50 protein-coding genes and 1 other RNA gene (2 of these 51 cut by a window edge) are annotated in these 57,671 nt (G+C 39.9%); 22 read left to right on the top strand and 29 right to left on the bottom strand.

All coding sequences use genetic code 11. The features are described 5' to 3' along the window. Both B3600_RS05195 and rsmG read left to right on the top strand, forming a co-directional pair. On the top strand, positions 1–47 hold the 3' portion of the coding sequence (locus B3600_RS05195; RefSeq protein WP_115047238.1) for a glycosyltransferase. 1,096 nt of this gene lie to the left of the window's left edge; 47 of the gene's 1,143 nt are visible here — the last part of the coding sequence; its start codon lies off the left edge, out of view; the stop codon is at positions 45–47. Positions 48–69: 22 nt separating this feature from the next. After that, positions 70–705 (top strand): 16S rRNA (guanine(527)-N(7))-methyltransferase RsmG, encoded by a 636-nt coding sequence (gene rsmG / locus B3600_RS05190; RefSeq protein ID WP_112373803.1) that lies wholly within the window; start codon positions 70–72, stop codon positions 703–705. On the opposite strand, the gene B3600_RS05185 is transcribed toward rsmG, so the two are convergent. The 3 genes from B3600_RS05185 to B3600_RS05175 form a co-directional block, all read right to left on the bottom strand. Then, positions 706–1,296 (bottom strand): hypothetical protein, encoded by a 591-nt coding sequence (locus tag B3600_RS05185; RefSeq protein WP_070560685.1) that lies wholly within the window; start codon positions 1,294–1,296, stop codon positions 706–708. It lies immediately after the preceding gene. Positions 1,297–1,370: 74 nt separating this feature from the next. Beyond that, the gene (locus B3600_RS05180; RefSeq protein ID WP_112373805.1) at positions 1,371–1,604 is read right to left on the bottom strand and encodes a hypothetical protein; all 234 of its coding nucleotides are present in this window, start codon (positions 1,602–1,604) and stop codon (positions 1,371–1,373) included. 27 nt (positions 1,605–1,631) lie between these two features. Then, positions 1,632–1,778, bottom strand: coding sequence for a hypothetical protein (locus B3600_RS05175; protein ID WP_286752320.1), 147 nt, complete (start codon positions 1,776–1,778; stop codon positions 1,632–1,634). 87 nt (positions 1,779–1,865) lie between these two features. Between B3600_RS05175 and dprA the strand changes: the two genes are divergently transcribed. From dprA to accD, 5 genes are all read left to right on the top strand, one after another. Next, a complete protein-coding gene (dprA, locus tag B3600_RS05170; RefSeq protein ID WP_286752319.1) occupies positions 1,866–2,984 on the top strand; it encodes a DNA-processing protein DprA in 1,119 nt (372 codons plus the stop codon). Positions 2,985–3,071: 87 nt separating this feature from the next. Beyond that, positions 3,072–4,577, top strand: coding sequence for an MFS transporter (locus tag B3600_RS05165; protein WP_286752318.1), 1,506 nt, complete (start codon positions 3,072–3,074; stop codon positions 4,575–4,577). Continuing rightward, complete coding sequence (locus B3600_RS05160) at positions 4,570–4,797, top strand: DUF6814 family protein (RefSeq protein WP_070560694.1); 228 nt, start codon at positions 4,570–4,572, stop codon at positions 4,795–4,797. Before B3600_RS05165 ends, B3600_RS05160 begins: the two co-directional genes overlap by 8 nt. 306 nt (positions 4,798–5,103) lie before the next feature. Continuing rightward, an RNA gene (gene ffs, locus B3600_RS05155) (signal recognition particle sRNA small type) lies at positions 5,104–5,201 on the top strand. A gap of 222 nt (positions 5,202–5,423) precedes the next feature. Then, positions 5,424–6,266 (top strand): acetyl-CoA carboxylase, carboxyltransferase subunit beta, encoded by an 843-nt coding sequence (gene accD, locus B3600_RS05150; RefSeq protein ID WP_070560696.1) that lies wholly within the window; start codon positions 5,424–5,426, stop codon positions 6,264–6,266. Between the two features lie 127 nt (positions 6,267–6,393). On the opposite strand, the gene B3600_RS05145 is transcribed toward accD, so the two are convergent. Beyond that, positions 6,394–6,729: a hypothetical protein gene (locus tag B3600_RS05145; protein WP_286752317.1), complete on the bottom strand. Its 336-nt coding sequence runs from the start codon at positions 6,727–6,729 to the stop codon at positions 6,394–6,396. Between the two features lie 188 nt (positions 6,730–6,917). Between B3600_RS05145 and B3600_RS05140 the strand changes: the two genes are divergently transcribed. Beyond that, positions 6,918–7,253 carry a MerR family transcriptional regulator gene (locus B3600_RS05140; RefSeq protein WP_046674120.1) on the top strand — a complete coding sequence of 112 codons (336 nt, stop codon included), beginning with the start codon at positions 6,918–6,920 and terminating at the stop codon, positions 7,251–7,253. Between the two features lie 220 nt (positions 7,254–7,473). Here the strand turns inward: B3600_RS05140 and B3600_RS05135 are convergent, their stop codons facing one another. Both B3600_RS05135 and B3600_RS05130 read right to left on the bottom strand, forming a co-directional pair. Beyond that, the gene (locus B3600_RS05135) at positions 7,474–7,968 is read right to left on the bottom strand and encodes a metallophosphoesterase family protein (RefSeq protein ID WP_286752379.1); all 495 of its coding nucleotides are present in this window, start codon (positions 7,966–7,968) and stop codon (positions 7,474–7,476) included. Between the two features lie 3 nt (positions 7,969–7,971). Then, complete coding sequence (locus B3600_RS05130) at positions 7,972–8,679, bottom strand: tRNA1(Val) (adenine(37)-N6)-methyltransferase (RefSeq protein ID WP_112373809.1); 708 nt, start codon at positions 8,677–8,679, stop codon at positions 7,972–7,974. A 97-nt stretch (positions 8,680–8,776) separates the two neighbouring features. Here B3600_RS05130 and B3600_RS05125 point away from each other — a divergent pair, with 97 nt between their 5' ends. Together B3600_RS05125 and B3600_RS05120 are read left to right on the top strand one after the other, a co-directional pair. Beyond that, positions 8,777–9,004 (top strand): hypothetical protein, encoded by a 228-nt coding sequence (locus B3600_RS05125; RefSeq protein WP_286752316.1) that lies wholly within the window; start codon positions 8,777–8,779, stop codon positions 9,002–9,004. Between the two features lie 150 nt (positions 9,005–9,154). Next, positions 9,155–9,934: a hypothetical protein gene (locus tag B3600_RS05120; protein ID WP_286752315.1), complete on the top strand. Its 780-nt coding sequence runs from the start codon at positions 9,155–9,157 to the stop codon at positions 9,932–9,934. A 206-nt stretch (positions 9,935–10,140) separates the two neighbouring features. On the opposite strand, the gene mutS is transcribed toward B3600_RS05120, so the two are convergent. Continuing rightward, the gene (gene mutS / locus B3600_RS05115; RefSeq protein WP_286752314.1) at positions 10,141–12,747 is read right to left on the bottom strand and encodes a DNA mismatch repair protein MutS; all 2,607 of its coding nucleotides are present in this window, start codon (positions 12,745–12,747) and stop codon (positions 10,141–10,143) included. 136 nt (positions 12,748–12,883) lie between these two features. Between mutS and mtgA the strand changes: the two genes are divergently transcribed. Next, a complete protein-coding gene (gene mtgA, locus B3600_RS05110) occupies positions 12,884–13,648 on the top strand; it encodes a monofunctional biosynthetic peptidoglycan transglycosylase (RefSeq protein WP_286752313.1) in 765 nt (254 codons plus the stop codon). Between the two features lie 158 nt (positions 13,649–13,806). Here mtgA and B3600_RS05105 read toward each other — a convergent pair whose 3' ends face one another. From B3600_RS05105 to B3600_RS05030, 16 genes are all read right to left on the bottom strand, one after another. After that, positions 13,807–14,262, bottom strand: a complete 456-nt coding sequence (locus tag B3600_RS05105; RefSeq protein ID WP_286752312.1) for an ABC transporter ATPase — start codon at positions 14,260–14,262, stop codon at positions 13,807–13,809. A 193-nt stretch (positions 14,263–14,455) separates the two neighbouring features. Beyond that, a complete protein-coding gene (locus tag B3600_RS05100) occupies positions 14,456–15,001 on the bottom strand; it encodes a DUF420 domain-containing protein (RefSeq protein ID WP_286752311.1) in 546 nt (181 codons plus the stop codon). A 7-nt stretch (positions 15,002–15,008) separates the two neighbouring features. Further along, the gene (locus tag B3600_RS05095; RefSeq protein ID WP_286752310.1) at positions 15,009–15,737 is read right to left on the bottom strand and encodes an SCO family protein; all 729 of its coding nucleotides are present in this window, start codon (positions 15,735–15,737) and stop codon (positions 15,009–15,011) included. A 12-nt stretch (positions 15,738–15,749) separates the two neighbouring features. Continuing rightward, positions 15,750–16,127 carry a cytochrome C oxidase subunit IV family protein gene (locus B3600_RS05090; protein WP_112373816.1) on the bottom strand — a complete coding sequence of 126 codons (378 nt, stop codon included), beginning with the start codon at positions 16,125–16,127 and terminating at the stop codon, positions 15,750–15,752. Positions 16,128–16,154: 27 nt separating this feature from the next. Continuing rightward, positions 16,155–16,889: a cytochrome c oxidase subunit 3 gene (locus B3600_RS05085; protein ID WP_046674128.1), complete on the bottom strand. Its 735-nt coding sequence runs from the start codon at positions 16,887–16,889 to the stop codon at positions 16,155–16,157. Positions 16,890–16,898: 9 nt separating this feature from the next. After that, the gene (locus B3600_RS05080; RefSeq protein WP_112373818.1) at positions 16,899–17,480 is read right to left on the bottom strand and encodes a cytochrome c oxidase subunit 3; all 582 of its coding nucleotides are present in this window, start codon (positions 17,478–17,480) and stop codon (positions 16,899–16,901) included. Beyond that, positions 17,480–18,385, bottom strand: coding sequence for a heme o synthase (cyoE, locus tag B3600_RS05075; RefSeq protein ID WP_112373819.1), 906 nt, complete (start codon positions 18,383–18,385; stop codon positions 17,480–17,482). Before cyoE ends, B3600_RS05080 begins: the two co-directional genes overlap by 1 nt. Positions 18,386–18,458: 73 nt before the next feature. Next, the gene (locus B3600_RS05070; RefSeq protein ID WP_286752309.1) at positions 18,459–19,502 is read right to left on the bottom strand and encodes a COX15/CtaA family protein; all 1,044 of its coding nucleotides are present in this window, start codon (positions 19,500–19,502) and stop codon (positions 18,459–18,461) included. A gap of 78 nt (positions 19,503–19,580) precedes the next feature. Beyond that, positions 19,581–21,452: a cytochrome c oxidase subunit I gene (locus B3600_RS05065; protein WP_172462307.1), complete on the bottom strand. Its 1,872-nt coding sequence runs from the start codon at positions 21,450–21,452 to the stop codon at positions 19,581–19,583. A gap of 28 nt (positions 21,453–21,480) precedes the next feature. Continuing rightward, positions 21,481–22,818: a cytochrome c oxidase subunit II gene (locus B3600_RS05060; RefSeq protein WP_075991042.1), complete on the bottom strand. Its 1,338-nt coding sequence runs from the start codon at positions 22,816–22,818 to the stop codon at positions 21,481–21,483. 43 nt (positions 22,819–22,861) lie between these two features. Beyond that, a complete protein-coding gene (locus tag B3600_RS05055; protein WP_112373821.1) occupies positions 22,862–24,097 on the bottom strand; it encodes a quinol:cytochrome C oxidoreductase in 1,236 nt (411 codons plus the stop codon). Positions 24,098–24,116: 19 nt separating this feature from the next. Then, positions 24,117–24,755 carry a c-type cytochrome gene (locus B3600_RS05050; protein WP_286833372.1) on the bottom strand — a complete coding sequence of 213 codons (639 nt, stop codon included), beginning with the start codon at positions 24,753–24,755 and terminating at the stop codon, positions 24,117–24,119. Further along, positions 24,739–25,275, bottom strand: coding sequence for a DUF3341 domain-containing protein (locus B3600_RS05045; RefSeq protein ID WP_112373822.1), 537 nt, complete (start codon positions 25,273–25,275; stop codon positions 24,739–24,741). The genes B3600_RS05050 and B3600_RS05045 overlap by 17 nt, the downstream gene beginning before the upstream one ends. 6 nt (positions 25,276–25,281) lie before the next feature. Further along, complete coding sequence (nrfD, locus tag B3600_RS05040) at positions 25,282–26,766, bottom strand: NrfD/PsrC family molybdoenzyme membrane anchor subunit (RefSeq protein WP_046674137.1); 1,485 nt, start codon at positions 26,764–26,766, stop codon at positions 25,282–25,284. A 29-nt stretch (positions 26,767–26,795) separates the two neighbouring features. Beyond that, entirely contained in the window at positions 26,796–29,810 is a 3,015-nt protein-coding gene (locus tag B3600_RS05035; protein ID WP_286752308.1) for a TAT-variant-translocated molybdopterin oxidoreductase, read from the bottom strand. A gap of 37 nt (positions 29,811–29,847) precedes the next feature. Continuing rightward, complete coding sequence (locus B3600_RS05030) at positions 29,848–31,110, bottom strand: cytochrome c3 family protein (protein ID WP_070563536.1); 1,263 nt, start codon at positions 31,108–31,110, stop codon at positions 29,848–29,850. Between the two features lie 491 nt (positions 31,111–31,601). Between B3600_RS05030 and B3600_RS05025 the strand changes: the two genes are divergently transcribed. After that, positions 31,602–31,982 (top strand): methionine-R-sulfoxide reductase, encoded by a 381-nt coding sequence (locus B3600_RS05025; protein ID WP_046674140.1) that lies wholly within the window; start codon positions 31,602–31,604, stop codon positions 31,980–31,982. On the opposite strand, the gene B3600_RS05020 is transcribed toward B3600_RS05025, so the two are convergent. Further along, positions 31,972–32,982: a LacI family DNA-binding transcriptional regulator gene (locus B3600_RS05020; RefSeq protein WP_112373823.1), complete on the bottom strand. Its 1,011-nt coding sequence runs from the start codon at positions 32,980–32,982 to the stop codon at positions 31,972–31,974. The two genes, B3600_RS05025 and B3600_RS05020, sit on opposite strands and share 11 nt — an antisense overlap. Positions 32,983–33,129: 147 nt before the next feature. Here B3600_RS05020 and B3600_RS05015 point away from each other — a divergent pair, with 147 nt between their 5' ends. Then, on the top strand, positions 33,130–35,412 hold the full coding sequence (locus B3600_RS05015; protein ID WP_286752307.1) for a GH92 family glycosyl hydrolase: 2,283 nt from the start codon (positions 33,130–33,132) through the stop codon (positions 35,410–35,412). 77 nt (positions 35,413–35,489) lie between these two features. Beyond that, positions 35,490–35,816 (top strand): DUF493 domain-containing protein, encoded by a 327-nt coding sequence (locus B3600_RS05010; RefSeq protein WP_070563528.1) that lies wholly within the window; start codon positions 35,490–35,492, stop codon positions 35,814–35,816. 67 nt (positions 35,817–35,883) lie between these two features. Here B3600_RS05010 and B3600_RS05005 read toward each other — a convergent pair whose 3' ends face one another. The 4 genes from B3600_RS05005 to B3600_RS04990 form a co-directional block, all read right to left on the bottom strand. Then, on the bottom strand, positions 35,884–36,831 hold the full coding sequence (locus tag B3600_RS05005) for a hypothetical protein (protein WP_286752306.1): 948 nt from the start codon (positions 36,829–36,831) through the stop codon (positions 35,884–35,886). Between the two features lie 82 nt (positions 36,832–36,913). After that, positions 36,914–39,100 carry a polyribonucleotide nucleotidyltransferase gene (pnp, locus tag B3600_RS05000; protein ID WP_286752305.1) on the bottom strand — a complete coding sequence of 729 codons (2,187 nt, stop codon included), beginning with the start codon at positions 39,098–39,100 and terminating at the stop codon, positions 36,914–36,916. A 560-nt stretch (positions 39,101–39,660) separates the two neighbouring features. Further along, positions 39,661–39,939 carry a 30S ribosomal protein S15 gene (gene rpsO / locus B3600_RS04995; RefSeq protein ID WP_046674145.1) on the bottom strand — a complete coding sequence of 93 codons (279 nt, stop codon included), beginning with the start codon at positions 39,937–39,939 and terminating at the stop codon, positions 39,661–39,663. Between the two features lie 104 nt (positions 39,940–40,043). Next, positions 40,044–41,255, bottom strand: a complete 1,212-nt coding sequence (locus tag B3600_RS04990) for an acyltransferase family protein (RefSeq protein ID WP_115047207.1) — start codon at positions 41,253–41,255, stop codon at positions 40,044–40,046. Positions 41,256–41,482: 227 nt separating this feature from the next. On the opposite strand from B3600_RS04990, the gene B3600_RS04985 reads away from it, so the two are divergent. The 8 genes from B3600_RS04985 to B3600_RS04950 all read left to right on the top strand — a co-directional run bounded on the left by B3600_RS04985 (position 41,483) and on the right by B3600_RS04950 (position 56,830). Continuing rightward, complete coding sequence (locus B3600_RS04985) at positions 41,483–42,649, top strand: ROK family protein (RefSeq protein WP_286752304.1); 1,167 nt, start codon at positions 41,483–41,485, stop codon at positions 42,647–42,649. 49 nt (positions 42,650–42,698) lie between these two features. Next, positions 42,699–45,923, top strand: a complete 3,225-nt coding sequence (locus tag B3600_RS04980; RefSeq protein WP_286752303.1) for a SusC/RagA family TonB-linked outer membrane protein — start codon at positions 42,699–42,701, stop codon at positions 45,921–45,923. Between the two features lie 19 nt (positions 45,924–45,942). After that, entirely contained in the window at positions 45,943–47,523 is a 1,581-nt protein-coding gene (locus B3600_RS04975) for a SusD/RagB family nutrient-binding outer membrane lipoprotein (RefSeq protein WP_156167642.1), read from the top strand. Positions 47,524–48,057: 534 nt separating this feature from the next. Then, the gene (locus tag B3600_RS04970) at positions 48,058–49,182 is read left to right on the top strand and encodes an ROK family protein (RefSeq protein ID WP_286752302.1); all 1,125 of its coding nucleotides are present in this window, start codon (positions 48,058–48,060) and stop codon (positions 49,180–49,182) included. A 23-nt stretch (positions 49,183–49,205) separates the two neighbouring features. Then, complete coding sequence (locus B3600_RS04965) at positions 49,206–52,526, top strand: SusC/RagA family TonB-linked outer membrane protein (RefSeq protein WP_286752301.1); 3,321 nt, start codon at positions 49,206–49,208, stop codon at positions 52,524–52,526. Between the two features lie 4 nt (positions 52,527–52,530). Continuing rightward, the gene (locus B3600_RS04960) at positions 52,531–54,123 is read left to right on the top strand and encodes a SusD/RagB family nutrient-binding outer membrane lipoprotein (RefSeq protein WP_286752300.1); all 1,593 of its coding nucleotides are present in this window, start codon (positions 52,531–52,533) and stop codon (positions 54,121–54,123) included. A 74-nt stretch (positions 54,124–54,197) separates the two neighbouring features. Beyond that, the gene (locus tag B3600_RS04955; protein ID WP_286752299.1) at positions 54,198–55,634 is read left to right on the top strand and encodes an alpha-L-fucosidase; all 1,437 of its coding nucleotides are present in this window, start codon (positions 54,198–54,200) and stop codon (positions 55,632–55,634) included. Positions 55,635–55,795: 161 nt separating this feature from the next. Further along, entirely contained in the window at positions 55,796–56,830 is a 1,035-nt protein-coding gene (locus B3600_RS04950) for a sialidase family protein (RefSeq protein WP_286752298.1), read from the top strand. A gap of 56 nt (positions 56,831–56,886) precedes the next feature. On the opposite strand, the gene B3600_RS04945 is transcribed toward B3600_RS04950, so the two are convergent. After that, a protein-coding gene (locus tag B3600_RS04945) for a glycoside hydrolase family 3 N-terminal domain-containing protein (protein WP_286752297.1) crosses the window boundary here: on the bottom strand, positions 56,887–57,671 show its 3' portion. 1,579 nt of this gene lie beyond the right edge of the window; 785 of the gene's 2,364 nt are visible here — the last part of the coding sequence; the start codon falls outside the window, past its right edge — the gene reads right to left on this strand; its stop codon occupies positions 56,887–56,889.

Below are 57,671 nucleotides of genomic sequence, written 5' to 3'. Positions count from 1 at the left end.
TCAATGGCATGTTCAGCAGAAAAAAGAAAAAAATAAGCTGGAAATAATTCACTTTTAAAACATTAAGCTTTGAATCCAACAGTTGATATCATCTATAAGTATTTTCCAAAATTAACGGATATTCAAAAAGAACAGTTTGCAAAACTTGCCGACCTCTATACATTTTGGAATAGCCAAATCAATGTCATTTCACGTAAGGACATAGATAGCCTCTACCTGCACCATGTGTTACACTCGCTAGGTATCGCTAAATTTGTTCAAGAGCTCACGCCAGGAACACAAATTTTGGACGTGGGAACCGGCGGGGGCTTTCCAGGTATCCCAATGGCCATTATGTTTCCTGAAGTCAAATTCCATTTGGTCGATTCTATCGGCAAAAAAATAAAAGTCGTACGCGAAGTTGCTGCAGGACTGGGTCTCCAAAATGTTGAAGCAGATCATATCCGCGCAGAACAACTCGACGACAAGTACGATTTTGTGATATCACGAGCTGTGACAAGACTTGGAGAATTTACGCCTTGGATACAGAATAAATTCGCAAAAAAAGATAAAAACGGTATTCCTAATGGAATTCTTTACTTGAAAGGCGGAGATCTCACCGAAGAGATCAAAGAATCTAAGCTCAAAGCAGAATTACACCCGCTTTCCAGTTACTTTAAAGAAGACTTCTTTGATACAAAATACCTGGTATACGTACCTATGTAGTTAAAGTTTGGCATTACCCATAGGAAATTGAAGTCGCCTATGGATAATGTCTACAGAATCCAGGTAGTTCGTTAAACACAGATGGATATAAGCAATCTTCTCATACCGATCATTCTCACGAAGCCACTTTAAGGAAGGCTCATAGTATATTCTAAATTTGCGCAGAGAATCTCCCGACAACTTACTGTATTCCTGAGTCAGCGGATACCATTCCTCGCGAATCAGATCCTGTTGGTATTCTTTTTCAAACTGACGTTGAAGCTTCCGCGAATTTCGTCCCTTTCGACTGAATTTATTGTAAAGCTTGTTCAGATTGACCGCAATTCCTCCCTGGTGAGGCAAGGTCACCATATTTTTCGTATCACCCCAGAAAAAGATCGACTTATACTCCTCCTTTTTTTCTTCCCATTTATCCGCTGCTGATTTACGCTTGATCGAAACAGTATCCAAACGTAAAGTATCTTTTTGACTGCCTTTTTTCGCAATGGTATCCTGATGATAAAATTCCGTTGGATAGGCAAAAAGCCCCTGCCTATTAAATGAGAAATAGACACAGAAAAATAATAAAGATAGAAACCCAATACGAACCATATTTATAATTGACAAACTAAAATAACCAACTATAAATAAAATTAAAAGTATTTAACTATCTTTAACTTAGAGAACTAAAGACCTAATTCTTTTTTAATTTCTAGGCCAATCAGATTGATCTCTTCATCCATACCGAACATAGGAAGCTCCGTTTCTGGGTTCAGTTTCAGCCAGTTTGTATCATTGTCTTTAATAATCTTTACGTATTCCACACCATCCTTAAAAATAACATACGTATCTTCTTCCTCAGGGAAAACAGAATAAACTACATCCCCCAATTCGATATCAAAAGGTTCTTTTATTTCCATAGTTAAATTATCATTAATCGCTCAAAGTTACCAATTCCTCTTCTTCTTTCCATAATCGACCAATATTTCATTCCTTGATATCTCAAATAAGCTTAGGAAAAGCGCATTCATGCCATGGCGATCCGCGGATTTTCGAGCAGGCACGCGATCGCCTCCGACTAAGAACTTTGTCATTGCTTTAAAAACATAATATGCCTAAGCAATTCTAACAAAAAGTATGACAGCTACTTATAATTTTCCTATATTTAAATAAACCCAATTATGAAACTAATTTATCCCATAGCTTTGACGAAAATCAAGGGCATTGGCCCTAGGACAGCGCGTAACATCATTGACCAAGGTCACGAGTTGGCAGACTTATTTGCTTACTCAAAAAAAGATTTGATGCAAATTCTTGGGATACGGGAATCGATCGCAGAAGCCATACACAATAAAAGCTATATGTCTGCCTGTGAAAAAGAACTTGCTTTTATCGAAAAACATCAGATACAAGCGTTATGGCTGGAAGACCAAAATTATCCAAATAGGCTACGACAATGTGAAGACGCTCCGCTTGTTGTCTATTATAAAGGGAATCAGCCACTCAACAGCACAAAAATTATAAGTATCGTCGGTACTAGACATGCAACCTACTATGGACAGAAAATATGCGAAGATCTGCTAGAGGCTATGAACGGTACCAAAGACACCTTAATCGTTAGTGGTCTTGCTTATGGTATTGATGCTTTAGCACATCGCAACGCACTAAAAAATAATATTCCCACCGTTGCTGTATTAGGGCATGGTCTCGATCGCATTTACCCGGCATCCCATCGTGAACTTGCCACAAAAATGCTAGATCAAGGAGGTTTATTGACAGAATTTACATCCAACACATTACCTGAACGCAGTAACTTCCCTATGCGCAATCGCATCATAGCCGGTATGGCGGATGTCACCATTGTTGTAGAAGCTGCAATTAAAGGAGGTGCTTTGATTACCGCCGAAATAGCCAACAGCTACAATCGCGATGTATGTGCCTTTCCAGGAGCCGTTTACGAAAAAAGTTCTGAAGGCACCAATTACCTCATCAAAACCAACCGTGCGCATATGATTAGAGGTCTTCAGGATCTGGAATACCTCATGAATTGGGAAATCAGTACAAAAGCTGTTGGTCAACAGCTTAGCCTTCCTTTGACATTGACAAAAGATCAACAACTCCTTTTTACGCTCATTCAGCAAAAGGGACAATTAGAAATAGACCATATGATTGACCTCACAAAATGGCCACAAAGTAAATTGGCCTTAATCCTATTGGAACTTGAAATGCAGTCACTCATTCACAGCCTACCCGGAAAACGCTATAAAATAGTCGGACAGACCGAAATTCAAAAGAATTAGCTCTTTTCCGATCATGCAACAGCGCCGAAATGCCGTTTGGAGCGCAATTAAAATGTACATTTATATCCAACCAAAAACCAAAAATTAATGAACGAAAACAATACAAAAAGCATCTGGAAAGTCATCGGAGCCTCCTCCATGGGAACGCTTATTGAATGGTATGATTTTTTCATTTTTGGCAGCCTATCCATTGTAATTTCCACCAAATTCTTTCCGGCAGAAAATCCAACTGCTGCTTTTCTTTCCACCCTAGCCACATTTGCTGCAGGATTTGTCGTCCGGCCATTTGGCGCTCTATTTTTTGGCCGACTAGGCGATATTATCGGTCGAAAATATACGTTTATGGTAACTTTAATGCTCATGGGCGGCGCAACATTTCTCATCGGTTGCATCCCCAGTTATGAAAGTATCGGTTTTTGGGCACCGCTGCTCGTGTTGATCCTTCGTCTCTTGCAAGGTCTTGCCCTAGGCGGAGAATATGGCGGTGCGGCAACTTACGTCGCCGAACATGCTCCATTGGGCCAGCGGGGCTATTGGACATCCTGGATACAAACAACAGCTACTTTTGGCCTTTTCATATCTCTGGTCGTCATCCTCCTTACCAAAGGCTTTCTCAGCGAATCACAATTTGATTCCTGGGGATGGCGGCTTCCTTTCCTCCTCTCTTTAGTCATGGTATACGTTTCCTATCTTATTCGTAAGAAGATGAAGGAATCACCCGAATTTAGCAAGGCCAAAGCGGAAGGGAAAACAAGTACAAATCCGCTAAAAGAAAGTTTTGGCAACCGCTACAACCTCAAATTTGTGCTGCTCGCGCTCTTTGGTGCAGCCATGGGGCAGGGCGTTGTTTGGTACACCGGACAGTTTTACTCGATGAGTTTCATGAAAACGGTCATGCACCTACAATCTGACCAGGCCGATACCATCCTCGGTATCGCCTTACTCTTGGGAACGCCATTTTTTGTCGTATTTGGGTGGCTTAGTGACAAAATTGGGCGAAAATGGATCATGCTCGGTGGGATGTTACTTGCCGTATTGACTTATCGTCCGATTTACGAATCCATGTACCAACTTTCCAATACCGAACAGAAAGTCAAGGTGAACGAAACAACGGAGAACCCTCATGGATCACAAACAACAGAAACCAATTCCATCATCAAGACACAATATGAGGACCAAACGGAAGTTACTCGAGCCAGCATGATTCATCAATCCGGTAAACTGAAAGGGCAGCAAACAACCAAAACCACAGTCCATATTGCAGGCAAAAACTATATGCTGCTCGTCCTGCTGATCTTTATACAAGTGATTTATATTACGATGGTGTACGGACCCATTGCAGCATTCCTTGTTGAACTGTTCCCCGTAAAAATCCGCTACACATCCATGTCCTTACCCTATCATGTTGGCAATGGAATATTCGGCGGACTCCTTCCGGCTGTATCGACATATTTAACGACAAATGCCGAAGCTTCCAATACCCCGCAATTCTATCTTGCAGGTTTATGGTACCCTATTATCATTGCCATTGTATGTTTTATCATAGGCAGTATTTATATCAACAACAAATCAACTTCAGCACCCCATGAATAATCTCAAAAAATTCCTCGGCATACTTTGGATCGTTTTAGCATTGTTTACTGCTTATTTTTCCATTTTTGAACTGGCCCTGCCAAAGATATCAACGGGACATCAGGAAGATCTCGTTTTTGGAATCATTATCCTGTGCATCTTGACCCCCATAATCTCCATTGGACTCGGTTTATTTGGCTATTATTCCCTATTGGGCGAATACGATCAAGAAAAAATGTAGTCCCAAAAATGAGATCGACTTTGAATAGGCAAAATTAGCCGATTATGCTTATTCAAAGTCGATCTCCTATACGTCAGATAATGCAACTTTCCGACATTTTGAAAAGAACATTTACGGCAAATGGACTTCGTCAAGCGCTTTTTTCACGCCATTTTTAGCTGTTTTACACAAATACCAAATCTACTCCGCCATAAATTGGTGCTATGAAAAGATATCAAATGCAATTTATTGCCATGATAATCAACCGAATAAGATAAAAAGGTGTTTTTTCTTTCCTAAAACTGTTTTTTTTTCTACTTTTGTGGCGGGTAAGTCTTCTACGACCAGCTCCCATTGACTCCCCCAGGTTGGGAACAAAGCAAGGGTATTTGGTTGAGCGGTGCGATAGGAGTAGCTTACCCTTTTTTTATGCCCATTTTTTTGACTAATCCGCTGGTCTGAAATTCAATTCTAACCTAAAAATCAACCAAATATCTTATATATCCCAATTGTTACCCCCAATTTCCCTATTTATAGAAGCCCTGTTACACAAGGCGTTTTAATCGCTTGGCATGTACATTCAACACAATTATAATTGTATATAAAAGCAAATTTATATAAGTTTGTAATCGAATAAGAACTATCGTATGAGTTGGTTTAAAAGAGAAAAAGCTGGTATTAGCACAGCTACCGCTAATAAAAAAGAGGCACCTGATGGTATGTGGAACAAATGTCCTACATGTAAAAAACCATTGTTGCATCTTGAACAAGTAGAAAACGACTATGTTTGTCAATATTGTGGCCACCACTTAAGAATTGGCTCCAAAGAATATTTTTCAATTTTATTTGATAATAACGAATTCACAGAACTATTTCCTAATCTAAATTCTGGTGATCCATTAGAATTCTTCGATTCAAAGCCATACCCTGAACGTTTAAAGGAAAGTCAAGCCAAAACAGGTCTTAAAGATGCTTTACGTTCTGGCCATGGAAAGATGAATGGTCAAGATATCGTGATCGCTTGTATGGACTTTAGTTTCATCGGCGGATCAATGGGATCTGTCGTGGGCGAAAAAATCGCGCGTTCGATAGATTACTGTATTGAGCATAAAATTCCATTTATGTTAATATCCAAATCAGGTGGTGCACGGATGATGGAAGCCGCATTTTCATTGATGCAAATGGCTAAAACTTCGGCTAAATTAGCGTTATTGGCAAAAGCAGAACTTCCTTACGTTTGTTTATTGACCGACCCTACTACAGGGGGAGTTACAGCATCTTACGCGATGTTGGGTGATATAAATATCGCAGAACCTGGTGCGTTAATCGGATTTGCCGGACCCCGTGTCATTAAAGAAACAATTAAAAAGGATCTTCCTAAAGGATTCCAGACTTCGGAATTCGTGCTCGAGCATGGATTTTTGGATTTCATTGTCGACCGTAGACAGTTAAAAAACCAAGTGGCTACCTACCTTAAATTAGTGGGATAATCATTGTCAGGATATAAAAGAAAGCGGTGCCAAGAATATTCTTGGTACCGCTTTCTTTTTTCGCCCCATAACTGTTGTGCCTGCGACCTCTTGTCGGATATATAGAACGGATAAATCAACCGTCTTTTTAAAGATATCGCCAAAAAGCCCATATTTTTCTTTTGGACAGATAATCCGGTTCCACCTCCTTGTCATACGCTTCCCGCTCAAACGAAATACGCCGGTACGCTTTATCAAAATCCCGAAATTGAATAAAATGAACGGCAAATTCAAGAAGATACCAAACATAGAAAAAGAGAATACCTAATTCAAGCGCTTGTCGCAAATGTATACGCTCATGCCGAATCAAGTCGTCCTTCTGTTTAAAAAAAGTACTTTTCAGAAAGATAAAAGGATAAATAGTAATTGCATTAGCTTTTCCAAAAGAGAAGAAATTTGTCCAAAATTTGCTAACTATAATCATATAAGAAGTCCAGACCGTTTTCAAACGACTCAAACTTAGAAAAATTTACCTTTATACACAATTATTATTGGCGTCTTATGAATTGTACTATATCCCTATCGTTCAGTCCTTGATCAGATAAGAGATCGCAAAAATTTCTTTTTGAATAGGAATTTTTATTAAGTTTGCTATAGATTAATTGTGAAGATATGCCGTACAAAGAGCGTGAAATAAATAAATTGTATTATACAATGGGAGAAGTTACAGAAATGTTTGATGTAAATGCATCCCAAATACGTTTTTATGAGCGTGAATTTGATATTCTACAGCCTAAGAAAAATAAAAAGGGTAATCGCTTATTTACGCAAGAAGATATTGCCAATTTAAAGATCATCTTCAATTTGGTTAAAGATAAAGGTTATACACTACAGGGGGCACGTGATTACCTGCGTGACAACAAATCTGAGGCAAAAGAAAATCAACGTGTTGTAGATTCATTGGAGCGTTTGAAGAACTTTCTTCTTGAAGTTCGTGATTCACTATAGCATTGAGAAAACTCTTATAAAACTCCCGAAACGTAACCATTACATCATATTCGCAGTGTTCATGGGATCCATTTCAGTAACGAAATCCATTCGACTATACAGAAGTAGCGCAAATTTCTGGACCCATTACATGAGAACCAAATGTATCCACGATCGCTTTGCCATCATACCATATATCATCCAGCTTTCAAAGCTCAAAAAAGATTAAAGAAAACCCCATCTAACGCTCGTTCAGTTCTATAACCTCAAGATTTTCAATTTTATCTTTATTGATATCAAACCGCATCAATGTCCTCACTTTATGCCAGCCGTGCTTACCCGCTGCACCTGGATTGAGGTGAAGGCATTGAATCTTAGGATCGAAGATAACCTTTAGAATATGGGAATGTCCAGTAATAAATAATTTCGGCGGATTTTTCATCAATTCCCCTTTAATACGTGGGGCATATTTCCCGGGATAACCACCAATATGTGTCATAAAGACGTCCACTTCCTCACATTTAAACCTCAAATCTTCTGGAAATTGTAAACGAATTTCTTGACCATCAATATTACCATAAACTCCGCGCAGCGGTTTAAAAGCCGCCAACCGATCTGCAACATCCACATCACCAAAATCGCCTACATGCCAAATCTCGTCGCAGGCTGCAAAATGAGTAAATACCGCTTCATCTAAAAAAGAATGTGTATCTGAGAGTAATCCGATCTTTGTCATCATTTAAAAAGCTAAAAAATAAGGTGCCAGGGCCGTGCGATATGCTTCTGAATAAATACCTTTAGCAGCATAAATAACAAACTCACGTACTGCAACCGACTCAACAGGCCTCCGTTCAAAGGTTACGATCTTACGTAGCACCGATTCTCCTTCAAAGGAACTTATCCGAACTTCAGTAGAACAATGTAAACCTCTTTCTGTAGAAATACTGACTAAGGTATCCGCTAATGCCGCTGGAAGGATAAGGATTAATTTCCCCCGATTCGATAAGCGTATAGAGGCGAAATCCAACAGTTCAAAGAAAAAATCCAGATCCGTATGTCTAGCCAGTTTCCTCCGTTCATCCGGATTATGCAACGAATCCGTATAAAAAGGTGGATTTGATACAATCAAATCATAATTTCCTGTTGTATCCAGTTGCTGAAAGGAACTAGCATGTAGCGTTAGGCGTTCACGGAAAATGGAATTGCGAAAATTTTTATCCGCCATCAACGCAGCCAAAGCGTCGACTTCAACAGCTTCTATCTGGCTATTCCCAAGACGCTGAGCCAACATCAAGGCAATGACTCCAGTGCCTGTGCCCACATCTAAGACACGTTCTACAGGTTCTATCTCCGACAATGAAGCCAACAAAACACCATCTGTATTGATCTTCATCGCACAGTCAGACTGATCAACCTCAAATTGTTTAAACCGAAATATCGACGCCATACGCCAAAGATAAAACTTTTAGGACCTTTGGCACAAACAAACCCATGTAACCTGCGATTTATTTGCTAATTTAGTCAGCAACAAATCTATATAAGCCATGAATATCCGTCAGCTTGCTCTTATGATATTGATTATGAGCTGTGTCATCCCAACAAAACTATTGCATGGGCAGGAAAATTGTGAACGATATACCGTTGAGACACTTCCCCTTTTGACGCAAGCCTTAAACAACAATGACTTTGACAAAATTGACCCTTTACTTAATAGTATACAGGCAAGCTGTGGTATCAATGAATTTGTACAACGGTTACGCATTCTTATGTAAATCATTGAAAAGAAAAATAGTACTGCAGCGATTGACCTCTATTGGAACAGTCAATTTGATAAAAGCTTTCTACAAAGACTGGATGCGGCAGACCAGGACGATTTCTCAACGCAATACGAACAGCATAAGGAAAAATACAATTTTTACCCATTGCGGCATCCACTGGATGGCCTCATCAAAGTAAGGGCACAAGCACTCCTTGTTTCTGACAGTTACACGTTAACGGATCAGGAAAAAGATATTTTACAGCTTTTTTCAGATACTGACGTTTCCAGTGCTGTACAAGACGGACGATCTAATGAACAAGATAATCAACAGCCATTTCCAGCACCCAAAGTGTACAGAGATAGACAAAAAGCCAAACTTGGCTATGTTCCTTCAATCGGTGTAGTCACCCCACTTGGTGGAGCCAACAAAATTTTCGGAACCAACGTAAGCTTTGGATTTATGCTGATGAGCTCGCTAGAAAGAAAATTTATTTTTGAAGGTGGCTTCAAGGTGCGCATCAACTCAAACGACCGCAATATTGATTACAATTACGATGGCTCCAATGTTTCGGTCAATTCTTCAGCGACCGCATTTATGGGCGGTGCTGTAGGTTACAAAGTTTTTGACAACGACAAATTTATACTGATTCCAAAAGGTATCCTTGGCATAGATATTACAGATACCGGCATTACAGAAAGCGCTTATTCCTCTGGTTATTATGATCCGGATGGTTATTATTATGATGGTGGATACACCGATCGTATGGTAACCATCAATAATGTGCACTTAGGACTTGGTCTCGCATCCCTATTTCGCATGAAAAACCAAAAGTACATTGGTTTCGAACTCGGCTATCATTACGCGCCTTATGATGCCAGCAGTAAGGTATTGAACCCAATACAGGCGAATTACGGAAGCTTGGAACTATTTTTCAGGTTTTAAGCAATAGCCCTTCAAAAACTTTCATGACTTCGCAGACATCAACAACAATGAAAGCGAGCTCAAGGTTCTCTCTGACCAATAAGATCAGGCACTTTCAGAAAAAAATACGCCAGATGATGTTCTGTTTTAAAAAACATGATCTGGCGTGTTCAAATCGAAGAAAACAAGTCCCACTTGAGATCAGGTGTACAAGTCCAAAAGAAGATTTAATTCTTTAGCAGGCGTTGTATCTCATCCAGCTTCATTAATGCCTCAACTGGAGTAAGCGAATTAACATCCAGATTATTCAGCATATCCCTGATCTTATTCAAGACAGGATCATCAATGGAAAACATTTGCAATTGGTAGGCCTGTTTCTGAATCTTACGCATACTATCCTTAATCTGCTCCCCACCAGTTCGCTCCTGCTCCAATCTTTTCAAGATCTGGTTGGCACGATTCAGCAACTTTTGTGGCATCCCCGCGAGCTTTGCCACATGAATACCAAAACTATGTTCTGAGCCTCCTGGAACGAGCTTCCGCAAGAAAATAACTTTGTTATTGACTTCCTTCACCGTCACATTATAATTTTTAATACGATCCAATGAAGTTGTCAGCTCATTTAATTCATGGTAATGCGTTGCAAACAATGTTTTTGCTTTGGCTGCGGGATGATTGTGTAAAAACTCAGCAATAGCCCAAGCAATAGAAATACCGTCATAGGTACTGGTACCACGACCGATTTCATCTAAAAGAATGAGACTACGGTCTGATAAATTATTCATGATGCTCGCCGTCTCATTCATCTCTACCATAAACGTAGATTCTCCAGAAGAAAGATTATCTGAAGCACCCACACGGGTGAAAATTTTGTCAACCAGACCGATCTTTGCTTCTTTTGCCGGTACGAAACAACCAATTTGCGCCATCAACACGATCAATCCAGTCTGACGGAGTAACGCCGATTTACCGGCCATATTAGGCCCCGTAATAATAATAATCTGTTGTGTCTTTGGATCCAAGAAGGTATCATTGGTAATATAGTCCTCGCCTATTGGCAGGTTTCTTTCAATGACAGGGTGTCTTCCGCCTTTAATATCCAAGATCTTGCTCTCGCTGATTTCAGGCTTTACATAATAATTTTTCTCTGCTACAACCGCAAAGTTAAGCAGCACATCCAGCTTAGCGATCAGCTGTGCATCGAGCTGAATAGGTTTGATATATTCAGCAATGGAAAGCAATAGCTCTGCATATAATCTATTCTCCAGTGCTTGGATCTTCTCCTCAGCACCTAAAATCTGTTCTTCATATTCTTTCAGTTCCTCCGTAATGTAACGTTCAGCATTCACCAGCGTCTGTTTACGTATCCACGTCGTAGGAACCTTATCCCTATGGGTATTGGTAACCTCCAGGTAATAACCAAAGACATTATTGAATGCAATTTTCAAGGATGGAATTCCAGTGAGTTCTGCTTCCCTTTTTTGAATCTCAAGCAAATAATCCTTACCGCCAAAGGCAATTTTACGCAATCGATCCAATTCCGGATCAACGCCATCAGCAATTACGCTACCCTTATTGATTGCCACTGGGGGCTCGGCCTGAACCTGCAGCTCTATTCTTTCTCGGATAACTGTACAAGCATCCAATTGCTCCGATATGGTCTGTAGCGCGTTGGCATCTTTACGATCTGTAAGTTCCTTCAACTTTTCTATCGCATATAAAGCCCGTTTTAATTGCACGATTTCCCGCGGATTCGCTTTTTGTAGTCCTATCTTGGAAATTAGGCGTTCAAGATCCCCCACCTGCTTGATCTGACCAATCAACTCATCCCTTAAATTGCGATCAGCAACAAAGAAATCCACCACATTCAATCGTTCCTGAATACTTTTCTTGTCTTTTAACGGCATCACAATCCAGCGCTTGAGCAAGCGCGCTCCCATTGGACTGGATGTATGATCCAATACATCGGACAGCGTGACAGCATTTTCATTCAACGAACCAATTAATTCCAAATTGCGGATCGTAAAACGATCTAACCACATAAAACGATCTTCTTCGATACGCGAAAGCGTAGAAATGTGTTGTAAGTTACGATGCTCGGTCTCGTTTAAGTAATGTAAAGCTACACCGGCAGCAACAATCCCCGTAGGCATCCGATCAACACCAAATCCTTTCATCGACGAAACCTCAAAATGCTTCAATAATGTTTCTGTAGCATAGTCTCCCGTATACGGCCATTCGTCAAGAAAATAAGTATAATAATGCGACCCAAACTGTTCTACAAAATCCTTGCTCTGTTTTTTGGAAAGAATGACTTCCGTTGGCTTAAAACCTTGAAGCAATTTATCGATATAGGTAACACTTCCCTGAGCAACCAAAAATTCACCTGTTGAAATATCAAGAAAAGAAATACCGATCCGCTCTTTTTCGATAAAGATTGACGCTAAATAATTATTCGATTTCTGCTGAACAATATTGTCATTGTAGGAAACGCCAGGGGTAACCAACTCTGTCACACCACGCTTAACGATTGTTTTTGTCGTCTTAGGATCCTCCAACTGATCACAGATCGCCACCCGTTGGCCGGCACGCACCAATTTTGGAAGATAGGTCTCCAACGAATGATGAGGAAAACCAGCCAATGCGGTTTCCGATTCCGAGCCATTACCACGCTTCGTCAAAACAATGCCCAAAATCTGGGCAGCTTTGATTGCATCCTCACCAAATGTCTCGTAAAAATCGCCAACACGGAACAACAATAACGCTCCAGGATATTTAATCTTGATCGCATTATACTGTTGCATCAATGGGGTCACTTTCTTTTCTTTTGCCAACTTGTAAATCAATTTTTATGAAGCGTAAAAATAGGATAATATCGTCGCTTTGGCAAACGATACCCTCAACTTCTCGACAAAATCATTTCCATTAAACAAGAATATAAGCTAAGTTTGTATCCGAAAAAAATTAGTCATGGCCATCAAAAGATCTGGTAAACAAAATACGTCCAGCAAACAACAAAATACCTTCAAAAAAAAATCCTTCAACCCATTGAAGTCCATAAAATCTCCGATCCTGCGCATTGTGACACGGGTAGTCCTCTATTTTATTGGTATTTCACTCTTTTGGGTCATTAGCTTAAGGTTCGTCAATCCTCCCATCACATGGTTGATGATTCAGCGCGGATTTGAACTGAAAGAACAGGGCAAAGGATTTAAACTGGAAAAAAACTGGCTGGATTACGATGAACTTTCGGACAACTTAAAATTAGCAGCCATTGCAGGAGAAGATGCCCATTTTATGACACACTGGGGATTCGACATGCAAGGAATTCAGAATGCCATCAAAAAAAATGCACAAGGAAAAAAATTACGTGGTGGAAGTACAATCAGCCAGCAGGTAGCCAAAAATGTATTTCTATGGCCAGGCCGCTCCTGGTTAAGAAAAGGCTTTGAGACCTACTTTACCATTCTAATAGAGACCTTTTGGAGTAAGAAAAGAATTCTCGAAGTTTATCTCAATGTTATTGAAATGGGACAGGGTGTTTATGGAGCCGACGCTGCAGCTTCTTATTACTTCAGCAAAACAGGTAGTAACTTATCTAAAAAACAGGCTGCATTAATCATAGCGATATTGCCAAACCCAAGAGAATGGGATGCCCGCAACCCTTCGGCCTATGTCAATAGACGTGCAAACGCGATTGCAAAATACATGCACCATTACACCATTCCGGAATAAGCCAAGCAATTGTCCGCGACAAATCATCGTTCCTAAGCGTAACTTAAAGCCGAAATCGTATTTCTATTTTTTGCTCAAAAAAATGCCCCAAATAAGTGTCTAACTTTTTGGGGCATTTTTAGTGTTACTATGAACTTTATTGAATGACTGTGCTTGACTTATTTAAAAAGTCGTTTATGCCAGCTTTGATGGAAGGGCACTGCCCAAGCATTCTCCATTTGATGTTCATGGGTAATGGTATTATCAAATACTAAGGTATTTTCATTGATGGTACCATCTGCCAGTAGCTTCTCAAATCCGTCACGGTTAACCACGCCTATTCCTTGATCCCCTTTATATGCAAATTGCATGCGATCAAATAGTTGAATACCATACTTCGATTCAACTCCTTTTAAAAATCGAACCGAACTATCAATAGAACAACCTGATGCAGCCGCCACTTCCTCGTCCACCTTAAGGATAATAAAAAGATTATCCCGCAATTCTGCGGATGCAGAAAGTGGTTTTCCATGTACTTTCCACTGTTCGGCAAAAGCTTTCAGGTCAGTAACAATCTCCTGTCCCTCTGTCGCCGTTAACAGGCGATCTGCCTGATAAATCCAGATACGCTTCATATGCGAATGATTTTTACAGATCCATCTAGCCGATATGAATCAACTGATTAATCCGATACGTTTATACTCCCGGATACATGGAATATAGTCTCCATCGCATCCGATTTCATTTAATTATTAAACCAGATTAAACAACTCGAATCCGGCGTGCCATTGTATTTCATCACAATACCTTGCCCCTCAAATCTTACCACTAACCGATATAATACGGAGAAATCATTAAATAAACGATCACACCGGTAACTGCCACGTAAAGCCACATTGGATAAGTAATGCGGGCAAGCTTTTTATGACGCTCATAAGAACCGGATATACCTCTAACAAAAGTAAAGAGCACAAAAGGGATGATAATGATAGAAAGCAAGATATGCGTAATCAGGATAAAGAAATAGATCGGTCTCAAAATTCCCTCACCGCCATATTTTGTTTCGATTGAAGTCATGTGATAAGCAACATACATCGCCAGAAAAGCTAAAGAACAAGCAATGCAAAATTTTATTAAACGTTCGTGCAATGACTTATTCCCTTTCTTTATCGCTGCTACCGCCCAAAACAGCAATACAGCGGTAATCCCATTGATAGCTGCGTAGATCGGGGGCAAAAATGTTAGTGGCTTCACATCATAACCCAGCTTTTGTAAATTCACCGTAAAGAGGATAGCAACCACTATCGGTATAACGATAGATAACAACCAAATCCATTTACTGTACTTTTTCTCTTTATTCAGACTCTCTTCCATGATATAACTATCTTTTTTGTTCTATTGTTGCTGGATGGTTTCGGATTTCCTCGACCAATAATAATTTAATTTCATCTTCCAGGCGGTCGACATCTGTCTTTACGTTGATGTCATATATCCCTCTTATACGTCCTTTTGTATCGAGTAAAAGATAATTAGAGCCAATAATGAATGGTTTATTGCCATCATTGTTGACAAGCGCGTCCTGCAATAGACTTTCTTTAGCAAATTTAAAGATATCAACAGAAGGATCTGTCACAAAAAACCAAGATTTGGTCCAGGGTTTGTAAACTTTCGCGTATTTCGCTAATACATCAGGTGTATCATAGGCTGTATCAACCGTGATAGAATACAACTTAACTTTCTGATTCTGAATAAACCGATTAGCAATTTGATCTAATCGCTTAATCATTGTCCTTGATAAGGAAGCGTCCCTAGAATACATCAGGTGGACTACAGAGAGTGTTGTATCATTGTCCAACAAATGCACTTTCTTACCATCGTAATTCACAAAATCAACAGGCGTCACCGTATGGTAGATGGTATCGGGAATATCACGTCCCCATTTTCGATGTGTTGTTCCCGGCACTTCCTTTTTCCCAAAAATTGGTAAGGAGGTGTAGCTATTCGAACCGCTTTTATTTAGTATAAAATATAAAAATCCCGGCAGTAAAAGAATTACTGCCAGGATCAATATAGTTTTAATACCTTTCTTTTGTCCAGTATTATTATCCATTATCCACTTTATCTATTTATTTGGAAACAATTGATGCTCTTGAAAAGCACCTGCCAAGAAACCTCCCTCAACCAACATCAGGACAATAAAATAAATAATAAAAATAAAGACAATTGCAACGGTAACAATGAAGCTCGACTTCTCGAATTTCAAGTGCATAAAGAATGCAACGATATAATAAGCTTTAACTAAAGTAAGCACGATATAAATAGTATTTACTAACGCCCCTTTAGTTAGAATTTGCCAATGGTGCACAAAGCCCAATGCAATTAAGAACTCCAGACAAGTAAGCGCTAAAAGCACTCCAAATACTCTCCAGATGGCTTTTTTATCCATCCCACCTTCGTGAGCATGCTCTCCATGAGCGATATTATCTTGATATTGTGACATAGCTATCTAAAATTATTTATTGCGTAATTAGATTAAGTAGAAGAATGTAAATACAAATACCCATACTAAATCCACAAAGTGCCAATATAAACCTACTTTTTCGATCATTAAGTAAGAACCACGGTTTTCAAATGTATTATTTAAAGTCATGCATAGGATGATGATATTTAAAATAATACCCACAGTAACGTGGAATCCGTGAAAACCAGTAATTGTAAAGAACAGGTTAGCAAATTGCAACGCTGAAGTATAAGAAATATCATGCGTAAAATATGGCATCAATGCTGTTTTAATGGCATCACCTTCCAAACCTGTTGCAGGGTTTTTACCAAACCAGAAACCCATGTGGTGTAAGTGAGTCCACTCGATAGCCTGACAACCAACGAAACAGATACCGCCTAAAATAGTCCAAAGCATCCATTTAACAACTTCATTCTTTTGATTACGGTGACCAGCTTCCACAGCCAAAACCATAGTTACTGAAGACATAATCAAAATAAAGGTCATTAAACCGACAAATACCAACGGTTGACCATGCTCTGCAATTCCAGGGATTGATTGGAAGATCTTATCAGGATCTGGCCAAGTTGGATGGGAAAAGCGTTGTGCGCCATAATAAACCAAAAATGCAGAAAATGTGAAGGCATCCCCTACCAAGAAAAACCACATCATGATTTTTCCATACTCTAAGTTCCAAGGTGATTTTCCACCATTCCATGGACCAGTTTTTACCTTATCCAATTGCGATACTGTTGTACTCATTGTTTACTATTATTGATTCAAAAGTAAGAAAACATATATATAAATCCATAAAAGATCGAGAAAATGCCAAAAAATACTGGCAAGATCCATGCGGAAAAGATTGCCGTCCTTAGGAAGTTTGTTACTTCCTATAATAGCGCCAATCAAAACGATCAACCCCGCAATAATATGCGCCAAGTGCATCCAGATAAAAACGTAAATAAAGGATTGTGATGCATTGTTATTCACAAAATAAACACCCCTATCGATCAATACATTCCAAGCATGAACTTGCAAGGCAAAAAATACAACTCCCAAAATAAAAGTTGCTATCAAAAACAACCGCTGTTTGGAAGACTCCCCATTTTTAGCCGCTCTATGTGCTAAAAACATCGTCAGACTACTCACCACAATCACCAAGGTACTATATAAAAGTGCATTTGGCAAAAGAGTCTTAATCCCTTTGTCCACGCCGCTCGCTGTATATACAATGAAACCACTGGATAACGCTGCAAACATCATAAACATACCCAACATACCCAACCACAGGTTGAACTTTTGGGCTTTTCTCTGTACTAACTTCTCGTCAGTTTGTGCTTGTATATCTAACATTATTTCAACGGAATAAAGTTAAGCAATAATACGAGTTGTGTCACAGGCAAATAGATAAATGAGGTAAACATTACTTTCTTCGCCGAAGGAATATCACAATTCTTAAACAGCAAATAACCGTAATAACCAAACATTATTCCACCGACCACAGATACAATCGTAAACCAAATCCCACCAAAGCCAAAATGATACGGTATAAAACCTGCAGGTATCATAAACAAACCTGAAATGAATACCATAAAAGCCGATATCTTATCACGTTTTGTCGTCGGCAATAAGCGAAAACCCGCTAATTTATAGTCGTCGTCCACAACCCAGGCAATTGCCCAGAAATGCGGAAACTGCCATAAAAACTGAATAGCAAACAACACAAAGGGAATAATAATAATTGCCGCTTCGTTATGTCCACTATAGTAGGCTAGATCATCTTGCGAAAAAGCTGCATAATAACCAATTAATGGCGGAAATGCACCCGGAAACGCTCCGACAAACACTGCTATTGGTGATTTTCTTTTTAATGGTGTATAGATAAATGCATAAAGAAGAATACAAAAAACCGACAGCAGACCAGCGACAAAATTCAGTCGAACAAGCACCAAGGTTCCTAAAATGCCCATAAAGACACTCAATACCAAAGCTTGTCCTGTCGTCATCCGGCCTGATGGCAACGGTCTGTCTTCCGTACGTTTCATCAGTTTATCCAAATCCTTTTCAATGATCTCATTGAATCCGTTTGCGGAGCCTGTAACCAGAAACCCACCGACAGTCAACAATAACCAGTTAAACCAGAATATATCACCCTGTTGTTTTGATCCTATCAGAAAAGCAATTGACGCCGAAAATACGACCGTCAATGTAAGTCTCAACTTAACAAGCTTTTTGAAATCTGAAATAAATTCTTTCATAACTAAAAGAGACCTCCTACTATCAGTGTAATTAAACACGAACTTTTAAACATAAACATCCCGAATTCCAAGATTAGTGCCTTTGCTTATTTAACAATAACATCAGGTAGAACTGTGCACCAAATAAGAGCGTAGCCACCACCAAATGCGTCGTCTGTGCAAATGCAGGTATTGCAAATCGAGCTAAGATAATTCCTGATAGCATTTGGATACCCACGAGAATCAATGCGATTAAAGCAAATTTATATTGCTTAGAAACCGTATTAAAACTTGTGCGGACCAAAAAGAATAATACAATAACTAAAATCAAAGAACAATATGCCAACCAGCGATGTAATTCAAACTGTTGGCCAATAGTTGTTATAAAATCAGCACGAGCTACCGATGAACCGGTTAATAAATCAACCTCTTCCCGAACCCCCGTTCCGACTATTACTTGTGTTAGCATCAGCAAAATAGATACTATAGCAAGTCCTTTTAATATACTCGAAGAACGATTGACCAATAAGGTCTTATTTCGTAAAGTAACTGCTTTGAAATAAGTATAAATACTAATACAAACAATTACAAGTGCTAAGAGCATATGTACTGTAATAATCCAGGGCATCAAATTTGTCGATACAACAATCGATCCTAACCAAGCCTGAAGTACAACAACAAAAAGATTAATCACTGACCAAACAACGATCGAACTTTTCGACTTCAAATAGGTGAAAGAATAAATAGCCGTAAACAACAAACAAAATCCAGAAACAACGCCCACCAACCGATTGATATATTCCGTCCAAGTCTTTGCAACATTAAATTCTTCATGCTGTAAAATACTTTTATCGGTACGGAGCTTATAGGCCATCTCTTTATCGCCGAAAAATTCTACTATCCGTGCGAAACGTTCGTTCTTTTTTGCTCTTCCTTCACTATAATGTTGTTCATATCCTTGAGGTAACTGAGAAATATCAGTAGGAGGAATAATGCGGTTAAAACATCTTGGCCAATCTGGGCATCCCATTCCTGACCCTGTACTCCGAACAACCCCTCCAGCAATAATGACCAAAAACAATACGATGATCGTTATAAAATTGGTCTTTACAAATCGCTTTTCAGCTGCTGGAAACATAATACTACCCCTACCTCTTAAAATATAAACTTATATAAAGTAGCGTCGATTTTCCCGACGCTACTTTATAAGATTTTATTAGTCTTTTCTACCATTTTGAGCATTCCATTCTGCTTGGATACGCTCTGCTTCCTCATCTCCTTCAAAATCGTGAGGCAAGTTAGAGCTCATCGTTTCAGAGAAAGGAACACTTTGAGGAATAAAATCCTCACCATGACCTGGCTTACTGTAATCGTAAGGCCAACGGTGTACAGTCGGGATCTCTCCTGGCCAGTTACCGTGGATATGCTCTACCGGAGTAGTCCATTCCAATGTGTTTGACTGCCAAGGGTTTTGTGGCGCTTTTTTACCGAAGAAAATCGAAGTAAAGAAGTTCCACAAGAAAGCTACCTGACCTAAAGCAGCAATGATCGCAGCCCAAGTCACCAATTTGTTTACAGAAACCCATTTCGCCATGAAAGCAAATTCTGTAAATGCATAGTAACGGCGAGGTACACCATCAATACCCATAAAGTGCATTGGGAAGAATACCATGTAAGCACCAATAAAAGTCAACCAGAAGTGTAAATAACCTAATTTCGTGTTCATCATACGACCGAACATCTTAGGATACCAGTGGTAAACACCACAAAGCATACCGAAGATTGACGCTGATCCCATAACCAAGTGGAAGTGGGCAACAACAAAATACGTATCGTGTAAGTTGATATCTAAAGCCGCATTACCTAAGAACAATCCTGTCAAACCACCAGAGATAAAGAATGATACCAAACCGATAGCAAACATCATCGCCGGAGTGAAACGGATATTACCTTTCCACAACGTAGCCAGATAGTTAAACGCTTTTACAGCCGAAGGAACCGCGATAATCAATGTAGTAATCATAAATACACCACCCAAGAATGGATTCATACCCGTTACAAACATGTGGTGACCCCATACGATAAACGATAATACGGTGATACCGATCAACGAGTAAACCATCGCATGGTAACCAAAGATTGGTTTACGTGAGTTGGTTGCAATAACCTCAGAAGTTAAACCTAAAGCAGGCATAACAACGATATATACCTCAGGGTGACCTAAGAACCAGAACAAGTGTTGGAACAAAATTGGTGAACCACCTTCGTTCGGTAATATTTGTCCTTGAACAACAAGATCCGACAAATAGAATGACGTACCAGCTGCACGGTCAAAAATCAGAAGAACAACCGCAGAAACCAATACTGGGAATGACAACATACCGACGATAGCCGTTAAGAAGAACGCCCAGATTGTCAAAGGCATTTTCCATAAGTCCATTCCTTTTGTACGCATGTTCAAAATTGTACTTACATAGTTAATACCACCGATCAACTGTGAAGCTACAAATAGAACCATACTCACCAACCACAAAGTCATACCAGTTGCAGATCCTGCGATTGCAGTAGGAACAGCCGATAGTGGTGGGTAGATTGTCCAACCAGCAGAAGCAGGTCCACTTTCTACGAAGAACGATGCAACCATAATAACTGATGCTACAAAGAACAACCAGTAAGATAACATGTTCATAAAAGGAGATGCCATATCGCGTGCTCCGATTTGATATGGAATCAGTAAGTTACTAAAAGTACCTGATAGACCAGCCGTTAACACGAAGAATACCATAACGGTACCGTGAATGGTTACCAAGGAAAGGAAAAACTCCGGTTTTATACGACCGCCTTCAGCCCATTTACCCAAGAATACTTCTAATATAGGGAACTCTTTATCCGGCCATGCTAATTGGATACGGAATAATACTGATAAAAGCATCGCAAAAACTGCCATGATGATACCAGTGATCAAGAATTGCTTAGCAATCATCTTGTGGTCACCCGAAAAGATATACTTTCTGATGAACGACTCCTCGTGATGATGGCCGTGCGAATCGTGATGTTCAGCGCTATGCGATATTACTGTACTTGACATATTCGATTTTATATTCAAAAATTCTTAATTAGTTCAAAGATGCTGTAACTTGTACGCTATCCTTTTTCACGTTAGCTGTTTTACCGCTGAACTCTTTTTGCAAATCCTCAGTAAAATACTTATTTTGTTTAGCTAACCACTCTTTATATTTCTCTTCAGTTACGACAACCACTTTCTTTTGCATGTTGTAGTGACCAGATCCACAGATCTTATTACACAACATCACGAAGTCATAGTTATAGTCTCCCAAACGATCACGCATCTCTTCTGTGGTTACAGTAGGTGTGAATTGGAAGTAGTTAGTCATTCCCGGTACCGCATTGATCTGAACACGGAAATCAGGAATGTAGAAAGAGTGAATAATATCTTTTGAAACGATATGGAAACGTACAGGTTTGTTTACAGGCAACCAGATCTCAGATCCTTGAATATCATCCCAAGAATTTTTATCATTAAAGTCAATACCGTACGGGTTCGTTGGCGTAGTCATTTTATAATTACGTTTACCAATAATCCCGTCCGAGCCAGCATAACGAACATTCCATTGGAATTGCTCTCCAAGTACTTCAACCTGTAAAGCTGATTTTTGAAGATCCTCAGGAATATTTGTGATTGATCTCCATGTAAAGAAACCGAACAATACCAATACTGTCAAAACAACAGCAGGAACGATTGTCCACAACTTCTCGATTGCATTATTATGAGGATAATAATAAGCCTGACGTTTTGCACGCATGCGGTACAAGAATGTAAATGTCATCAACAAGATGTGTGTGATAACCAATACAAACGTTGTAATTGCTGTCGTAATGATAAACATCGTATCAATACGCTCACCGTGCTCAGTTACTGCCGATCTCCAATAAGCGGCTCCCCAGTGTACATACGACCAATATACACCGTAAAGGAATACAACCAAGAAAATGAATAACAATGCCGATTGAAATGTGTTATTCGCAAACGGATTGTATTTACCGTTCATTTTTCTTGTCAATTCATAGATCGAAAGTACTTTACCGATAACGGCAACAACTGTACATATAACCAAGAATAACAAGACATAATATGTGAAGTTTTTATAAACCTGAGGGTCTATTTGCTTCACTTCTTCAACAGCAGGAGCAGCAGCGCTAGCTTCTGTAGAAGAACTAGCAGATGCAACAGCAGCAGTACCTGCTGCCGCTGTTGTATCTTTTGCAACCGAATCCGTTGCTGCAGGGGCAGCTACTGCTGTAGTCGCCGCTTTAGCAGAATCAGATGCTACTGTATCTTGTTGACTTGCTAGGATAGGAGTCGCAAAAAGCAATCCTAGTGCAAGCACAAAACCCGAGATGGATTTGAATCTATTATTTAATTTAAAGCTCATTTCTTTTATAACGTTTTTACGTAACCTTCCTTTAAAAGTGAAACTATATCTGGTGATGCAAACTCTCATCCAAGAAAGGATGATTTTTAGGCACCAATGCTTGTTTACTCAATTTACTCATCACTAAGAAGATGAACAAACCTAAGAAACCAAGTGCAGTTCCGATTTCAATGATACCAAATCCTCTATGTTCAGCAACAGTACCAGGCATGATCATGATATAATAATCTAGCCAGTGACCAGCCAATAATAGAATCGCTACGAATAACATCACGTTTTGTTTACGTTTAGCATCGCGATCCACTAATAGTAACAATGGTGCCACAAAGTTAATGATAATACTCAACCAAAACCAAGGTTTGTATTCAGGTTCCCAACGTTTGTAGAAATAAACTGTTTCCTCTGGGATGTTTGAATACCAAATCAACATGAATTGTGCAAACCAAACATAAGTCCAGAAGATAGAGAAACCGAACATCAATTTACCCAAATCGTGTAAATGATTTTCGTTTACCCAGTTCATATAACCAGCTTTCTTCAATACAACAACAATGATCGTGATACATGAAATACCACTTACCCACATTGCTGCAAAGTTATACCAACCGAACATTGTCGAAAACCAGTGTGCCTCTAAAGACATTACTGTATCGAAAGACCAGATTGGTGTAGTAAAACCAAAGATAACCAAGAAGATTGCTGACAATTTGAATGACTTTTTATAAGAAGTCAATCCGCCTTCCAAATCCTCTTTATAAGAAAGTTTCGCAAAAATAACAGCAAAAATGCTATATGTACCCAAAAATACCACCTGACGGATCAAGAAGAATGGAACATTTAAATAAGCAGATTTACCTGCGATAATAGGGTCAAAATTTGTACTATGCGGATCAGTAATACCATCTGCATTCCAGTGGTGATATAAGTTATGTGTGGTTAAACCTAAACCTACGATAACTAATAAGACTAATGATGCAATTGGTAAAACACTCGCCATAGCTTGAGGTATACGTACCAAACCTGCAGACCATGCAGATTGTGTTACATATTGCAAGGCAACAAAGAATGTTCCAGCTGCGCATACACATGTAAAGTAATAACCCATCAATAACAAGTTGGCATAAGTACGCTCTACAGTAACGTGATCGCCCGAAAGCAACCCGAAAGCTACAGCAGCTACGCCTAGTACAACAGCGACAATACTGAACATTTTAGCTTTGCCAGCAAACTCGTATCGCTCGTTGAAATTATAATCGTGATGATGACTGTGAGTTCCCATTTATATATCTGATGTTAGATTATTTCTTTTGTAATTCGTGAACATACATAACAACTTTCCATCTCTCCTCTGGAGACAATTGAGATGCATGTGATCCCATCGAGTTGTGTCCGTAATAAATTGTATGGTAAATTTTACCATCAGTCAAGTCAGCCATCAAACCACCCCGTGAAGAGCTCGCCGCATCTGTTCTATGATAAGATGGTGGCGGAGGAAAGTTCTCTAATTGACGAGTACCTCTTGAATCAGTCACGCTACGATCTTTTGTGATAGGACCATCACCTTTACCTTCTACTCCATGACATATAGAGCAATAAGTTGTGAACAAAGCTTTACCTTTTTCAAGATTTTCGGCATTTACCACCAAAGGACTTTTTACTTCTCTTCCTGCACGTTCATAATCCTCTAATGTATTGGCGTATTCAAAACGAGTGAAACCAATTGGATCTGTACCTTTAGGAGGTGTTTGTGCTGTTTTTCCATCAGCAAAATTCGCATTAGGTTGATCCGGATTGAAAGCAAGCGGATCGTACATGTTACGAGAAAACTCTAAACCTGTACTACGAGTTGTTTTGTCACCACAAGAAGAAACAAGTGCTGTCAATGCCACAGCTGCGCATAGCGTTCCAAGTAAATTCTTCTTATTCATAGCTAACATATTTTCTATCATTGTACTTAACTTCAACAGCACCAGCTTCTTTCAATAAGCTATCGATCAAAGCGTGATCTGTATTTTCATTGGCATCTACTGCAAGGATGAAACGATCATCTGTTGCTCTCAAGTCCATTACACGAGGTGTACGTCCCGGAAATAAGTGGTTACGGAAGAAAAACGTGGCAACCATACCCAAGGCACACAATAAGATCGTAACCTCAAATGTAACTGGAACAAAGTTTGGCATACCAAAAGATGGTTTACCACCGATATTCATCGGCCAATCATATGCCATTGTATAATACAACAAACTAAAACCCAATGTCGTTCCTAATGCTCCAAAGCAAAATGCTGCGATAGGCAAGCGAGAAGGTTTCACACCCAGCTTTGCTTCGATGCCGTGAATAGGCATCGGAGTAAAGCAGTCGTAAATACTTATATTGTTTGCTTGCAATTTGTCGATCCCATGCATCATTTCATCGGGATCCGCAAAACTACCTAATATATATTTTGTATTGCTCATTGCTGATTATTTTCTAACTGATAATTCTTTAATCTCTTCTTCTGTCACTGAATCATATTTCTCTAATGACTCTTGGAAGTACTTCACTTGTTCCTCAGGGAATGCGCCTTCTTGAGCCAATTTAGTTTTATGTTGTAATGAAGATGATTTCAACAACAATTTCACTTCGGCGATAGCGATACCTGGTAAGAAACGTAAGAACAACAAGAATAATGTAAAGAATAATCCGATTGAACCTACAAAGATACCTACGTCTGTCCAAGTTGGGTAGAACATTGCCCAAGATGAAGGCAAGTAATCACGGTGCAATGAAGTCACGATAATTACAAAACGCTCAAACCACATACCGATGTTTACAACAATCGATAAGATCCAGGAGATTGGAATACTTGTACGGATTTTTTTGAACCAGAATAACTGTGGAGAAATTACGTTACAAGTCATCATAGACCAGTAAGCCCAAGCGTATGGACCCAACATACGGTTCTCGAAAGCATACATTTCGTATTCTGAACGAGAGTACATGGCGATAAACAACTCTGTCAAATAAGCCACACCTACGATTGAACCCGTTGTCATGATAATGATATTCATGGACTCAATGTGGAACATCGTGATGTAGTTCTCAAAGTTCATTACTTTACGTAAGATCAACAATAAAGTCTGTACCATCGCGAAACCCGAGAAGATCGCACCAGCCACGAAATACGGCGGGAAGATCGTTGTATGCCATCCAGGGATAACCGAAGTTGCAAAGTCCATGGATACGATCGTGTGTACAGAAAGTACCAGCGGAGTAGAAATACCGGCCAAGATCAATGACACGATTTCAAAACGTTGCCAAGTCTTAACAGAACCATTCCATCCGAATGATAATACAGAATAGATTTTTTGTTTTAATCCAGTAGCACGGTCACGAATTGTCGCGATATCCGGCAACAAACCACAGTACCAGAATACCAAGGATACTGTAAAGTAAGTCGAGATCGCAAACGCATCCCACACCAAAGGAGAGTTGAAGTTTACCCAAAGTGATCCAAATTGATTTGGAAGTGGGAAAATCCAATAAGCCAACCAAGGACGCCCCATGTGAGCTACAACGTATGTCGCCGCACAGATTACCGCAAAGATCGTCATCGCCTCTGCAGAACGGTTGATTGAATTACGCCAGTTCTGGCGGAAGATTAATAATACAGCTGAAATCAACGTACCCGCGTGACCGATACCTACCCACCATACGAAGTCGGTGATATCCCAAGCCCAGCCTACAGTTTTATTCAGACCCCAAGCGCCGATACCTGTCCAAAAGGTATAACTAACGCTAACTACCCATAATAAAGCACCTAATACAGCAACGGTAAAACCAATCCACCATGCTTTATTCGGTTTATTTTCAACCGGTAGTAAGATATCATCCGTAATTTTTGCATACGTAATGTCCTTACCGGTCATTAATGGTTCTCTTAATATTGATTCGTTATGCGATGACATAGTATTTTTATTTCAAATATTGTACAAGATTACGCCTCAAAAGTGTTTCTAACTTTTGTCATATAACCGATACCCGGTTGAACATTGATTTCCTCAAGTACGTAATAAACACGCTCGTTGCGTAATGCTTTTGATACTTCTGATTCTGGATCATTTGCATCTCCAAAGATGATCGCATTTGCCGAACATGCTTGTTGACAAGCCATTTGGATATCGCCATCTTTAACTTTGCGATTTTGAATCTTAGCTTGCAATTTACCTGCTTGAATACGTTGGATACACATTGAACATTTCTCCATTACCCCACGTGAACGAGTAACAACATCTGGATTCAATACCAATTGTGTGAACTCATTGTTCAAGTAGTTGTCAAAACGTGAATCATTCCAGTATGCAAACCAGTTGAAACGACGAACTTTGAACGGACAGTTATTCGCACAGTAACGTGTACCAAAACAACGGTTATATGCCATGTGGTTCAAACCTTCTGAAGAGTGTACTGTTGCCAATACTGGACAAACCGTTTCACAAGGTGCGTGACCACAGTGTTGACACAACATCGGTTGGTGAACAACAGTGATATCTTCGAAATCTAAATCAGCCGAAGCTCTCGCAATTTCTTTCTCTTTTGTAAGATCTTGATCTTTTCCTTCGATTGTATAGTAACGGTCAATACGTAACCAGTGCATTTCACGACGACGACGAACCTCATCACGACCTACAACAGGAATATTATTTTCAACGTTACAAGCAACGATACAAGCACCACAACCCGTACATGCGTTCAAGTCGATTGCCATCACCCATTTGTGACCAGGTTGCTCATATTTGTTCCACAAATCGTATGTTTTGTGATTATCTGTAAAGCGTCCTGCCTCAGAGTTAGGATCTTTCAGATATTTCGCAAATGTCGTCTCACGGATCACGTTACGACCTTCGATCGTGTGGTGTGTTTGTGTTTGTGCCAATTGGTAAGTTCCAGACGCTTTCGCTACAGTTGCTTTAGCAACACCTTGTACTGTACCATTGATGATAGAAGCAAAAGGGAACGCGTTTTTACCAACTTCATTACCTGCTTTACCAACTTTTGTACGGCCGTAACCTACAGCAATTGAAACTGTTCCTTGTGCTTGACCAGGTTGTTGTACAACTGGCAATTCCAATTCAACACCATTTGCTTTTACAGTCACTTTACCGTCTTCACCCAATCCTAATTTCTCAGCATCTTTCGGGTTAAGAGCAGCGTAGTTATCCCAAGTTACTTTAGAAACAGGGTCAGGCAGTTCTTGTAAATAAGCGTTGTTCGCGTAACGACCGTCACGAAGACCAGCAGGCTCATAAAGTTTCAATTCAAACTCACCGGTAATCGCTTTGCTTGATGCCTCAATTGCTGAAGCTGCCGCTGCAGCATTTCCTGTAAATGCAGGAGCTGTTGCCGCTTTAGCACCTTTATATTCAAAACCAGTTTGCAATACAGCATCCCAGTTTTTCGTAGAACCTGCTAAGATTTGTGTAGACCACAAGTTCTTAACGAAGTTGTACATATCGGTATCATTTCCTGCCCAAGTCAACAAGCTTTGTTCAACTTGACGTGTTTTGAAAACAGGATTAATTGTTGGTTGAACGATCGAGAACAAACCTTCTTTTGGATTCGCATCACCCCAAGACTCCAAGAATGTACTTGCTGGAGCGATCGCTGTCAATTCAGAAGCTGTTTCATCCGCACGTTGCGAAAACGATAAGGTGAAAGGAACTTGTTTCAACGCTGCTTTTACATCTTCTGCTTTGAAGTAATCATACACCGGGTTGCTATTCAAGAAGAACGCAACACCAACTTGACCTGATTTCGCAGCTGCTAAGAAAGCTTGGAACGAAGAATCTGAACCTTGGTATTGTTTAGAATAGTTATCCAAATCGATGATTGTACCGTACGCGCCTAATGCAACGTTAATTGCATTGACCAATACCTGTACATTGACATCGTTAGAACCAGCAACAACAATTGCTGCGCCTTTGCTGTTCACCAATTCTTTCGCTGCTAGAGCGACACCTTTTTGTGCTTTTTTGTTTGCAGTGGCACCAGCCAAAGACTGACCAGTGATTGCATTATATAAAGCAACCAATGTAGCTCCTTCTTCCGAAGGTTTGATGGCGATACGAGCATCCGCATTTGTACCAGTCATCGAAAGACCAGACTCAAATTGCACGTGACGTGACATTTTTCCGTTTTTCAACGATTTATAATCACGGTTTTTAGCGTATTGTTGTGTATGCTCCTCACCTGCTAACCAAGTTCCTAAGAAATCAGCTGCAACGGAAACAATCACATTTGCCTTTTCAAAATTGTATGAAGGGACAACAGCTTTCCCAAATGAAGCTTTATTCGCCTCAATAATACCGCTGTAAGATACAGCATCGTATTGTACATGGTTAACTGTTGGGAATTTCGTTGCGAAAGCAGCGATAGCCGCCAACGTTGAAGGACTGTTTACGGTGTTAGAAACGATCGTAATTTGTTTACCAGAAGATGCTGCTGCATTCAAAGCTTTAACAACTTCCCCATCCAATTTAGACCACTCTACATCTTGACCTTTCAATTGTGCCTGTTTCAATTTGGACTCATCGTATAAATCCAATACAGAAGCAGCAGTCGTTGAATCCAAACCTTGGTTCAAACCAATTGCATTCGGGTTAGGCTCAACATTGATCGGACGACCTTCGCGCGTTTTAACCAAGATACTTTGACCGTTGAACGTCGAAGCATAATAGTTAGGGATACCTGGAGTTACCTCTTCAGGTTTAATCAAATAAGGAACTGCCTTATGCACAGGAGTACGGTTACAAGCCGCTAAAGAAACAGCACCCAAACCAAATCCTAATGCTTTCAAGAAGTCACGGCGAGGAGTTTTAGTACTCAAGCCAGCTTCGTTTAATACATCTTCTACAGGAATAGATTCGGCAAACTCACCCTTGCTTCCTTCAACGAAAGCAGGAGTTTGATTTAACTCTTCCAAACCTTTCCAATATTTTTTATTGCTATCCATTTAAGCTGTATATAAGATTGCGTATTTCAAATAATTATTAATAGTGACACTTACCACACTCAAGACCACCGATCATGGCTGCAGTCATTTTCTCACCTTTCTTAATTCTTTCGTGTGCTTTGATCAAATCTTCATAGTATTTGTTATCCGATTTGATATCTGTCTTTTTGTGACAATCAACACACCATTTCATCGTCAATGGAGAGTATTGGTATACTTCTTCCATATTTTGGATTGGACCGTGACAAGTTTGACACTCAACACCAGCTACCACAACGTGTTGTGAGTGGTTGAAGTAAGCAAAGTCAGGTAAGTTGTGGATACGAACCCATTGAATTGGCTTCGGATTGTTACCGTAAGTACGCGTATCAGGATTCCAATCCAATGCACGATAGATTTTAGCAATTTCCGGAGAAATCTCACCATCATAATGCTCTGATGCAGTGATTGTATTGTGACAGTTCATACATACGTTGGCCGATGGAATAGACGCATTTTTAGATTTAAATGCTCCACCGTGACAGTATTGACACTCAATTTTGTTAACACCAGCGTGGATTTGGTGCGAGAACTTAATTGGTTGAACCGGCTGATAGCCTTGGTGAACACCAACGTTCCACATGGTCTTCCAACCACCTACAGCTAATAATGCAACTAACATCAAGACTGTAAAGCCAACCAACTTTTTGTTTTTAACGAATGCTTTCGCAAACTTCACAAAACGTTGGCTATCTTCTGGCTCTTGTTGCGCAGCAATAGCTTCTTGGTTTTTAGCAATTACATTTTCTAAGGTACGGATCACACGATTCAACACCACGATAACCACTACAGCCAAAACAACAACTGCGATCAAGCCCAAAATCATGAACATAGACGCGTTATCATCTTTAGCGCCAGCACCACCAGCAGCAGCCTCTTTCGGTTTCTCCTTAGAAGCATCAGTGATATACGCTAATACCGACTTGATCTGATCGTCAGATAAATCAGTAAAAGAAGTCATCACAAGCTTGTTGTTCTCTTCGAAGATTTTAACTGCATCAGCATCACCAGACGCAATTAAAGCCTGAGAGTTCTTGATCCACTTGATTAACCAAGCTTCGTCTTTCGTCTCTGGAATCCCCTTTAAAGCAGGACCAACCACTTTTCTGTCAATGGCGTGACAGGATGTACACTTAGATTTGAAGATTTTTTCACCTTCCTTGACATCTTGCGCATGCAACGTCGTAACGGCAAATAATAGCATCAAACTCGTTGACACCACCCTCGCAAGGCTTCCCAAAACGGATGAGATAGTTCTCATATTTAGCACTTTATACTATTTATTTGTGAATGTAAAAAATTAACTCCCATGGTTAAAGGAGCCACTACCCCCCTAACAATGCCACAAAAGTATGATTTATTAACAAATCGCTGACAATTTTGTGACCTTTAATATCAATTTATAATCATTCTAAACAAATGCGTTTAAACAAGGATAAAAACAGCATTAAGCTATTAAAGTAGTTCCATCGCTACAACTTTTCATTTGGATAGCCATTCAAATATAAGACAATTCCATGACAATTTAAAATACCCAAAATTGACGATCACGAGGAACACAAAAAGTTTTTTTTCGTCTTTATTTCCGTAACTTTATCAAGATGAATGGAGACCGGGCCAGGATCAATTCCCAGACTGAAAATGAAAGAATCTGGATGATACTACTTTTATAGAGATGCTCTTTTATATAAAGGAGTAGATTGATCCCAGTCGACCGCTCCTGTCAAAATCAACGACTAACATACGACAGACATGGAAACAAACAAAAAATACAACCCGCTAAGTAAAGAAGAGGAATACATTATTATACACAAGGGAACTGAGCGGCCTTTTACGGGTGAACTTTTAGACAATAAGCTCAAAGGAACGTATATCTGCCGCCGTTGTGACAGCCCGCTATACCGTTCGGAGTCGAAATTTGAATCTGGCTGTGGCTGGCCAAGTTTTGATGATGAGATTCCTGGAGCAATTACAAGGATCACCGATGCCGATGGTCGCCGCACTGAAATCCTTTGTAGCACATGTGGCGCGCATTTAGGCCATGTATTCCTCGGAGAAGGCTTTACGACAAAAAACACGCGTCACTGCGTTAATTCTATTTCAATGAAATTTGTAGCCGATACTACGAAGTAACTTTCACTTTAGTCGACTCACGAACTTTCAGTTCACAAGGCAACACCATTCTACGTGTTGCTTTTATTTTACCCTGAAGACGAAGCAACAAAATATTAATCAGGTTCTCAGCAATGTCCTTGATCGGCTGCGAAACAACTGTGATAGCAGGTTCTACCAACTTAAAAACTGTATGGTCGTCAAAAGCAATGACTGCTGGCATCGTAAAGTTGAACTTTTTAGCGGCCTTCAAGCCCGAAATCGCCAAATAGTTAGTGGAGAACAAAACAGCATCCAGCCTGTTTTCACAGATGAACTCCCGCAAAGATTCCATCGCCTCCTCATCCGAAGCATCCATTTGGATCTTCTGGATAAAACTTTGCTGCTTATTATTATCCATAGCTTTCATATAGCCATCTGAACGCTCTTTCATTTGAGTTTGATCCGAGTAGAGCGATACAAATCCGATACGTCTATAACCTTGTTGACACAAATGGTTACTTGCATCAAAGGCCCCCTGAAAATTGTCGGCCCCAACATAGTCTGTTTCAAGCCCCGGAAAATATCGGTCGAAGAGCACAACCGGGATATTATTCTGCTGTAACTGCTTTACGGTATCTTCCAAACCATCGGAAGGTGTAATAATAAAACCATCCACCTGCCGATCGTAAAACATCTGGATCAACTCCTTCGCTTTTTCTACATCATTGTTGGTACTACAATAAATAATGCGATAGCCCTGCTCATAGACCTTACTTTCGATCAGGCGTGCTATATTCCCAAAAAAAGGATTGGAAATATCTTCGATAATCAAACCTAGAATCTTCGTCTTCCCTGTGCGGAGACTTTTTGCCAATTCATTGGGCTTATAGCCGACCTTTTTGACATAGTCCAAAACCCGCTTAGTCAAAGCCTCACTAATACGCTTTTCTTTTGCCTTATCATTCAAAATAAAGGACACAGTAGTTACAGAAATCCCCAAGGCCTTTGCGATATCACTGATCAGAATACGTTTCTTCATGTAGTAGTAGTAGGTTTGTTAAGTTTTTTATTACGAAGATTACTAAAGTAAAAAATTTAACGACAATTTACTAAAATAATAATAAAATTGCGCTAAAAGGTTTTATTTACTAATTTTAAGCAGTTTTCAAATACCCGAACAAAACCTATGACAGGAAATAAACTACTCAAAACAGTGTTGGGCACACTAATTTTGCCATTTTGTGCGCAGGCCCAGCAAAATCTTACACAATATGTCAACCCCTTTATTGGGTCCGCGGATCATGGCCACGTCTTTGTTGGTGCGAATGTACCTTTAGGTGCGGTACAATTGGGGCCTACTCAAATCCCACAGATTTGGGACAAGTTCAATGGATGGGATTGGTGCAGTGGATACAATTACAAAAGCCAGGAAATTTTGGGTTTTACCCATACCCACCTGAGCGGAACAGGTATCGGTGACCTCAACGACCTTATGATCGTTCCTGCTAACGGAAAATTACAATTAACGCCCGCAGAATTCAACAAAATGAATACAGGTTATGGCTCTTCCTTCAAAAAAGAAAATGAGGTAGCAAAACCGGGATTCTATAGCGCTTATTTAGATGACTATCAGGTGCAGGCCAACCTGACAGCCACCGAACGTGTTGGTTATCATCAATATCGCTATGAAAAAACAGACAATGCACATATTTTGGTCGATTTAGGTTACCATATCAATTGGGATAAACCGACAGACACCTACATCAAACAGGTGAACGATTCGACCTTTGTTGGTTACCGCTTTTCAACAGGATGGGCGACTGACCAAAAATTGTATTTTGCCATCAGAACTTCCCAACCGATACAAAAAGTAAGATTTTTCGACGGTAAAGAAGAAAAATTAGGCCAAACAACATTCAAAGGACAGGCAATCAAAGCGGCTTTATTCTTTGATGCTGTTAAAAATAAAACCATCGAACTCAAAGTCGGTATTTCTCCGGTAAGCTCGACCAATGCGCTGAACAACATCAACGCCGAGATTCCAGGCTGGAATTTTGAAAAAGTAAAGCAAGACGCCGATCAACGTTGGAACAAAACCTTAAATAAGATTCAATTTGAAGCCGACAAAGATACGAAGACAATCTTCTATACGGCATTATACCATACCTACTTCGCTCCTACCATCTTCAACGATGCAAATGGCGATTATTTAGGAACTGACAAACAAGTATATGAGAAACAGGATTTTGTCAACCATACGGTATTTTCGCTTTGGGATACTTACCGTGGTCTTCATCCTTTGATGACGATCTTGGAGGACCGTAAAATCAACCAGGATTTTATCAAAACCATGTTGGCGATCTATCAACAACAAGGTAAATTACCCATGTGGCACTTACAAGGCAATGAAACCAATACAATGGTTGGATTACCTGCGATTCCAGTCATTGCGGATGCCTTCTTAAAAGGAATTATTGACGAGAAAGATTATCCTTTGATGTGGGAAGCTGTTAAGACCACGGCTATGGGTAATGATCACGGTCTAAAATATGCGCGTGAACTGACTTACATTCCGATCGACAGCATGCCTAATGAGTCTGTAGCATGGGCATTAGAGTATGCGATTGCTGACTTTGGTGCGTATAAAATTGCCGAAAAACTGGGTAAAACAGAAGACGCTGCTTATTTCAAAAAACGCTATAAACTATACGAGCAATATTTTGACAAAGAGGTAGGTCATTTCGTCGGTAAAAAAGCCAATGGCGAGTTCCGCAGACCTTTCGACCCCCTCATGGCCAAACACCGCGAGAATGACTATTGCGAAGGTAATGCTTGGCAATACACCTGGTTGGTACCCCAAGATGTCAAAGGTCTGATCAATCTTTTCGGTGGCGAGGAGAAATTTTTGAAAAAACTGGATTATTTTACGACCATGTCATCGGATCTTGGTGGTGAAGCTTCACCGGATATTTCAGGACTAATCGGCCAATATGCGCAAGGTAACGAACCAAATCACCACATCCCTTACTTGTATGCTTACGCGGGACAACCTTGGAAAGGTGCAGCCTTAGTCCGTAAAGCGATGACTGAGTTTTACACAAACAGTCCAGCTGGTCTATGTGGAAATGATGACGTCGGACAAATGAGCGCATGGTATGTATTCTCGGCAATGGGCTTCTATCCACTGAATGCAATGAGTGGTGTTTATGTCTTCGGCTCTCCGATGATGCAACATGCGAATATCAATCTACCGAATGGCAAAACGTTAGCGATCGATGTTAAAAACCAAGGCAAAGCCAATCCATATATCAAATCGATCAAGTTAAATGGCAAGCCTTACGCCAAAACGTTCATTACACATGCGCAACTTTTAGCAGGTGGACAGATGGAAATCGAGATGAGTGCTACGCCAAACAAAAACTTTGGTAAAAACAAAGCCGATTGGCCTTCAAACATTGACAATAATTAACTGAAAAATTGTCAGTAAAACATTACTGGATTAATATTTGTTAATACCTTAATAACATATTTAAGGAGAAACAAAACATGGCAGATTACAAAAACATCAATATACAAGATATCCCTGACGGAGGTGATAATCCAAAAGACTTCTATGAAACTTTTAAAGAGCGTTTGGAAGACTTAGAAACATTTCCAAAGGACTATACGTATAAATTTATCTTACCAAAAGATCAGGACCACTTCAATCAGATCCAGAGCGTATTTGATGACACAGGTGCACAGTTTGATTTTAAGGATTCCAAAACAGGTAAGTATACTTCAATTACGGTAAACTTGAACGTTAAAGACGCCGATCAGGTGATCTACTTCTACAAAGAAGTAGCGAAGATAAAAGGTGTTATCATGTTATAAAAAACAAATGAGGCTGTCGAATTGACAGCCTCATTTGTTTCTATTTCCTTCTTAAAATAAATCCCCCCTATTTCAACACCGCAACATCCAGCCAATAATCGCCACTAAATCTTTTACTATCATGATGTAGTTTCAATAGATTAACAGCAGTCTCCTCCTTTAAAAAATCCAAAATTCGTTTGACATCCCGCCGGGCAGCAAACTGTTTCCAGCTATTCTTACGATCATAAAAAAAAGACATTTGTCCCTTCATGCTATCCCATGTCCCGCCCAGCGCATATAACTTCGTTTCACTAAACAGTATATTTAAATAGTCATTATATGCCGAGCAATCGAGTGTAATCTCTTTATTTTTATTAGCCACCCAGTCAAATCGATACGAACAGTACATCGGGTTCCCATAGTAAATACCGGGTTTATGGGGAATCTTGGCCTCCTCAAAAAATTGCTTGAGCAATTTCACCACTTCTGGCTCACCATCGTATGCTAAGGGCACATCACTAAGCTCCCGATCCATATATAAGGTAAAAGAAGACAGATTGAGGCCCCAGCGTCCTTGATGATCCAATAAAAACTTGGACAAACGCTCCAAAAGCGGTGACATCCCACCTCTGAATGAGCCCTGCACGGAAAGTACCTCAAATGGTCTTGCCTCGTTAAATTTATAAGGGCTTTCATACACATCCATCACAAAGCGGTTATATTCCCGATCAAAATTAATGTAAAGCTCGTCTGTCATTGAATCCCTGATAGCTTTATCCTTTAAGATTAACCTATTAAGAGGCCAAAATAAATCCTGTTTATAGGACCACAAAATGGCACGATCCAGTTTATAAAACTCATAATGCCCCTTGGGCAAAATCATATTATTTTTATGTGCATAATGCTGTACAGTGGCAGACAGCTTCTGAAATTTATCCCCAAAAGACCGCTGACCATAAACTGACACATGAATGAGGACAAACACCAGAATCGGACTGGATTTCAAAAGAAGCAAACGAAGTATACTTTTCATAGGATAAAGATGCAGCTAAGTTTTATTTTCCATAAAAAAAGCCCGCGTAAAGCGAGCTTTTCATATCATTTAAAGAATAAACTTATTCTTGACCAGCACCAGCTACAGGAGCTTCGCCAGCAGGTTTATCCTGCTTTGGTTTGTCTTCTTTCGGCGGACGAGGCAATAAAGCTTTACGGGAAAGCTTCATTTTACCTTGTTTGTCGATATCCAACAATTTAACCGTTACTTTATCACCTTCTTTGAAGATACCGTCCATTGTTTCAAGACGTTTCCAGTCGATTTCAGAGATGTGCAATAAACCGTCTTTACCAGGCATGATTTCAACGAAAGCACCGAATGGCATAATTGATTTCACTTTACCTTCGTAAGTTTCACCAATCTCTGGTTTAGAAGCAATCGCTTTGATACGACCTACTGCATCATCAATAGCCGCTTTATTATCTGCGAATACTTGAACAACACCTTTATTATCAACTTCTTCGATCGAAATTGTAGCACCGGTCTCACGTTGCATTTCTTGGATAATTTTACCACCTGGTCCGATTACAGCGCCAATAAATTCTTTATCGATCAACAATTGAACGATACGTGGTGCATGTGGTTTGTAATCTTCGCGAGGAGCAGAAATTGTTTTCTTCATCTCACCCAAGATGTGTAAACGCGCTTCTTTTGCTTGATCCAAAGCTTGCGTCAACACTTCCCATTTCAAACCATTGATTTTTAAGTCCATTTGACAAGCAACGATACCTTTTTCTGTACCCGTTACTTTAAAGTCCATATCACCTAAATGATCTTCATCACCTAAGATATCCGATAAGATCGCATATTTACCTGTTTTCTCATCAGAAATCAATCCCATGGCAATACCTGAAACTGGCGCTTTCAATTTCACACCGGCATCCAAAAGTGCTAATGTACCAGCACATACAGTTGCCATAGAAGAAGAACCATTTGACTCCAGAATATCAGAAACAACACGGATCGTATATGGATTTTCACTGTCTGCAGGAAGTACCTGTTTCAATGAACGCATTGCTAAGTTACCGTGACCAACTTCACGACGGCCTGGACCTCTGTTAGGTCTTACCTCACCTGTAGAGAATGCAGGGAAGTTGTAGTGAAGAATAAACTTGTTATAACCGTTGATAAAAGCACCATCGATCATTTGCTCATCGTCTTTAGCACCTAAAGTAACCGAAGTCAATGATTGTGTTTCACCACGTGTGAATACAGCTGAACCGTGTGCAGCAGGCAAGTAATCTATTTCTGACCAGATTGGGCGAACTGTACGTACGTTACGGCCATCTAAGCGAATTCCTTCATCTAAGACAAGATTACGAACAGCATCATACTGAACATCGTGGAAATATTTTTTAAACAAGAAAGCTGTATCATCATCCAATTCCTCTGGCATTGTTGCTCTGTACTCTTCCGCGATTTTTGCGAAGTTTTCAGAACGGTCATGTTTTGCAGAAGCAGATTTTGCAATAGCGTAAACCTTATCGTAAGTAGCTGCAAAAATAGCATCTCTCAATTCAAGGTTTTCAGGCTCATGGTTATACTCACGTTTAACCGTTTTACCAACTAAGTTAGCCAGTTCTACTTGAGCAGCAACTTGTTTTTTGATCGCTTCATGAGCAAAAGCAATTGCTTCTACCATTTCAGCTTCAGAAATTTCTTTCGCTTCACCTTCAACCATACCAATATCTTGTGCAGAACCAGCAACGATAAATTCTAGCGTAGCTTTTTCAAGTTCAGATAATTTTGGATTGATAACCAATTGACCGTCAATCTTCGCAACGCGAACTTCAGAAATTGGTCCATTAAAAGGAATATCAGAAACAGCAATAGCTGCAGAAGCAGCCAAACCTGCTAAAGCGTCAGGCATAATATCTTTATCTGCAGAGATCAAGCTAATTGCCACTTGTGTATCTGCGTGATAGTTTTCAGGGAACAAAGGACGTAATGCACGGTCTACCAAACGTGAGATCAATACCTCATAATCCGATAGTCTAGCTTCACGACGTAAGAAACCTCCTGGAATACGGCCAGTTGCCGCATATTTTTCTTGGTAATCTACCGAAAGAGGTAAAAAATCAACCCCAGATTTAGCTTCTTTAGCTGAAACGACCGTTGCAAGCAACATCGTATCACCTTGTTTTAATACTACAGCACCATCGGCTTGTTTTGCCAATTTACCTGTAGACAATTCGATCTGGGTGCCATTACCCATATCGATGGTTGTTTTAATTTCGTTGTAATTCATTTAATCTTGTTTGCGACATGCTTTTCATCTTGTTGGCAGCATGCCAATATTTTAAATACATTAGATTTCAGCACAAAGGTAAATTAAAATATTAAGATTAATGCAATTAACATTCGGCTAAATAAGCAAATACTAACGCGTCGCAGCATTTGCCTACAAAGCCTTTCAATTTCTATCTTCTTCAAGCAGCCGATTCTGCCTTGTGATTGATTACCGAAGAAATTATCCAAAACATAAATCCTCTTAAGATAAATTTCAGGTCTTGCAGTTTTCAAGGTACTTCCTTGTAAATTAATTATAGAAAAGTTATGGCTAAGTTCGACTTGCTACCGACTTGTAAAAAACATGGCTGCACAATGAAAGCACCTTAAAAGGTAGACTCACCGTGGACTCACTGTGGACTCAAGCTGCTTACGGGACGAACCTGGCAAGAACATGGTTTTAACTTGTTTCCATCACTTCCTACACCATGGTTTTCGATCAAGAAAGTCGAGCGTTTTATAAAACAAAAAAGCCATCCAAAAATTTGGATGGCTTTCTTAACACCTTTGTATTAAAGCTTATTTGATGATATCACGTAAACCTAGACCTTTAATGATCGCACGGTAACGGTTGATATCTTTTTTATAAAGATAAGCTAATAATGAACGACGTTTACCTACTAACATTTGTAGGGCACGTTGTGTACCGAAATCTTTTCTGTTTTTTTTCAAGTGCTCAGTTAAGTGAGCAATTCTCTTAGTGAATAAAGCAACTTGACCTTCAGTAGATCCTGTGTTTGTAGCTGATCCAGCAAATTCTGCGAAGATATCAGCTTTGTACTCTTTACTTAAATACATTTCCTGAATAATATTAAAGCGTTAAAAATTTTATTAATTGGCTGCAAAGATAACAAAAATCTTTGAGTGCCAAAATAATTTAACAAGCAAAGATCGCGCTGATGCTACACCTTTACATAAATTTTCTTTTTATCCAGCCAATAGCAGATTACCCACATCAACGCCAGGAAACATAGCGAATACACAAAAGAACCAACTTCCGGTATTCCAGGAACTTTTGCGCAAACGTATTTATAAAACCAGGCAAAAGCGTCGAGGTATTTTTGTGTACCATCTTCTTTTACACCGTCAGGAATCCGGAATAACCCTAAGAAGCGAGGCAAGATACCACTCAGTACAAAGATAAACAGCGGATTTTTACCAAAAACATCAAAAAACTGTGTCAATTTATTTTTTACACCCTGCACTTCAATAAACCAGATCATACCACCCAGTGTCATGGTTGCCAAACCTGTGGTATAAAGTACGTAGGAACTTGTCCATATTTTTTTGTTGATCGGAAAACCCAAAGCCCATATCCAAGCCAGGACGACTAAAATAAATCCGGTCACAAACATGCCCGCCAGCAATTTAAAATGAGGCTCATTAGAGGGCGGTACTTTAGACCACAACCAATCCACCTGACCTTGTTTTTTTATAAATACACCAACTAAATACCCAAAGACGACCTGAACAATCGTCGGTAATGTGCTCATCAGTCCTTCGGGATCGAAGGGTACCCCCTCCCCTTTGTAAACATGCGGTAAACCTAGAATGGCAATATCATATTGTGTACCGAACCAACCTTCTAAGCTATAGGGATCTGCTCCTCCGGCTATTGCACAAATTGCCCAATATAACAACAGAATAATCGTCGAGATCCAGATTATCGTTTTTTCCTTAAAATAATAGGCGAGAATTGACGCAAAGCAGTAGGCTACGGCAATGCGCTGCAGTACTCCGAAAATCCGAATTCCACGGCTCGGGTCCGCTCCGTCTACCCATTGCTTCAACACAAGGGCTGCGCCATCCCATTTCACGAAAGGCCACCAGTTTATAAAAAGTCCGATCGCAAAAATTAAGACCGTCCGTTTAATTACTTTTTGCCAAAATATCGCCGGACCAGCTTCCTGTAATCGTGGGATAACAAAAGACATGGCATTACCCACTGCGAAAAGAAAAAAAGGAAAAACCAGGTCTGTAGGCGAGCAACCATGCCATTCTGCATGTTTTAGCGGTGCAAACATATGAGCCCATGTCCCCGGATTATTCACCATAATCATCAGTGCCACAGTAGCCCCACGAAAGACATCCAAGGAGTAATAGCGTTGTTTCATAATCAGATTGTATAATTAAAAGGTAAATATAAGCTATTTGATATTCATTTTTATGCATAATCTATGATTTAATGGCACAAACAGGAATACAAATTGTTACACAAAAACAAAAAAAACAAAGCATAGCCGCAACTTTTTAAATTTTTTTAAAAAGTATTTTGATCTTACATGCGATTTAACATATCTTTAACAAAAGTTTAATCAACTTTTAGAAACCACACGAACTAATGGAAAAAGAAATATTGAAAAACCTTTATTTTGATTCTGCGCTTTCTATTGCAGAGTTGGTCAAAAAACTCGCTAAGAGTACACCTTCCATTACAAAAATAATCAATCGTTTACTTGAAGAAAAAATAATTGTTGAATGTGGTTTTGCAGAATCTACCGGCGGAAGACGTCCTTTGCAGTTCGCAATTAATCCAGCACTGAATTTTTATATCTTGACGATTTCAACCGATCAGCATTTTTCCACATTTACATTAACAGATCTTAATCAACAGACGATTATCGAACACCGTGATGTTCCCCTAGAATTGAAGTCCAGCAACTCTGCTGATTTACTATTGGACGAAATTGAATCGATTTTGGAACTATCGGGAATCCAAAGGGACAAAATAATTGGTATTGGTCTAAGTATACCAGGATTTGTCAATTCTGAATTGGGTGTCAATGAATCTTATCCCCATAATCATCCTTTATACCGTATCAAAAGTAGCATAGAAGCAAAATACCAAATATCAACTGTGATAGAGAATGACTCCAGATGTATTGCTATCGCAGAAAAAGAGTTTGGATCAGCAAAAGATATTGATCATTCACTCATCATCAATTTAAATTGGGGTGTCGGATTGGGCATTATTATCAATGGCTCTGTTTTTAAAGGCGAATCAGGTTTTGCTGGAGAATTTAGTCATATCCCACTTTCGGATGACAACACGTTATGTTCTTGCGGAAAAAGGGGATGCCTGGAGGTAGAAGCCTCCTTAGACGCAGCCATTCGAAGTACGGAAACTGATATCCAAAACAACGAATATTCGATTTATAGCACCTTTGTAAAAAGTAAACTCAACAAAATAGACGCCTTAATTGAAGCTTCGAATGTGGGCGATCAAATCGCTATCAATAATTTAGGAAAAATAGGTTATATGCTAGGTAAAGGCATATCAACACTTATCCATATTCTGAATCCAAAACAGATCATCGTTAGCGGAAGAGGTGCAGAACTGGGACGAATTTTGAATCCACAAATACAAATTGCCATCAATGAATTTTGCATTCCTGAAATTGCAAAAACAACGAATGTTCAAATGTCATCTTTAAACAAACATGCACAAATCAAAGGTACTGCAGCGATTGTAGTCGAAAATCACATTAATAAAATTTTAACAAAATAATAACCACACTAATCATTTACTTATTGTAATTCATACTAATCATTAAAAAATGAGTCTATTTTACAAAAAAGCAGCGGGTATAGCATTGTGTACGCTATTTAGCGCCACTTCGCTTTACGCACAACAAACCATTACTGGTACAGTAACTGACGCCAAAGGTCCAGTTTCAGGAGCGACAGTTTCTGTTAAGGGCACTGCCAAAGGAACCCAAACAAATGCAAGCGGAGCTTTTACCATTCAAGCATCCCCAGGAGAAGTATTACGTATTTCTATTGTGGGTTACCAAACCCAAGAAGTTACGGTTACTTCCGCTAAATCGATTAAAGTATCCTTAAATCAGGACGCTTCGGCTTTAGATGAAGTTGTTGTCACAGCGATGGGCATTAAGCGCGAATCTAAGGCGCTAGGATATGCAGTTAGCAATATCAAAGCAGAGGAAATCACTAAAGCGGGTAACACCAACTTTGGATCAGCACTATACGGTAAAGCCCCAGGTGTGAAAATCACCACTGCTCCGGGTGGTTCTGCCAGTGCGGTTAACGTTCAAATCCGTGGTATCAATTCATTAAACTATCAACGTCAGCCCCTCTATGTTGTTGATGGTATCATCATCCGTAACGATCAACAAGGTGGTGCGACTGGTGCAAACAATAATAATTATTGGGACGATCAACGTATTAGGGGTAATGGTATGCTGGACATCAACCCCGCTGATATCGACAATATTTCCATCTTAAAAGGTGCTGCAGCCAGTGCACTATACGGCTCGGACGCTGCAAGTGGGGTAATTGTTATTACAACAAAGAAAGGCACAAAAGGAAGAGGTCTAGGAATTGACTTCAACTATAATGGATCAATCGAAAGAGCAGCCTTTTTACCGAAGTTCCAAAACATTTATGGACCCGGTTACGACGCAGCGACAAACATCGCTAACGGCGCGTCTGCCGAAGGTTGGTTTACAGATGCTAATTCTCCTTCGGGAAGAAGGCCATACTATAGATCCTACGGAAGTTTTGGTCCAAAATTCACTGGCGAAGATGTTATGTGGTGGGACGGACAGGTACGTCAATACAAAGCACGTGAAAATAACTACTACGACGTATTTGACAAAGGCTACAATTCCAATATTAACGTTGGTATCTCAAACCAAACAGAGAAAATTAACTACCGTTTGAGTGCGACCAGAATGGACTATAAAAGTACGAGCCCTGGTAGTAAACAAAACAGAAATACCTTCAACCTTAATAGCACGCTAAAACTTAGCGACAAATTGTCGACCGATATCGTCGCTAACTTTATCAATACCAATACCCACAACAGAACCTATCTGTTGGGTCAGGTACTTGGAAGTTTCGACGGGTTTTTCAGCAGAACAGAAGATATGTCTGCCATGAAAAATGCGTATCAAACCACTGACGGCTACAAATATTCCAAATTTGGAACAGGACGTCCTGAAGACTTCAAATACACGATGAGGGCTTCCAACCTCTTAGATTATTTTTGGAATCAATACAAAAACAGTTATGATGAGACCGAAAATAGGATTTTAACAAGTGCCACATTAAACTGGGATGTTGTAAATCACTTGAAACTCCGCGGAAGAATTGGTAATGACTTAACTTCTGCAACGAGCATCAACAAGCAATACAACGAATATGCAACGGCTTACAATTCAACTACCAGCAGTTCTGGAGGCTTCGCAACTTCAAAAGGAGTCTATTCGATCCTGTATGGTGATGTAATGGCAACCTATAGCAACAAAATCAATGCAGATTTCGACTATTCAGCGAGCGTGGGTTTCCAATCGAGATCAGAGCGTTATGATGATCAATCGTCAAGTACAGCAGGTGGTCTTGTCACAGAAAACTGGTTTAGCTTAAGCAACAGTTACGCGCAGGCAACAACTTCAAATAGCAGAAAGGAAATGCTAAAATATGCCTACTTCGGTTCCTTGAATATTGGCTATAAAGGATTTGCTTACTTAGACGGTACTTATCGTTCTGAATATTCTTCTACACTACCTTCATCAAACAATAATTATCGCTATGGTTCGGTTAGTGGTAGCTTTATTTTCAGCGATGCTTTCGATATCAAGTCTGATAAGTTCTCCTACGGTAAACTTCGCGCTTCCTACGGTATTGTTGGTAATGATGCCGCAATCTACGAAGCAAATATCGCTTACAACCAAAATCCATTATTGACCATCAATGGAGCTGTTCCATCATTGACCTATAGAAATAACTATGGAAATCTTAATCTACGTCCTGAGCGTAAATATGAGGTTGAGGTCGGTATGGAATTGAAGTTTCTAAAAAATAGATTAGGATTGGATGTTAGTTACTACAACAACTATATCGACGACCAGATCTTAGGACTTACAACACCAGCCTCTACAGGGGCTACTTCCCAAATTTTGAATATAGGAAAAATTGCCAATAACGGTTTGGAGCTTTCTATCAACGGTACCCCAATTCAAAATGAAAACTTTACCTGGAATTCTAGACTAAACTATTCATTTAATAAGTCGACAGTTAAAACCCTAGCACCGGGCGTTGAAGAATTGGTATTCTACTCTGCCGATGAAAACTCTTTGAAGATTACGGCAAAAGAAGGTGAGAAATTAGGAAATATTTACGTTTATGACATTGCCAAAGATCAAAACGGCAATAATTTGATCTCTGACGATGGACTCTATGTGATCGACAAAACCAAGTACAAATATGCTGGCAACATTATGCCAAAAGCGATAGGCGGTTGGACCAATACATTTACCTATAAAAACTTTATGTTAGACTTTACTGCTGATTATCGTTTTGGAGGTAAAATGGTATCCGAAAACCTCAAATACGGCATGAGTGCTGGTCTATATGAAAACACCTTACCATATCGCGAAAATGGAGTGACTTTGCAAGGTGTTAACGCCAATACAGGAAAAGCAAACGATGTACATTTGAGTGCTGCAGAATATTACATGAACACATTCGGATGGGGTGCAGATTCTTGGACTGAAAAAGGTGCCGTTTACGACAACAACTTTATCAAATTAAGAGAATTGTCTATTGGTTACCGTATTCCAGACAGTTTCACCAAAAGACTTAAAATTAACAACTTAAAGGTTTCTTTATTGGGCAGAAATCTATTCTACTTCTACCGTACATTGAAAAATCTTGACCCTGAAGCTCCAGTAGGTAACAAATGGTGGGCACAAGGTGTAGACGTTGGTTCATCTGCTGCTACCCGAAGTTTCGGTTTTTCATTGAATGCTAATTTTTAATTTTTTACCCACGAGAATCATGAAAAAAACTTTTCTTTCTATATTAACTTTGGTTTCGGCCCTATCGACGATGGTCGGCTGTAAATCACAACTTGACGACAAGTTTCAAAACCCAGATGCATCGACAAAAGCAAATATTCCGGCGTTCTTTGCCGAAATGCTAAATAATGATCGTGTAAGACCAGCTTATTACCACTACCGTACATTTATTCTGTCCAATCAGGCAGTATATACGCAGACAGCGTCTTTTTATCCGTCAAATACCATGTATCAGCCGAACGATAGCTACTCTTATGCATATTGGACGGATTTTTATGCTCCTGGTGTACTGGGTATCACAAGAAGCATGGAAAAAGCATACGCTGAACTTCCTGAAGCGGAGAAAGCAAGTAAAGAGATCTTTATCCAAACGGGCAAAATTGTATTGTTTGACGAAGCATCTAAACTTGTTGACAACTTTGGAGATATCCCTTTCAGTGAAGCCGGTAGTCTACCAACAACAAGTACGATTATTAAGCCAAAGTTTGATGCGCAAAAAGAATTATACAATCAGTTCATCAGCGAATTGAAAAATATCAACACGTATTTATCAACAGCAACGACCAATCCCGATTTTTCAAAATACGATATCTTGAATAGCGGGAATGTTGCGAAATGGCGTAAGTATGCCAATTCACTTCGCCTGCGTCTATTGATGCGCATTTCTTTTGTTGATGAGGCAAAAGCAAGAACTGAAGTACTTGAAATGCTGAATAACCCAACACAATATCCATTGGCAGATGGTGGCGCAACGGCAAACTATAACCCCAGAAATGAAGACATCTTATTGCAGCCGCTAACCAACTATACCGGAACATTGAGACAGGCTTTGATTGAAGGTCCTAACCAATTCGCAACAGATCATATGTTGAACAAAGTGATGTTACCAGCGAATGATCCACGTATTCCGGTACTTTATGATAAATTCGGAAAAACAGTAGACGGTAAGTTTGTTCAGAACAAAGAGTATAGAGCAATGCCAATTTCCTTTACTTCAGCGGATATGGAGAAGAATTATCAAGACTACGCTGTGTTGGATTCGGCAACTATCTTCGACAACAATGCTTTGCCGGGAATTGTCATTACCGCTTCTGAAACCAATTTCAATAAAGCTGAAGCGTTATTAAGATGGGGAGCAAGTAATGCAGCCAAAGATGCTTACGATGTCGCTGTTAAACAATCCGTTTCTTTCTATTATTATTTAAATAATTTAAATACTTCAGGACTGAAAACAGAGAAAAAACCTACCGATGACGTCATCAATGACTTTGTAGACAAATCGACTATCAGCTTTTCAACAACTCAAGCAAAGAACCTAGAATTAATATGGACTCAAAAATGGTTACATTATGGTTTTTTACAGGCACAACAAGCTTGGGCTGAATTGAGACGTACAGGATATCCAATATTGACATATCCTGTGGCTGGATTGGCTAATTACGCAAATCCTCCTAAACGTTTATTATATCCTACCCAAGAGATTTCAAATAATAGTTCTAATTACGATGCTGTTAAAGCAAATGATACAAGAACAACTAAAATCTTCTGGGACGTCAAATAGATGATCACACATTAAACGAATGAAATCTCGCGAGCAATTGTCCTGAGATTTTGAAAGAGCCTGGTAATACCAGGCTCTTTTTGTTTTGCTATATCATAAATAATCGAAGATAGAGTCGGTTATAATATTACAATCTCCCCTAAAAAAACGGATAATTTCGAGATACCATTCGGAGCTTCTCCTCAAAAAACCTTTTAATATTATAGCAATTTCGTTACAATACTCACCCAACCTTTCTTTAATCGATAAAAAAAAGAGCCTTCTTTTGAGCAAAAACACATTATCATCAAATTCTTTTTAAAAATTTTAAAAAGAATTTTGAACTTAACACAAAGTGTGTTTATCTTTAACATACAATGCTTATGAGAATCTAAACATATTGATGATCTATAAGCAAGTTACTATGAAAAACCAAGGCGCGATGAAATGATTTTTATCAGCCATTATGAAACTTAGAGAAAACCAATAGTTATACTAATACAATTGAACTAAATTATGGGCGGCGAAATTTTGAGAATTTTGTATTACAGGCCGATGCAACCGATTGCAGACATTGCAAACTCTTTATCGAAAAGCATCCCCTCTGTCACCAAGCAGATCAATGATCTTTTGACACGAAATGTTGTTGTCGAAAAAGGTTATGCAGCATCCACAGGTGGAAGAAAAGCTATACAATACATGCTTAATGAAAATTTACAGCAAAGTATTATTAGCGTGTCTATTGATCAATTCTATACATCCATATCTTCCTCAAATCTCAAGGCTGAAACAATTTCGTCGCAAAATAATATTCCAATCGACCTTAGAGATAAGAAGGCAACGGAGTCCATTCTGGAAGCATTGAACAATTTCATCATTTCCAACCAGATCAACATTACACAAGTAATCGGTATTGGAATTAGTATGCCTGGTTTTGTTGATTCGGAAACAGGTCTCAATGAATCGTACAATGAAGATTCGCCCTTATATAACATTCGAAAACTATTTGAGCAAAAATTTAAGGTTCCGGCCATCATTGACAATGACTCACGTTGTATCGCCCTAGCGGAACGGAAATTTGGTGAAGCAAAAGATTCATCCCACTCGCTCGTGATCAATCTAAACTGGGGTGTAGGCTTAGGAATACTCATCAATGATGATATCTTCAAGGGAACATCAGGTTATGCCGGCGAATTCAGCCATATTCCGCTTTCCGATACATTAACCTTATGCTCATGTGGCAAACGCGGCTGTCTTGAAGTCGAAGCTTCCATTAGTGCAGCCATTCGAAATACCGAGCGGGATATAAAGAATGGAGAATATTCCATTTATGATAAACTAGCCCATGAACACATCAATAAAATCGACGCATTAATTGAAGCTGTCCAAATCGGAGATCAGGTAGCAATCAACAACATTGGGAAAGTTGGCTATTTACTTGGCAAGGGAATTTCGACGTTAATACACATTCTCAATCCGGATAAAATAATCATCAGTGGCCGGGGAGCCGAAATCGGGGACATTTTGGCGCCTCATATTCAAGTGGCCATTAATGAATATAGCATTCCGAAGATTTCAAGGAAGACAACATTGGCAATTTCCACACTGCATAAAAGGGCGCAACAAAAGGGGACAACTGCCTTAGTCATCGAAAAATATATTACTAACATAATTAACTAACGTTTTACACAAACACCTAAAACATGAGTCTATTTTACAAAAAAACTGCAGGATTGGCGCTATGTACACTTTTCAGTGCTACAGCGCTCTATGCGCAGCAAAGCATTTCTGGAATAGTTTCAGATGCTAATGGACCAATTTCTGGCGCCACTGTCTCCGTAAAAGGAACCACCAGAGGAACTCAAACTGGCGGCAATGGATCTTTCACAATCCAAGCTTCAACAGGTGAAACTTTGCGCATCTCCATGGTGGGCTACAAATCCCAAGAAGTTGTGGTTGGTTCCAACAAAACAATTAATGTAAGCTTAACCAGCGATCAATCCAACCTGGAAGAAGTTGTTGTTACAGCCATGGGTATCAAAAAAGCCCCAAGAGAGCTTGGTTATGCCATGAGTACAATTGATTCCAAAGAACTAACAAAAACCGGTTCACCAAACTTTGCGGGGGCATTGTATGGTAAAGCACCGGGCGTACGCATCACAACTGCTCCAGGGGGAGCAACCTCAGGGGTAAATATCAATATTCGTGGTATTAACTCTATCACAGGAGGTTCACAACCGTTAGTCATTATTGATGGGGTACCTATGCGCCAAAATAAATTTGATAACTCCAATTATTGGGGCGACCAACGTGCTCGCGGTAATGGCCTTGAGGATTTAAACCCTGAGGATATCGAAACAGTATCCATTTTAAAAGGAGCTTCAGCTGCTGCATTATATGGATCTGAAGCGATGAATGGTGTTGTCCTTATCACAACAAAATCAAATAAGGGGGGGACAGGCTTTTCAATTGATTTTAATGCAAACTATACGCATGATCAAATTGCATACCTACCCAAATTCCAAAATGTACGGGGGCCAGGCTATAGCTTAGCTTATGCAAATGGAGGACAGGCTGAAGATAAATTTTTCTATTATGGCGCTGATAGGGCTGTTGATGGAGTTACAAGAGGTGTTCTACCCGCAACGGTAAACTTCGGGCCTAAATTTGATGGACTACCAACGGTAACATGGGATGGTAAGGTGCGTCCTTATGAAGCTCAGAATGCTTACGGAAAGTTTTTCAACAATCCCAACAATACATCCCTTAATCTCGCGTTAGGCCACGCAACAGAAACGTCAAATGTTCGTTTCTCCCTTACTCGTCAAGATAATCAGATGACGTCGTTCGATTCATATAACAAAAAGAACATTGTCAATTTTAACTCAACATTTAAATTGTGGAATAAACTAACAACCGATGTTGTCGTTAATTATATCAATCAGCATACGCATAACAGACCATTTATGACGGATCGCTTGATTAACAATTTTACGGGGATGATTTCCACGTTTGATAACCCAGACTGGTATGCAGATCGCTATCAAACGAGCCTAGGGTATAAATATGTAACTGGAACGAATCAAAGTCTTACCCCAGGTGAAAATCTAATACACAACGGATATAAAGTCGATGTATTAGATTACTATTGGAATACTCGAGCTAAAACAAGTGATGAATATTCAAACCGTCTAATTGGTTCATTTACGAATACTTATCAAATAACAGACGATTTATCTGTTCGCGCTAGATTCTCTGCTGACGTTACATCAGCACGATTTGAAGATCGCAGCCCTAATCGCTTCCCATTACTTTACGGTTTTGACACCGAATCAGGATTTACGACAAAAAATCAAAATCAAAACATTTATTACACCGACCTTCTTGCCTCCTATAAAAAACAAATTAATAAGGACATTAAGTTAGGAGCTGCAGTAGGCTATACTGCGACAAAAAATCAGGACTTTTCGGTTAGTGGCTGGACTAACGGTGGATTATCTCAACGCAATTGGTATGATCTATCAGCCTCCGTTAATGATTCCAGAAGCTCACAAGCTAGGGTTTGGTCATTAAGAGATGCAACTTTTGGAACTTTAAATTTTAGTTTTAAAGACTATTGGTATGTAGAAGGGACATTACGTCGTGAGCTTATTTCACAGATGCACCCAGATAACAATGTTTTGTATTATCCATCGGTCAACTCAAGTTTAATCTTATCTGATGCGTTTAAACTTCCGGAAATCTTCGATTATGCGAAATTAAGAGGCTCATGGGGAATTGTGGGAAATTATCCTAATATTTTCCAAAGCGCCTTGAGCTTCTCTCAAAAAACACTGGGCGATCAAGGAACAGGATCTGTGATTTATACACAGGTTCCAACCTCCGGCTTCGGAAATGAGCGCATTAAACCTGAGACCAAGCATGAGATCGAATTTGGTTTAGAAACTAGATTGTTAAAAGGCCGATTAGGATTTGACATTACTTATTACAATGGCCAGATCAAAGATCAGATCCTAGATTTCTCTTTACCAATGACGACAGGTGCTAGCTCTATTGTTGCAAACGTAGGTACATTACGTAACAAAGGATGGGAATTTGTTGTTAACGGTACACCAGTTCAAAGTGAAAACTTCAAGTGGAATACAACCGTTAACCTTGCGTTCAACAGAAACAAGGTCGAGCAATTAGCAGGCGGTGCGACCGAATTAGAGCACCGATTTATTGATGGTGATGCAGCTAAGATTATTTCGAGAGTTGGAGAACCATTGGGTGATATCTACGCTCGGCCGGTAAAAACAGATGATCAAGGACGAATGATTGTTGACGCAAATGGTTTATATCAATTGGACAACACAACGTACAAAAAAGTTGGTAATGCCATGCCTAAAGCAATTGGTGGGTTCATCAACTCCTTTAGTTACAAAAATTTCACTTTGGACGCTCTAATTGACTTCCGCTGGGGAGGACATATTATGCCTACCGGTATCAACTGGATGAAAAGTAGAGGTTTGCTAGAAGAAACCTTAGAGGGTATGGACGCCGAACATGGTGGATTGAGTTACTACTTGTCTGGAGGAAAAGGAATTGCTACTACTGGTTCCACTGGACCTAATGGAGAAACGGTTTATCATGATGGTATGTTATTGGACGGGGTTTTATTAGATGGTACTAAAAACGCGAATATCATCTCCCAAGCGACCTACTTCAATTCAACCTATAACTGGGGTGGCCCACAATATGGCGGAAACTCTCGTTATGAACTTTATGTAGAGAAAAACAACTATATCAAGATGCGTGAACTTTCGCTCGCTTATAGACTTCCGAAAGATTTCGCTCGCAAGTTAAAAGCGAAAAACATCAGTTTATCGGCCTTTGGAAGAAACTTGTTCTTCATCTACAGAACCGCCAAACACCTCGATCCTGAACAAATGACAGGTGGTTCACACTGGTCACAACAAATTACCAATGCTGGTTCAGGTCCAGCAACAAGAACTTATGGTTTAATGTTACGCGCAAGTTTCTAAAATTATGAAAATCAAAAAACACATCTTACTTGCTGGTCTATGTGCCGCGGGTATTACAGCAATAACCTCTTGTAGTAAATCATCTTTTGATGAGTTATATAGAGATCCAGGAAAAATAAGTGAAGTGTCAGCCGACAAACAGTTCGCAGGAATTACCTATTCCTACAGAGAACTGGTTGTCCCAAGTTACTGGAATTACTTTGTTATCCTCCGATCGACTGCTAATCGCTATGTTCAAGCTACGGGATGGGCAAACGAGAATAATCAATTGATACCTGGAGGTGCTTCTATCCAGGATCGTTGGAATACTTATTATGCAGGTCTTGCACAATATCGAGAATTTGAAAAAGTATACACAGCATTGCCAGAAGCAGAGCGAACTCAGCTACGCATATTTTACCTTGCAGCGAAAATTTTCTTTTATGATCAAACGCAACAAGTTGTTGATTTACATGGAGACATCCCTTGGTCGCAAGCAGGCATGTTGAGTACCAATGGCGGAAATTATCCGAGCTCGTATGCTAAATATGATACTGCAGAAGAAATATATAAAGCTATGCTGGATGACCTAAAATCCATCAGTACCGAGCTTAATACGTTGCCAGCACTAACTTCAGGTGTTTCCACGTCTTTTAAAACCCAGGATTTAATAAACAAAGGTGATATTACACTATGGAAAAAATATTGTAATTCCCTTCGCCTACGTATGTTGACTCGCGTCAGTGCTGCCTCTACTTTTACAGCAAGAGCAAACCAAGAGCTGGCCGACATTGTTGGAAATCAATCAACTTATCCTTTAACTCTCACCAATGCAGATAATATCGACATCAGTGTCTTCAATTCAGGATCTGATATCAATGCGAGAGGATTTAGAGATGGTTTAGAAAGCTGGAACGCCAATATTGCCGGGAAAGTAATGATCGACAACATGGTGTCAAAGGCAGACCCGAGATTACCATTTATTTTTGAACCTGGACAAGGTGCAAATGGGGCTTATATTGGGCTAGATCAGTCTCTAACGAGTGCAGAACAAACTGCTTTGATTTCCGGAACACCAGCTAATCCAAGTAAGATTGCCATCTATAATCGTTCTACTTACTCGAGAAATGAATATTTCCCAGGGTTATTGATCACGGCATCGGAAGTCAATTATTTACTTGCTGAGTATTACAACAGGACTGGAAATAATGCTGCTGCAAAATCAGCCTTCGAACAGGGTATAAAACAATCCATCGCACTATTCCCTGCAATCAGAGCATTGAGCAAAGATAATACGACTACTGCCGCAACTCAACCAACAGAAGATCAGATTAATACCTATATTTCAAATATTGGTTGGGGAACAAATAACATTCAATTAATCGCTACTCAAAAATGGCTACATTTCAATGTTATTCAACCTTTACAATCCTGGGCGGAAGTAAGAAGATTAAATTACCCTGTATTTACTTTTAGAACAGAAGTATCTGATATTCAAAAAACTGTCCCTGCGAGATGGAATATCCCCGCAACAGAAGTGAATTTAAATGGCGCAAATTATGACGCTGTAAAAAGCAAAGATAAGCTTGACACCAAACTCTTCTGGGACGTAAATTAACGCAAAAGCTACATCTATCTACAAGAAGGCCACCTAAGGTGGCCTTCTTTTTATCATTTTCACTATCTTTATCCATGCAAAAACTAAAAACCATTATATCCACCGCGCTGATTGCTTCAAGCGCAACATTAGCGTTTGGCCAAGCACATAACGTATCTAATGGCTATCAAAAACCGACAGATCCTCTAGTGATTGAAAATCTCGAACAATGGCAAGATATGAAGTTTGGTCTTTTCATGCACTGGGGTACCTATAGTCAATGGGGAATCGTCGAAAGCTGGAGTATCTGTCCTGAAGATGAAGGCTGGACGCAACGCAAACCCGAACATGGTAAAACCTATTTTGAATACCTCAAGAACTACGAAAATCTACAGACTACCTTTAATCCAACAGATTTTAATCCACAAAAATGGGCCGATGCCGCTAAAGCTGCCGGCATGAAATATGTCGTCTTTACAACCAAACATCACGATGGATTTGCCATGTTCGATACCAAAGAATCGGATTATAAAATCACCTCCGCTAAAACGCCATTTTCGACAAATCCAAAGGCCAATGTAACCAAAGAAATCTTCAATACATTCCGCACTGATGGTTTTAAAATTGGCGCTTATTTCTCCAAACCGGACTGGCACTCCGATTACTACTGGTGGTCCTACTTTCCGCCAAAAGACCGAAATGTAAATTACGACCCTAAAAAATATCCGGATCGCTGGCAAAAATTCAAAGACTTTACCTACAATCAAATCAACGAGCTGACTTCCGAATATGGCAAAGTCGATATCCTTTGGTTGGATGGTGGCCAAGTCCGCCCCTTAGAAACGGTTGACAAATCTGTTGACTGGCAACAGACGATCAAAATGGATCAGAATATTGACATGGACCGCATCGGTGGCATGGCAAGAAAAAATCAACCGGGTATTATCGTCGTTGACCGTACGGTACCTGGAAACTGGGAAAATTATGTCACTCCCGAACAAGCGATTCCTGAACATCCCTTGGATATTCCATGGGAAAGTTGCATCACCATGGGTAATTCGTTCAGCTATGTGCCCAACGACCAATACAAACCAACCAAAAAGATTGTTGAAACATTGGTAAAAATTATTTCTCGCGGCGGAAACTACTTATTGAACATAGCCCCTGGCCCTACAGGAGATTACGATCAGGCTGCATACGATCGCTTGAACGAGCTGGCAGCCTGGATGAAAATCAATCAAACTGCAGTGTTTGCAACACGTACCATTGCTCCATATCACCAGGGTGACTATTACTACACCAGAAGCAAAGACAGTAAAGTAGTCAATGTATTCCATCTTTCTGAAGGCGATACTTACCAACAACCCAATGAATACGTGTTTGAAGTACCTGATAACTTTAGCGTAAAAAAGATCGCTATTTTAGGTCATAAAGGTAAATTGGACTGGTCGCAACGTGGTAACCAAATTACCTTGAGAAGTCCTAGTACACGATTTAGCTATGCTACGGCAATTCAATTGCAAAGCAAATAACATAAAATTCCGTTGGATATAATCCAACGGAATTTTATCATTTAACGAGGTCATTGTTTAACGATAATCGCCTGAACATCGCAGCATCCCCAAAGTTTCTGCTCAGAAAAAAGAAAATAAGACGCAAACCAACGAGTGGGTTTTAAAACCCTTGAATTCCAATGAAAAAAATCAACCTGCTTTCCATAGTTATAATCCTGTTCCTATCTTCATGTGCAACCTATAAACCTCAGATCCTGGTATCGGAGCAAATCTTTAAAACAGGTCAGGTTCCATTCCAACAATGCCATGCTTCCACAATTCAAGTCGTGGGAAAAGACAGCTTATTAGTTGCCTGGTTTGGCGGTACGCATGAATCTAATCCCGATGTTGTCATATGGAGTTCCCTGTACAGCAAGGGCCAATGGCAATCGCCTATACAGATTGCCGATGGTATTCTTGGCGATACACGTTTTCCAACATGGAATCCGGTCTTCTATCAATATCCACACAGTGACACCCTCTCTTTATATTATAAAATAGGTCCTAATCCACGGGAGTGGAAAGGCTACGTCAAACATTCCCTAGATAAAGGAATGAGCTGGTCAGCACCGCAGCAATTGCGTGAAGGTATATTGGGGCCTATCAAGAATAAACCGCTCACCTTGGCCAACGGGCTGCTGCTATCTCCTTCCAGTACGGAATCCAAAGAAGAAATCTGGAAAGCACACCTGGAAATCAGCCGAGACCATGGCCATTCATGGTCCATCAGCGCAATACGTCCAGATACCAGCATACAGGTTATTCAGCCAAGTGTGATCCAACACAGGGATGGACGCATTCAGGTACTTTGTCGAAGTAAAGAAAATAAGGTGATGGCCGCTTTTTCAACAGATCAAGGCTTTACCTGGGGCTCCTGGCAAGCGACAAACCTACTCAATCCCAATTCAGCCACCGACGCTATCCGTCTACGCAATGGTTTATTTATGATTGTCTTCAATCCAGCCATAGCAGGCAACGATTGGTGGGAAGGACGTACAAAACTTCATGTCGCCATATCGAAGGACGGCTTACAGTGGAAAGATGTCCTAACGCTGGAAGACGGGGTAAAGAACGATGAGTATTCGTATCCTACAATCATTCAGGATCCGAAAGGCCTCATTCATATCACCTATACCTGGAATAGGAAAAGTATCAAACATATCGTGCTCAAATAAAAAAAATAGGGCTGTCCAAAATTGGTCAGCCCTATGCTATAGTTTGTGGTTTAGGATTAATAATCCCTCGTTAATTCCATTTCGCCTTTAAGTCGGATATCATCAGAAGATGCTCCAACCAAGAATTTAAATTTTCCCTTTTCTGTCTTCCATGCTTTGCTTGCATTCCAAAGTTTGAGATCTTCCTTAGTCAATTGAAACGAATAGCGCGCCGTCGTCCCGGCTGCAATGTTTTTGCGTTCAAATCGCTTCAATTGCATTACCGGTGTTACGACCGAACTTACTTCATCCACAATATACAACTGGGCGACTTCATCTCCCGCCAATTTACCGTTGTTTGCCACGTCGAACGACACCGTACAAGCAAAATCATTGCCATTCTCCTTCAAAGAGACCTGTAAATTCGAGTAATCAAAACTACTGTAGCTCAACCCATAACCAAATGCATATAATGGCTTAGCCGACATCTCCACATAATCGTGATGTTTAGGTTTTGTATGGTTGTAATGTACAGGAAGCTGGCCGACCGAACGAGGTACCGAAATCGGTAATCTTCCCGCGGGATTGTAGTCGCCAAACAAGACATCGGCAACTGCCAAGCCTCCCTCCTGTCCGGGGTACCAGGCATTCACGATCGCAGGCACATGTTCAGCTGCCCAATTTAAGTTCAATGGTCTTCCCATAACCGTAACAAGTACAAGAGGTTTTCCAGTCGCCTGTATCGCTTTCAGCAACTTGATCTGATCGCCCATCATATCCAGGGAAACGCGGTCAAATCCTTCTCCGCTTTCCATATCACTTACCGTGTTGGGATCAACATTGGCCGCCCCAGTTGCTTGAT

Origin of the sequence: Sphingobacterium sp. UBA2480 (assembly GCF_002341965.1) — a bacterium.
Lineage (GTDB): Bacteria > Bacteroidota > Bacteroidia > Sphingobacteriales > Sphingobacteriaceae > Sphingobacterium > Sphingobacterium multivorum.
Note: the sequence above shows the minus strand (reverse complement) of the source record. Positions and strands in the feature narration are given on the sequence as shown.

What these genes read in the sequence shown, in the direction of transcription:
- B3600_RS05185 (WP_070560685.1), bottom strand. Translation starts at nt 1,296, where the DNA reads ATGGTTCGTATTGGGTTTCTATCTTTATTATTTTTCTGTGTCTATTTC.
- B3600_RS05180 (WP_112373805.1), bottom strand. Translation starts at nt 1,604, where the DNA reads ATGGAAATAAAAGAACCTTTTGATATCGAATTGGGGGATGTAGTTTAT.
- B3600_RS05175 (WP_286752320.1), bottom strand. Translation starts at nt 1,778, where the DNA reads ATGACAAAGTTCTTAGTCGGAGGCGATCGCGTGCCTGCTCGAAAATCC.
- dprA (WP_286752319.1), top strand. Translation starts at nt 1,866, where the DNA reads ATGAAACTAATTTATCCCATAGCTTTGACGAAAATCAAGGGCATTGGC.
- B3600_RS05165 (WP_286752318.1), top strand. Translation starts at nt 3,072, where the DNA reads ATGAACGAAAACAATACAAAAAGCATCTGGAAAGTCATCGGAGCCTCC.
- B3600_RS05160 (WP_070560694.1), top strand. Translation starts at nt 4,570, where the DNA reads ATGAATAATCTCAAAAAATTCCTCGGCATACTTTGGATCGTTTTAGCA.
- accD (WP_070560696.1), top strand. Translation starts at nt 5,424, where the DNA reads ATGAGTTGGTTTAAAAGAGAAAAAGCTGGTATTAGCACAGCTACCGCT.
- B3600_RS05145 (WP_286752317.1), bottom strand. Translation starts at nt 6,729, where the DNA reads ATGATTATAGTTAGCAAATTTTGGACAAATTTCTTCTCTTTTGGAAAA.
- B3600_RS05140 (WP_046674120.1), top strand. Translation starts at nt 6,918, where the DNA reads ATGCCGTACAAAGAGCGTGAAATAAATAAATTGTATTATACAATGGGA.
- B3600_RS05135 (WP_286752379.1), bottom strand. Translation starts at nt 7,968, where the DNA reads ATGACAAAGATCGGATTACTCTCAGATACACATTCTTTTTTAGATGAA.
- B3600_RS05130 (WP_112373809.1), bottom strand. Translation starts at nt 8,679, where the DNA reads ATGGCGTCGATATTTCGGTTTAAACAATTTGAGGTTGATCAGTCTGAC.
- B3600_RS05125 (WP_286752316.1), top strand. Translation starts at nt 8,777, where the DNA reads ATGAATATCCGTCAGCTTGCTCTTATGATATTGATTATGAGCTGTGTC.
- mtgA (WP_286752313.1), top strand. Translation starts at nt 12,884, where the DNA reads ATGGCCATCAAAAGATCTGGTAAACAAAATACGTCCAGCAAACAACAA.
- B3600_RS05105 (WP_286752312.1), bottom strand. Translation starts at nt 14,262, where the DNA reads ATGAAGCGTATCTGGATTTATCAGGCAGATCGCCTGTTAACGGCGACA.
- B3600_RS05100 (WP_286752311.1), bottom strand. Translation starts at nt 15,001, where the DNA reads ATGGAAGAGAGTCTGAATAAAGAGAAAAAGTACAGTAAATGGATTTGG.
- B3600_RS05095 (WP_286752310.1), bottom strand. Translation starts at nt 15,737, where the DNA reads ATGGATAATAATACTGGACAAAAGAAAGGTATTAAAACTATATTGATC.
- B3600_RS05090 (WP_112373816.1), bottom strand. Translation starts at nt 16,127, where the DNA reads ATGTCACAATATCAAGATAATATCGCTCATGGAGAGCATGCTCACGAA.
- B3600_RS05085 (WP_046674128.1), bottom strand. Translation starts at nt 16,889, where the DNA reads ATGAGTACAACAGTATCGCAATTGGATAAGGTAAAAACTGGTCCATGG.
- B3600_RS05080 (WP_112373818.1), bottom strand. Translation starts at nt 17,480, where the DNA reads ATGTTAGATATACAAGCACAAACTGACGAGAAGTTAGTACAGAGAAAA.
- cyoE (WP_112373819.1), bottom strand. Translation starts at nt 18,385, where the DNA reads ATGAAAGAATTTATTTCAGATTTCAAAAAGCTTGTTAAGTTGAGACTT.
- B3600_RS05070 (WP_286752309.1), bottom strand. Translation starts at nt 19,502, where the DNA reads ATGTTTCCAGCAGCTGAAAAGCGATTTGTAAAGACCAATTTTATAACG.
- B3600_RS05065 (WP_172462307.1), bottom strand. Translation starts at nt 21,452, where the DNA reads ATGTCAAGTACAGTAATATCGCATAGCGCTGAACATCACGATTCGCAC.
- B3600_RS05060 (WP_075991042.1), bottom strand. Translation starts at nt 22,818, where the DNA reads ATGAGCTTTAAATTAAATAATAGATTCAAATCCATCTCGGGTTTTGTG.
- B3600_RS05055 (WP_112373821.1), bottom strand. Translation starts at nt 24,097, where the DNA reads ATGGGAACTCACAGTCATCATCACGATTATAATTTCAACGAGCGATAC.
- B3600_RS05050 (WP_286833372.1), bottom strand. Translation starts at nt 24,755, where the DNA reads ATGTTAGCTATGAATAAGAAGAATTTACTTGGAACGCTATGCGCAGCT.
- B3600_RS05045 (WP_112373822.1), bottom strand. Translation starts at nt 25,275, where the DNA reads ATGAGCAATACAAAATATATATTAGGTAGTTTTGCGGATCCCGATGAA.
- nrfD (WP_046674137.1), bottom strand. Translation starts at nt 26,766, where the DNA reads ATGTCATCGCATAACGAATCAATATTAAGAGAACCATTAATGACCGGT.
- B3600_RS05035 (WP_286752308.1), bottom strand. Translation starts at nt 29,810, where the DNA reads ATGGATAGCAATAAAAAATATTGGAAAGGTTTGGAAGAGTTAAATCAA.
- B3600_RS05030 (WP_070563536.1), bottom strand. Translation starts at nt 31,110, where the DNA reads ATGAGAACTATCTCATCCGTTTTGGGAAGCCTTGCGAGGGTGGTGTCA.
- B3600_RS05025 (WP_046674140.1), top strand. Translation starts at nt 31,602, where the DNA reads ATGGAAACAAACAAAAAATACAACCCGCTAAGTAAAGAAGAGGAATAC.
- B3600_RS05020 (WP_112373823.1), bottom strand. Translation starts at nt 32,982, where the DNA reads ATGAAGAAACGTATTCTGATCAGTGATATCGCAAAGGCCTTGGGGATT.
- B3600_RS05015 (WP_286752307.1), top strand. Translation starts at nt 33,130, where the DNA reads ATGACAGGAAATAAACTACTCAAAACAGTGTTGGGCACACTAATTTTG.
- B3600_RS05010 (WP_070563528.1), top strand. Translation starts at nt 35,490, where the DNA reads ATGGCAGATTACAAAAACATCAATATACAAGATATCCCTGACGGAGGT.
- B3600_RS05005 (WP_286752306.1), bottom strand. Translation starts at nt 36,831, where the DNA reads ATGAAAAGTATACTTCGTTTGCTTCTTTTGAAATCCAGTCCGATTCTG.
- pnp (WP_286752305.1), bottom strand. Translation starts at nt 39,100, where the DNA reads ATGAATTACAACGAAATTAAAACAACCATCGATATGGGTAATGGCACC.
- rpsO (WP_046674145.1), bottom strand. Translation starts at nt 39,939, where the DNA reads ATGTATTTAAGTAAAGAGTACAAAGCTGATATCTTCGCAGAATTTGCT.
- B3600_RS04990 (WP_115047207.1), bottom strand. Translation starts at nt 41,255, where the DNA reads ATGAAACAACGCTATTACTCCTTGGATGTCTTTCGTGGGGCTACTGTG.
- B3600_RS04985 (WP_286752304.1), top strand. Translation starts at nt 41,483, where the DNA reads ATGGAAAAAGAAATATTGAAAAACCTTTATTTTGATTCTGCGCTTTCT.
- B3600_RS04980 (WP_286752303.1), top strand. Translation starts at nt 42,699, where the DNA reads ATGAGTCTATTTTACAAAAAAGCAGCGGGTATAGCATTGTGTACGCTA.
- B3600_RS04975 (WP_156167642.1), top strand. Translation starts at nt 45,943, where the DNA reads ATGAAAAAAACTTTTCTTTCTATATTAACTTTGGTTTCGGCCCTATCG.
- B3600_RS04970 (WP_286752302.1), top strand. Translation starts at nt 48,058, where the DNA reads ATGCAACCGATTGCAGACATTGCAAACTCTTTATCGAAAAGCATCCCC.
- B3600_RS04965 (WP_286752301.1), top strand. Translation starts at nt 49,206, where the DNA reads ATGAGTCTATTTTACAAAAAAACTGCAGGATTGGCGCTATGTACACTT.
- B3600_RS04960 (WP_286752300.1), top strand. Translation starts at nt 52,531, where the DNA reads ATGAAAATCAAAAAACACATCTTACTTGCTGGTCTATGTGCCGCGGGT.
- B3600_RS04955 (WP_286752299.1), top strand. Translation starts at nt 54,198, where the DNA reads ATGCAAAAACTAAAAACCATTATATCCACCGCGCTGATTGCTTCAAGC.
- B3600_RS04950 (WP_286752298.1), top strand. Translation starts at nt 55,796, where the DNA reads ATGAAAAAAATCAACCTGCTTTCCATAGTTATAATCCTGTTCCTATCT.